The sequence below is a fragment of the Kitasatospora sp. NPDC058243 genome (assembly GCF_042882025.1).
GTDB lineage: Bacteria > Actinomycetota > Actinomycetes > Streptomycetales > Streptomycetaceae > Kitasatospora.
Genome location: NZ_JBHVWW010000009.1, coordinates 49956 through 105401, shown reverse-complemented (window position 1 = coordinate 105401; position 55446 = coordinate 49956). Strand labels below are relative to the sequence as shown.

The window sequence follows — 55446 nt, the reverse complement described above, 5'->3', positions numbered from 1 at the left end:
GTGACCATCCTCAACGAGCCCGCCGCGGCCGGCGGGGGCGCCGGGGCCGTCACGGTCGGGGCGCAGCGGACCCGCAAGCCGGGTTCGACCATCATCAAGTGGCTGACCACCACCGACCACAAGACGATCGGCACCCTGTACCTGGGCACGTCGTTCGCCTTCTTCCTGATCGGCGGCATCCTCGCGCTGGTCATGCGCGCCGAGCTGGCTCGTCCCGGGACCCAGATCCTGTCGAACGAGCAGTTCAACCAGGCGTTCACGATGCACGGCACGATCATGCTGCTGATGTTCGCGACGCCGCTGTTCGCCGGCTTCGCGAACTGGATCATGCCGCTCCAGATCGGCGCCCCGGACGTGGCGTTCCCGCGTCTGAACATGTTCGCGTACTGGCTGTACCTCTTCGGCTCGACCATCGCGGTGGCGGGCTTCCTGACCCCGAACGGCGCGGCCAACTTCGGCTGGTTCGCCTACTCCCCGCTGTCGGACGCGGTCCGTTCGCCGGGCGTCGGCGCCGACATGTGGATCATGGGCCTGGCCTTCTCCGGCTTCGGCACGATCCTCGGTGCGGTCAACTTCATCACCACGATCATCTGCATGCGCGCCCCCGGCATGACGATGTTCCGGATGTCGATCTTCGTCTGGAACGTCCTGCTGACCGCCGTGCTGGTCCTGCTGGCCTTCCCGGTCCTGGCCGCCGCGCTGTTCGCCCTGGAGGCGGACCGTAAATTCGGGGCCCACGTATTCGATCCCGCCAACGGCGGGGCGATGCTGTGGCAACACCTGTTCTGGTTCTTCGGCCACCCCGAGGTGTACATCATCGCGCTGCCGTTCTTCGGCATCGTGTCGGAGATCATCCCGGTCTTCAGCCGCAAGCCGATGTTCGGCTACTCCGGCCTGATCGCGGCCACCATCGCGATCGCCGGTCTGTCGGTGACGGTGTGGGCGCACCACATGTACGTCACCGGGCAGGTGCTGCTGCCGTTCTTCTCCTTCATGACCTTCCTGATCGCGGTCCCGACCGGTGTGAAGTTCTTCAACTGGGTCGGCACCATGTGGAAGGGCTCGCTGAGCTTCGAGACGCCGATGCTCTGGACGGTCGGCTTCCTGGTCACCTTCCTCTTCGGTGGTCTGACCGGTGTGCTGCTGGCCTCCCCGCCGATCGACTTCCACGTCTCGGACTCGTACTTCGTCGTCGCCCACTTCCACTACGTGGTCTTCGGCACCGTCGTCTTCGCGATGTTCGCCGGCTTCCACTTCTGGTGGCCGAAGATGACCGGCAAGATGCTGGACGAGCGCCTCGGCAAGATCACCTTCTGGACGCTGTTCTTCGGCTTCCACACCACCTTCCTGGTCCAGCACTGGCTCGGCGCGGAGGGCATGCCCCGCCGCTACGCCGACTACCTGGCCTCGGACGGCTTCACCACGCTGAACACCGTCTCGACCATCGGCTCGTTCGTGCTCGGCGCCTCGATGCTGCCGTTCCTCTACAACGTGTGGAAGACGGCCAAGTACGGCGAGAAGGTCGAGGTCGACGACCCGTGGGGCTACGGCCGCTCGCTGGAGTGGGCGACCTCCTGCCCGCCGCCGCGGCACAACTTCCTCACCCTGCCCCGGATCCGCTCCGAATCCCCGGCCTTCGACCTCCACCACCCGGAGATCGCCGCGCTGGACTACCTGGAGAACCACGGTGAGCCGGCCAAGCACCTCGCCGGCGTGACCCCGGCGAAGTACGACGCCCCGAAGCTGGACAAGGGCAAGAAGGAGGGCGACGCCTGATGAAGGAACAGGGAAAGATCTTCCTCGGGCTGGCGGTCTTCGTCCTCGCGATGGCCGTCACCTACGGCCTGTGGACCAACCACTCGGAGCACGGGATCGAGGCGGCCGGCACCACGGCGCTGTTCCTCGCCTTCGCGCTCTGCGCCTTCATCGGGTACTACCTCGCCTTCACCGCCCGCCGGGTGGACAGCGGCGCGGGTGACAACCCCGAGGCCGAGGTGGCGGACGACGCCGGCGAGCTGGGCTTCTTCGCCCCGCACAGCTGGCAGCCGCTCTCCCTGGCGATCGGCGGCTCGCTGGCGTTCCTCGGAGTGATCTTCGGCTGGTGGCTGCTGTTCTGGTCGATCCCGATCATCCTGATCGGCCTCTTCGGCTGGGTCTTCGAGTTCTACCGGGGCGAGAACCAGAACCAGTAGGTTCCCGGGTTCCGCCGACGACGACAGGGCCGGTCCTCCCGCACGGGGAGGACCGGCCCCGTTGCGTCTCCAGGGTGACGAACTCACTCACCCGGGTGAACGCGGGGGCGCTCCGATGTCGCTTCGGCGGGCCTCGTTCCTACGATCTGAGCAATCGTGCGGACCCTCGGAGGCGTTTCATGGCCGACAGGCGCGGAATCGCAGGTATCGGCGGCATCTCGCTGACCCTCGCAGTACTGGCCCCGCTGGCCGCCTGCTCGTCCGGCGGCGGCGAGGCGGTCGGCCCCCACCGGATCGACGCGGCCGTGCTCGTCCATCTCTCGGCCGAGGGCGAGGGCAAGGTCGACCCCTCCAAACCGGTCACGGTGACGTCCGTGCCCGGCAGCCGGCTCACCGACGTCACCGTGACCGGCCCGGACGGCCGGGTGGTGGCCGGTCAGCTCGCCGAGGACCAGCGCAGCTGGCAGACCACCGGCCGGCTGAAGGCCGACACCGACTACTCGGTGCGGATCGCCGCCGACGACGGCAAGGGCGGCCGCGGCGACACCACGGCGGACTTCAGCACCCTCGCCGCCCAGCGCCTGCTCACCGCCAAGCTGGGCCCGGACTCCTCCGGCAGCGGCATCTACGGCGTCGGCCAGCCGCTCACCGTGCAGCTCTCCGAGGCGGTGCAGGACCCGCAGGCCCGCCAGGAGGTCGAGCGCGTCCTGACCGTCAGCTCCCAGCCCGCCGTCACCGGCGCCTGGTACTGGGTGGGCGACAAGGAACTGCACTTCCGCCCGCAGGAGTACTGGCCGGCCGGCACCACCGTCTCGCTGGCCTTCGACGGCACCGGCGTCCGGATCGCGGACGGCCTCTACGGCGGCGACCGCAGCACGCTGGGCCTGCGGATCGGCGCACGGGTCGAGACGGTGGTCGACGCGGCCGCCCACCTGCTCACCCTCAGCCGTGACGGCGAGCTGCTCCGGAGCATCCCGGTGACCACCGGCAAGCCCGGATTCGACACCCGCAACGGCGTCAAGGTGGTGCTCGGCCAGGAGCGGTCCGTCCGGATGAACGGCGAGACGATCGGGATAAAGGCCGGGAGCTCGGAGTTCTACGACCTCAACGTGGAGTGGGCCACCCGGGTCACCTGGAGCGGCGAGTACGTCCACGCGGCGCCCTGGTCGGTCCGCTCGCAGGGCCTGGAGAACGTCAGCCACGGCTGTACCGGCATGAGCACCGAGAACGCCAAGTGGTACTTCCAGAACACCAGGGTGGGGGACCTGGTGACGGTGGTGAACAGCCGCGGCGCCACCATGGAGCCCTTCGGCAACGGCTTCGGGGACTGGAACATCTCCTGGACGGACTGGATCAAGCACAGCGCCCTCGGACAGCCCGTCAGCACCACCGTGCCGTCCTCCCAGGCCCACGCCTCGGGGATGATCCGCCCGGAGGCCTGAGGGCCCCTGGAGCGCCTCCTCAGGCCTCCTGGTAGGCCAGCCGCAGGGCGGCGTCGACGGCGGCCAGCGCGTCCGCCCGCGGGAGCCCGAGCCGGGTCGCCCGCTCGGCGTACTCGGCGGCGGCCGCGGCGGCCAGCCGGTGCGCGGTGTCGCCGGTGGCCGCGATCAGCGTGCCGCGCCGGCCGTGGGTCTCCACCACGCCGTCCGCCTCCAGTTCCCGGTACGCCCGGGCGACCGTCCCGGCGGCCAGCCCCAGCTCCTCGGCCAGGGCCCGGACGGTGGGCAGCCGCAGCCCGGTAGGCAGTTCGCCGGAACGGGCCCGCTCGGCGATCTGGGCCCGGATCTGCTCGTACGGGGGAGTGGCGGCGGCGGGGTCGACGGACAGCTGCACGGGAGCTCCTGGAGGGTGCGGACGGGGGACGGGAAAGCCCGAGGGCCGCCGACCAGAAGAACTCTGGTCAGCGGCCCTCGGGTGTGACGCTGCGGGGCGTACGGGATCAGTGGTGGCCGTGGCCGCTGGTGATCTCGTGGTGCTCCTCGGAGGTCGGCTTGGGGATCTGGGCGCCGCCGCCGTAGAAGCCGCGGGACAGCTTGGCCCGGGTGCGGCCGATCAGGCCGGCCTTGCTGGCCACGCCGTTCTCGTCCGTCTGGGCCGGCAGCTCGACCGGCTGGACCTGCTCGTGCGCGGTGAGCTTGTACAGGTCCTTCTGCGGCAGCTGGGCGTGCACCTCGACGAACTCGCCGTGCGGCAGGCGCTTGATGACGCCCGTCTCGCGGCCGTGCAGCACCTTCTCCTTGTCCCGGCGCTGGAGGCCGAGGCACCAGCGCTTGGTGATGATGAAGGTGATGACCGGCACCGCGAAGAAGCCGACGCGGACGAAGTAGGTGATCGAGTTGATCGACAGGTGCAGGTGGGTGGCGAACAGGTCGTTGCCGCCACCGACCAGCAGCACCAGGTACAGGCTGATCCAGGCGGCGCCGAGCGCGGTGCGGACGGGCGCGTTGCGCGGGCGGTCCAGGATGTGGTGCTCGCGCTTGTCGCCGGTGATCCAGCCCTCGATGAACGGGTAGACCGCGATCGAGACCAGGACCAGCGGGAAGATCATCAGCGGGATGAAGACACCCAGGTTCAGGGTGTGGCCCCACAGGCCGACCTCCCAGCCCGGCATGACGCGGATCAGGCCTTCGGAGAAGCCCATGTACCAGTCGGGCTGGGCGTCCGTGGACACCTGGTCCGGGCGGTACGGGCCGTACGCCCAGATCGGGTTGATCGTGGCGATCGCCGAGATGGCGGCGATCAGACCGAACACCAGGAAGAAGAAGCCACCGGCCTTGGCCATGTAGACCGGCATCAGCGGCATGCCGACGACGTTCTTCTCGGTCTTGCCCGGGCCCGCCCACTGGGTGTGCTTGTGGTAGAAGACCAGGATCAGGTGCGCCACCAGCAGGCCGAGCATGATGCCCGGGATCAGCAGCACGTGGATCGTGAAGAAGCGCGGCACGATGTCGTGGCCGGGGAACTCGCCCCCGAACAGGAACATCTGGATGTAGGTGCCGACCAGCGGGACGGCGAGGATCGCGCCTTCCATGAACCGGATACCGGTACCCGACAGCAGGTCGTCCGGCAGCGAGTAGCCGAAGAAGCCGTCGAACATGCCCAGGATCAGCAGCAGGAAGCCGAAGACCCAGTTGATCTCACGCGGCTTGCGGAACGCGCCGGTGAAGAACACGCGCATCATGTGCACGAGCATCGCGGCCACGAAGACCAGGGCGGCCCAGTGGTGGATCTGCCGGATCAGCAGACCGCCGCGGACCTCGAAGCTGATGTCCACCGTCGAGGCGTACGCCTCGGACATCCCGATGCCCTTGAGCGGCACGTACGAGCCGTTGTAGACGACCTCGGCCATCGACGGCTTGAAGAACAGCGTCAGGTAGACACCGGTCAGGATGATGATGACGAACGTGTAGAGGCAGATCTCGCCCAGCATGAAGGACCAGTGGTCCGGGAAGATCTTGCGCAGGTTGGCCTTGGCGAGGGAGTAGATCCCCACCCGGCCGTCCGTCCAGTCAGCAGCGGCCTCCCACTTGTTGGCGGGCTTGGCGCGCGTGCTGGCGGGCTTGGCGGCACCGGTGGTGCTGCTCGTACTCATCGAGCACGCTCCCAGTAGCTCGGGCCGACGGGCTCGTCGAAGTCGCCGGTGGCGACCAGGTAGCCCTTCTCGTCAGTGATGATCTTCAGCTGCGGCAGCGGGTGGCCGGCCGGGCCGAAGATCACGCGCGCGCCGTCCGCCAGGTCGAAGGTCGACTGGTGGCAGGGGCAGAGCGCGTGGTGGGTCTGCTGCTCGTACAGGCTGATCGGGCAGCCGACGTGGGTGCAGATCTTGGAGTAGGCGAGGATGCCCTCGAAGCCCTTCTCCCGCGACCGGTCGTCCTTGATGTCGTCCGGTGCGATGCGCACCAGCATCAGGGCGTCCTTGGCGATCGCCTGCTGGAAGTCCTCGTCGTGGACGTGCAGACCCTCGGGCATGGCGAAGGTCAGCGAGCCGATGACGATGTCCTCGGCCTTCATCGGCAGGTTGGTGTTCATGTTGATGAGCTGCAGGGGCTGGGCCGGGGTCGCCTCGTTCCAGCCCGTCTCCTTCAGCTTCTTCTCGGGCAGCGGCCCGAGGTCGCGGAGCAGGACCACGCCGGAGAGCGGGACCAGCGCCATGGAGCCGATGAGGGTGTTGCGGATCATCTTGCGGCGGCCGAAGCCGGACTCGGCGGCACCGGTCTTGAACTGCTCGATGACGTCCGCGCGGACCTCGTCGTCAGCCTCGATCGGGTGGCGCTCGGCCGGCAGCTCGACGTCCGACATCAGCGTGCGGGCCCAGTGGACCGCACCCGCGCCGATCATGAACAGCGCGACGCCCAGGGTCATGCCGAGCGCGAAGTTCAGCGCGCTGACGTGACCGAGCGGGAAGATGTAGACGATCTTGTCCGGGTCGATGGCCACGTACGAGGCGATGAAGCCGATGGTGGCGAGCATCGAGACCACGAACATCAGCGAGACCTGGCGCTCGGCCCGCTGGGCGGCCCGCTCGTCGATGTCGGTGCGGCGGGGCTCGTGGGCCGGAAGGCCCGGGTCGGCGAACGGGTCGCCGTGTGCGGCGACGTCACCGGCGGAGCCGTGTGACTCCGGCAGCTTCTCTTCTGACATGTCGTGGCTCATGACTTCTTGGCCTTGGTGGTGTGGGCGGCGACCCAGATCGCGACCGCGATGAGCGTGCCGAGACCGAAGATCCAGCCGAACAGACCCTCGGTCACCGGACCGAGGCTGCCGAGCGTGAGACCACCGGGGTTGGGCTCATCGGAGGTGGTGTGGCGGACGAAGGCCACGATCTGCTTCTTCTGCTCCTCGGGCATGGTGGTGTCCGGGAACGACGGCATGTTCTGCGGGCCGGTCTGCATGGCCTCGTAGATGTGCTTGGCGTCCACGCCCTCCAGCGACGGGGCGTACTTGCCCTTGGTCAGGGCACCGCCCTGGCCGGCGAAGTTGTGGCACTGGGCGCAGTTGGTGCGGAACAGCTCGCCACCCTTGGAGATGTCGTCCGGGTTGGTCGAGGTGTACTGCTCCGGGGTCGGCGTCACCGGGCCGGGGCCGAGCGAAGCGACGAAGGCGGCGAGCTGGTCGATCTCCGCCTGCGAGTAGATGTTCTTCTTGCGCGGCACCTGGGCGCCGGGCTGCTGGGCCGGCATGCGGCCGGTACCGACCTGGAAGTCGACAGAGGCGGAGCCGACGCCGACCAGGCTCGGACCGTCGCTGCTGCCCTGGCCGTTCAGGCCGTGGCACGAGGAGCAGCCCACGGCGAAGAGCTTCTTGCCCTCATCGATCGCGAGCGACTGCGCGGCGACGTCGGCCTGCGCCTTGTCGGCGGGCGCGAACGCGGCGTACAGCCCCCCGGTTGCCGCCAGGGCGAGAAGTAGGACGACCAGCGCCGCCAATGGGTGGCGCCGTCGTGCGGAGAGCTTTTTCACGGAATAACCCCGGTGTCAGGATCTGGTCGACTGGTGGGTGCACCCGGCGGCCGGTCTGGCCGGCACGAGGCTGCCTGTCTAGGGCTGCGCGCGCGGTCGGTCGGTGGGAGCGTCGCCCACCGGCAGAATCGGCCCGACGCCGGTGAGGGCGGGGACCGAAGCCGGTGGCCAGCGACCTGATCAGCTGGTTACTTGATCAGGTAGATGGTCGCGAACAGGCCGATCCACACGACGTCGACGAAGTGCCAGTAGTACGACACGACGATCGCGGCGGTGGCCTGCTCGTGCGTGAAGCGCTTGGCTGCGTACGTCCGTCCCAGGACCAGCAGGAAGGCGATCAGACCACCCGTCACGTGCAGACCGTGGAAGCCGGTGGTCAGGTAGAACACCGTGCCGTACGGGTCGGAGGACAGCGAGAGGCCGTCCTTCTTGACCAGCTCGGTGTACTCGAAGATCTGGCCGCCGATGAAGATCGCGCCCATCACGAAGGTGATGACGAACCACGAGCGGAGCTTCTTCACGTCCCCGCGCTCGGCAGCGAACACGCCGAGCTGGCAGGTCAGCGAGGAGAGCACCAGGATCGTGGTGTTGACCGAGGAGAAGGGCACGTTGAGGGCGTGCGCCTTCTCGGTCCAGAACTCGGCTCCCTTGACGGAGCGGAGCGTGAAGTACATCGCGAAGAGGGCCGCGAAGAACATCAACTCGGAACTGAGCCAGACGATCGTTCCGACGCTGACCATGTTCGGCCGGTTGACCGATCCGTGCGCGTGCCCGGTTTCTACTGCTGTTGCTGTCGCCACGACGGACATTATGTCGGTCCCTTATTCCGTCTTCACGCCGGGGGGTGTCCCTCGGAGTGTCCGGTGCGTGCGGTATGCCCCCCTGAGGGGCGGTGGGGGACCCCAATGGCGGCTGAGCAGCGGCGTGTCCCTTTTCTGACGGTTCCTCGAAGGGGCCCGCGACCCCGTTGCCCAGCGCGTCGTTGCACGCTTGGCGGAGCCTCCGGGGGTAATGCGCGGGCCCCTTATCGGCCGTACGGGTGGTCTGGACGGGTCCGGGTGACGGGCCGTCCTCCGGGCGGGTGAGTCGCGGGCGCGGCGGCTTGAGGAGGAAGGTCCGCGAGGGGGACTCGGCGACGGGTGATCGGGAGTAGCATCCGGATCAGGCGAACGTGGTCCGGATCACACTTGAGGGAGCAGGGCCCATGGCGTACACGACCGACGAGACGCTCACCGTCCTCGTCTACAGCGATGACCGCAACACCCGCGAGCAGGTGCTGACGGCACTCGGCCGCCGGCCCGTCGAGGACCTTCCGGAACTGTCCTACCTGGAGTGCGCGACCACCCCGGCGGTGCTGAAGGCACTGGAGAAGGGCGGCGTGGACCTCTGCATCCTGGACGGCGAGGCGGTGCCGGCCGGCGGGCTCGGGCTCGGCCGCCAGCTCAAGGACGAGATCTACGGCTGCCCGCCGGTGCTGGTGCTGATCGGCCGGCCGCAGGACTCCTGGCTGGCCGCCTGGAGCCGGGCCGACGCCGCGATCTCCCGCCCGGTGGACCCGGTGGCGCTGGCCGGCGCGGTCGCCACCCTGCTGCGGGCACGGCTGGCCAAGCGGGCGCCCGTCAGCCGCTGAGCGGTGCCGTCTCACGACTAGAGAAGACGCCGCCGCGGGAACCCGACTGGTCGATAGGCTGACTCCATCCGTACGGACGTCCCCCCGACGCGGGGAACCCGACAACAGCTGGAGTCAGCCATGGTGAACGTGAACCCTGCGAACGGTGGTACCGCACCCGCGCAGGTGGTCCGCACCTGGCCGGACGTCCTGGCGGCGCTGTTGAAGGGGGAGGACCTCGACCGCTCGGCCACCGCGTGGGCGATGGACCGGATCATGAGCGGCGAGGCGTCCCCCGTCCAGGTGGCCGGGTTCATGGTGGCGCTGCGGGCCAAGGGCGAGACGGTCGACGAGATCACCGGCCTGGTGGACGCGATGTACGCGCACGCCGAGCCGCTGGACATCCCCGGCCCGGCCGTGGACATCGTCGGCACCGGCGGGGACCGGGCCAAGACCGTCAACATCTCCACCATGTCGGCGATCGTCGCGGCCGCGGCCGGCGCCAAGGTGGTCAAGCACGGGAACCGGGCCTCCTCCTCGGCCAGCGGCTCCTCGGACGTGCTGGAGAAGCTCGGCGTCCGCCTCGACCTGTCGGCCCGGCGGGTCGCCGAGATCGCCGAGGAGGTCGGGCTGACCTTCTGCTTCGCGGCCAAGTTCCACCCGTCGATGCGGCACGCCGCCACCGCCCGGCGCGACCTCGGGGTGCCGACCGCGTTCAACATCCTCGGCCCGCTGACCAACCCGGCCAAGGTCACCTCGCACGCGATCGGCTGCTTCGACACCCGGCTCGCCGCACTGATCGCCGGCGTGCTCGCCCGGCGCGGCTCGACCGGCCTGGTCTTCCGGGGCGACGACGGCCTGGACGAGCTGACCATCACCACCACCTCGCAGGTGTGGATCGTGCGGGACGGGACCGTCACCGAGACCACCTTCGACCCGCGGGACGTCGGCGTCGAGCTGGTCGGCATCGAGGCGCTGCGCGGGGCGGACCCCTCGTACAACGCCGAGGTCGCGCGTCGGCTGCTGGCGGGCGAGCGCGGGGCCGTACGGGACGCCGTCCTGATGAACACGGCGGCGGCGCTGGTCGCGCTCGACCTGGGCGAGGCGCCGCTCACCGAACAGCTCGCGGCCGGCATGGCGCGGGCGGAGCAGGCCATCGATTCGGGCGCGGCGCAGGAGCTGCTGCGGCGTTGGTCGGAGGCCACCAGCCGGATGTGAGGCGGTACTTGGGAGCCCGTGCCGCAACGTCGGCGCGGGCTCCTCGGCTGTCCGGATGGTGGATGCCTGTTTGACCACTCGCTGGGCGCGACCTAGAGTCTTGGCCAGGTCATGAGTGACAGCGTCAAGCCCCAGCTTGCTGTCCGGCAACCCTCCGTCCGTGGCGGGGTGCCCTGGGTGAGGACCGGGTCGCTCGGCGAATCGTCCGTGCGGCAAGCGCGGACGCCCGACGACTAGTACTCCCGGGGTCCCACACCCCCAGAAGGAGTGCATCCTCATGTCGATCTCCCACCCGTCGCCCGCCGCCACCCTTGTCTCGACGCGCTCCGCGCGGCAGCCTCGTGTTGAACTCTGCGCCCCCCTCGCCGTCCTCGGCCACGACGTCCAGGTCCCGCTCGCCAGCGGCGAGAAGGTCGGGTACGCGGCCCTCGACTACGCGGCCAGCTCCCCGGCGCTCCAGCGGGTCTGGGACGACGTCTCCGCCTACGCCCCCTACTACGGCAGCGTGCACCGCGGCGCCGGGTACCTCTCCCAGCTGTCCACCGACCTGTTCGAGCAGAGCCGCCGCACCGTCGCCGAGTTCCTCGACCTGCGTGAGGGCGACCAGGTGGTCTTCACACGGGCCACCACCGACTCGCTGAACCTGCTCGCCTCGGCCGTCCCGGCCGGGACCCGGGTGTTCGCCTTCGAGACCGAGCACCACGCCTCGCTGCTGCCCTGGGCGCACGCCGGGCTCGACGTCCACTACCTGCGCGCGCCGCGCTCGCACGCCGAGGCGGTCGCCGCCCTGGACGCCGCGCTCGCCGAGGCGCCCGAGGGCCCCAAGCTGCTCTGCGTCACCGGAGCCTCCAACGTGACCGGCGAGCTGTGGCCGGTCGCCGAGCTGACCGGGACCGCGCACCGGCACGGCGCCCGGGTGGTGCTGGACGCCGCCCAGCTGGCCCCGCACCACCGGGTCTCGGTGCGCGAGCTGGACGTCGACTGGATCGCCTTCTCCGGCCACAAGATCTACGCGCCCTTCGGCGCCGGTGTGCTGGCCGGCCGGGCGGACTGGCTGGACGCGGCCGACCCGTACCTGGCCGGCGGCGGGGCGACCCGGACGGTGGCCCGGGAGACCGACGGCTCGGTGGCCGTCCAGTGGCACTCCGGCCCGGCCCGGCACGAGGCCGGCTCGCCGAACGTCATCGGCGCCTACGCGATCGCCTCGGCCTGCCGGGCGCTGAGCGAGGCGGGCTTCGACGCGCTGGAGGCCCGGGAGCGGCAGCTGATCGCCCGGCTGACCGCCGGGCTGGCGGAGATCCCGCAGGTCAAGGTGCTGAACCTGTTCGGTGCCGAGGCGGCCCGGGTGGGCGTGCTGTCCTTCGTCGTCCAGGGCTGGAACAGCTCGCACTTCTCGGCCGCGCTGTCCGCCGAGTACGGCATCGGGGTCCGCGACGGCCTGTTCTGTGCGCACCCGCTGCTGCGCACCCTGCTCGGGGACGAAGAGGTCTCCCCCTCCGAGTGCGGGGCGCCCGAGCCGTCGCTGCCCGGCGAGCGCAGCCTGAACGCGATCCGGGTGAGCTTCGGGGCCGGGACCCCGGACGAGCACGTCGACCGCTTCCTGACCGCCGTCCGCGAGCTGGTCACGGACGGTGCCGCGTGGAACTACCGCAACGAGGGCGGACGCTGCGTCGCCACCGTGGAGGTCGACCGGGGGCGTCGGCAGGGCTGAGGGGCCCGGTCGGCAGGGCTGAGGGGCCTACTCGTCCAGGCCGAGGGCGAAGGCGGCCTCGAGGTCGTGCTGGGAGTAGGTGCGGAAGGCGATCTGGGTCTCGGTGTGGGCCACGCCCGGGACCTTGTTCAGCCGGCCCGGGATGACCGCGGCCAGATCGTCGTGCCGGCGCACCCGGACCATCGCCACCAGGTCGTAGCCACCGGTAACCGAGTACACCTCGCTGACGCCCTCGATGGCCGCGATGGCCTCGGCGATCTCCGGGATGCGGTCGACACTGGTCTTGATCAGGACGATGGCGGTGATCACTGTTCGGGCTCCTTTGTGGGGTGCCGCCAGCGTATCGGGCGTCAGCCGGGTCGTCTCGGGGGGTGGCTGACCGCCGTGCAGGCGTAGAGGAAGCCCGCCGCGAAGCCGATCACGTGGACCAGATAGGCCACCCCGGGCCCGGCCGAGTGGACCGACCACCACTGCAGGGCGAACCAGAGGCCGAGCACCAGCCAGGCCGGGAAGCGCAGCGGCAGGAACAGCAGCAGCGGGACGAGCGTCGTCACCCGGGCGCGCGGATGGAAGCGCAGGTAGGCGCCGAGGACGGCGGAGATCGCGCCGGAGGCTCCGATCAGCACCCGGGTGGAGCCCGGGGAGTGCGCCTCGGCGAGGGCGAAGCCGTACGTGGCCAGACTGCCGGCGGCCAGGTAGAAGAGGGTGAACCGGGCCCGGCCCAGCCGCTGTTCGACGGTGGGGCCGAAGACGTGGAGGAAGAGCAGGTTGCCCAGCAGGTGCAGCCAGCCCGCGTGCACGAAGAGCCCGGTGAGGACGGACAGCGCCGGGTGCTTGGCCGGGGTGGGCGCGGCCGGGCAGCCCGGGGCCGGGTCGGGGGCCTGGGCCAGCTGCTCGGCGGTCAGCGGGCGGCCGGCCAGCACCTCGGCGGGGATGACGCCCCAGCGCTGCTCGTACCGCTGCTCCGCGCAGAGCCGGGACTGGCCGGTGCCGTACAGCGGATTGAGCCCGGCGGCCGGGCCCAGCAGGAACACCAGGGTGTTGACCGCGATCAGGGCGTAGGTGACCGCCGGGGCGGGCACGGACGGGCGTTCGCCCCGCGCGTCGGTGTGCCCGGGGGCCGTCAGTGCCATGCGGCCAAGCATCCCTCCGTGTCGGGCGTGTGACACGGCCTTGTACGGCAGGTGGACTAGCCCGCTCGTTCTCCTGACTGGTGGCCGGGATGGTTGCCTCAGGCAATAGGCTTGGGGCGGGCAATCCCGCCTCCCGCCGCCGACGCCGGGGCCCCGGGGGGAGCGCCTAGCCCACCCAGGGACCACCCGAGAGGACCCCCGATGACCGTCCCCGCCCTGACCGCCGAGACGCGCTGGCGCTGCACCCTGTGCGGAAACCTCACCCGCTTCGACGTGACCCGCACCGCGCGGGTCACCGAGTTCCTGCACTTCGACCTGGCCGGCGAGTCCAAGGTCGAGGAGACCGAGGTGCTGAGCGAGACGATCGAGTCGGTGCGCTGCCGCTGGTGCAACGCCGTGGACCAGGTCGAGCTGGTGGCCCGTCCGGGTGCCGAGAGCGCGGAGGCCTCCGCCGAGCAGGGTTGACGCCCGACGGCGCGGGGGGCGGGTGCGCGGCGCGCCTGCCCGCCGCGCTGGGACAATACAGACAGGACGCGCGGAGCGTGACGACAGGGCGGCGGCCGCGGGCCGTGACCCCGTAGGACCAGGATCGGAGCCGAGGACGTGGTGGACGCAGCGAGGGAGCCCGCCGAAGCGCAGGGGCTTCAGCCTGCTGCCGCCGCGCAGGCGCAGGCCGCCGACGCGGCCCCGTCCGGGCCCGCGGCCGTCGGCGAGGCGGCGGGTTCCGATGCGTCGGTGGGCTCCGGCGAGGCGGTGGGTTCCGGCGAGGCGGTGGCGGAGCGTGCTGCCGAGAAGCTGGACCGGCCGCTGCCCGAGGGCGTGCGCCGGCGCGTGGTCGGCCTGGCCTCGGACGCGCTCGGCGGGCTGCCGCCCGGCGAGCTCCCGCAGAGCCTGCGCCAGTACGTCAAGTTCACCCCGGCCCGGCGGGCCAAGTACGCGGCCACGGCGCTGGCCGCGGCGCTGGAGTCGGAGCCGGCGTTCCGGGTGCGGATAGCGGAGCGGCTGAGGCTGGGCCAGCCGGACCTGGTGAAGGCGTTGGAGTCGGGCAGCGTCCCGGGCGCCGCCGATCCGATGGACGTCGCGGCCGCCGCCTACCTGGTGCGGTCGGCTGGCTGGAGCCGGCTGGTGGCCGAGGCCGGGGAGGAGGCCGAGCGGGCCGGCGCCGAGGGCGCGGCCGCCGAGGCCACCCGGCTGGTGGAGAAGTTGCAGGCGGAGCTCGCCGAGCTGCGGTCAGCGGCCCGGGCGGACCTGGAGCGGCAGCGTGCGGAGTCCGAGGACGTCCGCCGGGAGGCCGAGTCGCTGCGGAAGAAGGTGCGCTCGCTGGAGAGCGACACCCGCCGGGCGCAGGCCGAGACCAGGCGGCTGACCGCCGAGCTGGAGGCCGCGAGGGCGCAGGCGGCCACCGAGCGCGGCGCCGCGGAGTCCGAGGCGCGGCGGCTGCGGCACCGGGTCGGCGAGCTGGAGACGGCGGCCGAGCAGGGCCGCCGGTCGGCCCGCGAGGGCCGCAGCGTCGAGGACATGCGGCTGCGGCTGCTGCTGGACACGGTGCTGCAGTCGGCGCAGGGGCTCCAGCGGGAGCTGGCGCTGCCGGTCTCCCAGATCCGGCCGGGGGACCTGGTGGAGGCGGTGGTGCCGGGGGCGGCCTCGCCGCACGACGTGGCCCGGCGCGGTCTGGCCGACGACGATCCGGCGCTGCTGGACCAGTTGCTGGCGATCCCGCAGGTGCACCTGGTGGTGGACGGCTACAACGTGACCAAGACGGGCTATCCGACGCTGCCGCTGGAGCAGCAGCGGATCCGGCTGCTGGGCGGGCTGGCGATGCTGGCCCAGCGCACGCAGGCGGAGGTCACCTGCGTGTTCGACGGGCAGGACCTGGACGTTCCGGTGATCATGGCGCCACCGCGGGGGGTGCGGGTGCGGTTCAGCCGGACCGGCGAGACCGCGGACGAGCTGATCCGCCGTCTGGTGCGGGCCGAGCCGCAGGGGCGTCCGGTGGTGGTGGTGTCCACCGACCGGGAGGTCGCGGAGGGCGTGCGGAAGGCGGGCGCGCGCCCCGTGGCCTCCGTTCTGCTGCTGAACCGGCTGGCGCGGCCCTGACGGCTGCCGCGACGGAATGACGCCTGGTCAGCGCCCGGTTTGCGGCGGTGTGCACATCCGGTGAAGCCTGCGGGGGAAGTGGAGTTCACGCCTTCGGGGGAGTGGCAAAACCCGTGGATCTTCCCTAGGGTGTGGCGTCAAACCTATTTTCCGGATTCTCACCTGATCGGGTGAGGCCGATGGAAGAAGGAGCAATTCCCTTGGCCTCCCACCGCCGTCCCAAGCAGCCGAGCCGCGCCCGGGTCTCCGTGCTCACCGCTGCCGCGGCGACCGCGGTCGCCCTCTCCGCGCAGGTCGCCGCGCACGCCGCGCCCCAGCCCAGCAAGAGCGACGTCAAGGCGCAGATCGACCAGCTCCAGCAGGACCAGGAGCAGGCGGCGGAGAAGTACAACGGCGCCAAGGAGCGGGCCGACCAGCTCCGCAAGCAGTCCGACCAGCTGCAGGACAAGGTGGCCCGCAGCCAGGACGAGATGACCCAGCTCCAGACCGGCCTGGCCGGCGTGGCGGGCGAGCAGTACCGCACCGGCGGCATCGACCCGTCCGTCCAGCTGATGCTCTCCTCGGACCCGTCCGGCTACCTGGAGAAGGCGTCCAGCGCCCAGCAGGCCAGTGCCAGCGAGTCCGAGGCGCTCAAGGCGCTGCTGGACCAGCAGCGCCGGCTGGACCAGGAGAAGTCCGAGGCCGCCGCCGTCCTGGCCTCGCTCGACTCCACCACCAAGGACCTGAACCAGGCCAAGACGGACGTCAACCAGAAGCTCAAGGCCGCGCAGGACCTGCTGAACTCGCTCAGCGCCTCCGACCGCGCCGCGCTGCGGGCCCAGCAGCAGCAGGACGACCGCGCCTCGCGCGGCAGCGACCGCGCCGACCTCGGCAGCCTCCCGCAGGCCGGCGGCTACGCGGGCGTGGCCGTCGCCAAGGCGATGAGCAAGCAGGGCTCGCCGTACGTGTGGGGCGCCACCGGCTCGACCACCTTCGACTGCTCGGGCCTGATGGTCTGGGCGTACGGCCAGGCCGGCGTCTCGCTGCCGCGTACCTCGCAGGAGCAGGGCAACGTCGGCACCAAGGTCACGCTGGACCAGGCCCAGCCGGGCGACCTGGTCATCTACGGCCCCGACCGGCACCACGTCGGGATGTACATCGGCAACGGCATGGTGGTGCACGCGCCGCACACCGGCGACGTGGTGAAGGTGATGAAGGTCGACGCGATGCCGATCAACACGATCCGCCGGGTCTGACGGTCCGACACGCCCGAAGGGCCCCGTCCGGGCCTGTGATCCACGCCACCCTCCGGCCGGGGGTGGCGTTCGGGTTTTGTCCGCCGCGCGAGTCCCCGGTGAAGACTGATCAGCTTTGCGTACGGCGGTGATCACTATGTGTCATATTCACAAAAGAACTTTGGTCTTCTTCCGTCTTTTTTCTGACAAGGATTTGAACGGATCACGGTTCAGTTACTAGGGTCGTGCCCCGAACCACCGCACTCCCGATCGCCCAGCCAGGGTGACGGCGGTGGTTTCCGTCGAGTTCGTGACGCAGCGGGGCGGGCCCAGTGCCTGCCCGACGGGGAGCCCAGCAGTCGGGGGTGCTGTCGAACGGAGCCGGGGAACCACGTTCCTCCGGGGTGAATCGGCGCCAGGTCGGCCGGTGGAACGGCCGTGAGGCGTCGTAGGGCACGCTTCCGGCCCGAACCCGTCAGCTCACCCGGTAGACGGCGTAGGAAGAAGGAGTCCGCCTTCGTGGCGTCCCATCGTCGTCCCAAGCCCGCTAGTCGCACCCGGGTCTCGATCATGACCGGCTTCGCCGCCGCGGCCGTCGCGCTGTCCGCGCAGTCCGGCGCCCACGCCGACCCGCAGCCGACCAAGGACCAGGTCAAGGAGCAGGTCGACCAGCTCAACGAGCAGGCCGAGGTCGCGACCGAGAAGCTCAACGCCGCCCAGGAGAAGCAGCAGCAGCTGCAGAAGCAGGTCACCGACCTCCAGGACCAGGTGGCGCGGCAGCAGGGGCAGGTGACCGACCTTCAGGGCGGCCTGGCCGAGATCGCCGGCGAGCAGTACCGCAACGGCGGCATATCGCAGACCGTCCAGCTGATGTTCTCCGCCAGCCCGGACACCTTCCTGAGCCAGGCCGACACGCTGAACCAGGCCGGCGGCACCCAGAAGGGCCAGCTCAAGCAGCTCCAGGACGAGCAGCGCAAGCTCGACCAGGTGCGCTCCGAGGCCCAGGGCAAGCTCGCCGAGATGGAGACCACCACCCAGCAGCTGAAGAGCGCCAAGGACGAGGTCCAGGGCAAGCTCAAGGCCGCGCAGGACCTCTTCAACACCCTGTCCGAGCAGGAGCGCCAGGCGATCCGCGCGGCCGAGGAGAAGGCCGCCGCCGAGGCCAAGGCGAAGGCCGACGCCGCCGCGAAGGCCGCCCAGCAGCAGGCGGCGGCCCAGCAGGCCGCCGACCGCTCCTCCCGCGACAACAGCCGCACCGACCTGAGCGCGTCGCAGGCCCCCGCCGCGCCGGTCACCAAGCCGAGCGCCGGCAGCTCGCGCGGCGCCGCGGCGCTGTCCATCGCCGCCTCCAAGATCGGCAGCCCGTACGTCTACGGCGCCTCCGGCCCCGGCTCCTTCGACTGCTCGGGCCTGATGGTCTGGGCGTTCAACCAGGTCGACGTGGCGCTGCCGCGCACCTCACAGGAGCAGGCCCACGCCGGTACCCGGATCGGCACCGACCTCTCCCAGGCCCAGCCCGGCGACCTGCTGATCTTCTACGGGGACGCCCACCACGTCGGCATCTACGCCGGCAACGGCCAGGTGCTGCACGCGCCCAAGCCCGGTGCGTCGGTCCGCTACGAGGCGGTCGGCAACATGCCGCTGACCTCCATCGTGCGGGTCTGATCCCCGCGCAGGCCCTCCCAGGCCCGGCCTTCCACCACGGAAGGCCGGGCCTGCGGCTTTTCCGGCGCCTCGGACTGATGTCCGATTACGGGTCAAATATTCGGGTTGGCAGGGGTTTGGACTCGGTTGCCCGGACTCGCTAACGTCTGCCACCGGACTCCGCTTCCAGGGCCGCCCGCGTTGGTGCGGCGGCGGGGCCCCACCGCCGGATCGGAGCCGCTGCCGCCATGCCCGTGCACCGTCGTCCCCAACTGCTCGCCCGTGCGCTGGTGCTGACCGCGGCCGCCACCACCGCCCTGGGCGTGACGGCGGGCGGCAGCGCCCAGGCCGCCCCCGCCGCGCCGGACACGCCCACCCGCAAGGACGTCAAGGCGCAGGTGGAACAGCTCTACGGCGAGGCCGAGCAGGCGTCCGAGAAGTACAACGCCGCCCTGGAGACGCAGCAGCGCCTCCAGGGCGAGACGACCGTCCTCCAGGGCGAGATCGCCGTCGCCCAGGACCAGCTCAACCAGTTGCGCGGCGACCTCGCCACCGTGGCCGGCGCCGAGTACCGCGGCGGCGGCATGGCCCAGACCGTCCAGCTGATGCTCTCCACCGACCCGGAGGGCTACCTGTCCCGGGCCCGCACCCTCGATCAGGCCGCCGAGCGGCAGCAGGAGACCCTGCACGAACTGGCCACCCGCCAGCGCCGACTCGACCAGCGCCGCACCGAGACCGCCGGCAAGCTCGCCGAACTCGACCAGGCCCGCCGCTCGCTCGCCGACAGCAAGCAGCAGATCCAGCAGCGGCTCACCAAGGCCCAGCGGCTGCTGAACAGCCTGGGCGTCGCCGAGCGGGCCCGGATGGCCGCCCAGGACGCCCAGGAGGCCGAGCAACGCGCCACCCGGGGCACCGACCGGCTGGACCTCGGCACGGCCCCGCCCGCCTCCGAGCGCGGGGCGGCCGCACTGGCCGCCGCGGTGCGGATGATCGGCTCGCCCTACCTCTACGGATCCACCGGGCCCCGCGCCTTCGACTGCTCCGGTCTGATGTACTACAGCTGGCGGCAGGCCGGAGTGACCCTGCCGCGCACCTCGCAGGCCCAGGCGTACGCCGGGCAGCGGGTCAGCCTCTCCGAAGCGCGGCCGGGAGACCTGGTGATCTTCTACCGGGACATGCACCACGTCGGGATGTACGCCGGCGGCGGGGTGATCGTGCACGCCCCCTACCCGGGCGCCAGGGTCCGCTACGAGAGCGTCAACGCGATGCCGGTCGCGGGGGTGGTCCGGCTCTGAGCCCGGCACCGTCCGACCCCGACGCCCCCCACCCGATAGGCGGCGCCCGCCGGACGCTGTCCCGGCGCGGTGCGCTGCTGCTCGCGGCCGGCGGGCTGGCCCAGCTGTCGCTGCCGCCGGCCGCCCCGGCGGCCCCCTCGGCGGCCGGGTGGGCGGCGGACCGGCGGGCCGAGGTGGCCGCGCTGCTGGACGCGCGGGCCCGGGCGCTGCCCTCCTGGTCCGGGCCGGCGGCGATCGAGGCCGGCTACCGCAACCTGGTGCTCGGCGCGGACGCCGGGCCGGAGCGGCTCACGGCCGCCGCCGACCTGGCGGTCCGGATCACCGGGTACGACGACTATCCGGTGGTGTACCCGCGCCGGATCGACCTGGTCCGGGCCGGCGGCAGCTGGCGGGTCGACCGGGAGGAGAGCGCGAGCGGGCCCCCGGCGCTCTGGGACCTCGGCTCCGCCCGCTCCGCGGCGGGCGCGCACTGCCTGGTGCTCGGCTTGGCCGACGGGCCCGACCCGGCCGGCCTGGTCGCGGTGGCCGACCGGGCCGTGCCCGCCGTGAGCGAGGTCTGGGGCACCGGCTGGGCGGGCCGCCTGCTGCTCGAAGTGCCCGCCACCGCAGAGCAGTTCGCCCGGCTGCTGGAGGTCGACCCGGCGGGCTGGACGGGCATGGCGGCGGTCACCTCGGCCGCCGCCGGCGCGCCCTGGCACACCCCCGCCGACCGGGTGCTGGTCAACCCCGGGACGTTCGGGCGGCTCAGCGACTTCGGCCGGCAGGTGGTCGTCACCCACGAGGCCACCCACGTCGCGACCAGGGCCGACACCCGGGCCTGGACACCGCTCTGGCTCTCCGAGGGCGTCGCCGACTGGACCGCCTACCGGGGCTCCGGCCGGCGCCCGCAGCAGATCGCCCCCGAGCTGGCCCGGGACGTCGCCGCCGGCCGGCTGCCCGCCGCGCTGCCCGCCGACCGGGACTTCACCGCGGGCGCCGACGGCATCGCCCAGGCCTACGAGCAGGCCTGGCTCGCCTGCGAGCTGATCGCCCGGCGCTACGGGCCCGAGCGGCTCGTGGCGTTCTACCGGGCGGTCGGCGCGGCCGACGGGCAGGGGGAGGACCGGGACCGCCGGCTCGACCGGCTGCTCCGGGCCGGACCGGGCGTCGGCCTGGCCGAGTTCACCCGGCTCTGGCTGGCCGAGGTGGCCGCGCTGCGCGATTGACGGCGCGCGTCGTTCAGCGCCGCTGCCTGGCCGGGGTGCCGGGCCGCTGCCTGGCCGGGGTGCCGGGCCGGTCGATGCCGTCCAGCAGGTCCTGCTCGTAGGCGATGCCGGGGCGCACCGGGTAGGCGCCGGCGGGCACCGCCTCGGGCTTGGCCAGCACCACCGTCGCCGGGAGCTGTGCCGGGCCGCGGGTGGCGCGCCAGAGCCGGATGCAGGAGAGCACGGTGGCGGCCAGCAGCAGCAGGTTGCGCAGGCTGAGCACGGTGACGCCCCAGGGCTCGCTGGCGAGGATCCGGCTGAACATCAGCGGGAACTCGGCCAGCGTCAGCGGGCAGGCGAGCAGGATCAGCAGGGCCACCGGCCGCTGGCTGCTGCCGCGCACGGTCAGGCAGACCGCGGCGACGCCGATCAGCCAGACCAGGTACTGCGGGCTGATCACCCGGCTGGTGACGGTGAAGATGAGCAGCGCGCTGAGCGCCGCGTCGTACATGGTGGCCGCGTTGCGGCGCTTGGCGGTGAAGCGCCAGAGCAGCAGCCAGGCGAAGCCCAGCACGGTGCCGGCCATCATCACCTTGCTGATCACGGGGACCCACGGCCCGAGCATCTCCGGGGAGCCGTAGTTCATGGTGACCTTGCCGTCCCAGGCGTCCGCGAGCCGGGCGAAGTGCAGCGGCAGCGCGCCGAGCGACTCCACCTCGATGCCGCGCTCCTTCTGGAAGGCGAGGAAGCCGAAGGCGCCGTTCATCCCGGCCGCGAGCAGGAAGCCCACCGAGACGGCGGTGGCCGCGGCCAGCGTCCAGGCGCGGCGGGTGCGGCGGCCGGAGGGGGTGCCGATCAGGGCGAGCAGCGGCCAGATCTTGATGATCCCGCCCAGGCCGAGCAGCATCCCGCCGATCGCCGGGCGGCGGATCAGCGCCAGCAGGCCGGCCAGGGCGATCGCGGTGACGATGATGTCCAGCCGGTTGTAGACCATCGGGCCGAGCAGCGGCACGGCCACCACCCACATCCAGGCGCCGGTCAGTGCCCGGCCCCGGCGCAGTCCGGTGCGGACCAGCAGGGCGGTGGCGGCGACGTCGGCGATCCCGCAGATCACCCAGAAGGAGACCAGGTACGACCAGGGCAGCAGGCCCGGCAGCAGGATCACCAGGGCCGCGCCGGGCGGGTACTGCCAGGTCACGTCGTCGAACGGGAAGGTGCCGGTCTGCAGGACGCCGTACCAGGCGTGGTAGATCATCCAGACGTCGGCGGTGATGTCCCCGCCGAGCCCCTTGACCACGCCGGTCATCAGCAGCACCAGCACCGTCCGGGTGGCCAGCCAGGTGGCGCCGAGTGCGGCGAGCGCCCCGAACGGGCGGCCGGGGGCACGGGCCGGCTCCTGCCGGGCGGCCGGCGTCGGGCCGGGGCCGGCGGCGCCGCTGGGTGTACCGGACTCGGTGGCCGGGGCCAACTCCACTGCGCTCCCTCGTTCGTCTCGGACGTCCCACCGGAGGCGCCGCGCGACGGACGCCCGGGCGGTCGGAGGGGCGGGCACGGCACGCTGGGCCGGGCCGCCACCGGCCGCCTAGGTTCTAGGACTGACCCGGGGGTGAAACGGTTGCCGTGCGCGGATCCGTTCCCGGCGGGTCATGGTGTTGACCTATCGTACGGATCACCCAGCGGTACACCGCGCACCCCCCGACAAGCGAGCCGTGGCCTGAATGCACCGAACCTTGATCGTCACCAACGACTTCCCGCCCCGCCCCGGCGGCATCCAGGCCTTCGTGCACAACATGGCTGTACGTCAGCCCGCCGGGAGCATCGTGGTGTACGCCTCGACCTGGCGGGACGGCACCGAGGTGGCCCGCTTCGACGCCGAGCAGCCGTTCCCGGTGATCCGGGACCGGACGAAGGTGATGGTTCCCACACCGCGGGTCACCCGGCGGGCCGCCGAGATCCTGCGGGCGGAGAAGTGCGACTCGGTCTGGTTCGGCGCCGCCGCCCCGCTCGGGCTGATGGCGCCCGCGCTGCGTCGGGCCGGTGCGGCGCGGCTGCTCGGCATGACCCACGGGCACGAGGCCGCCTGGGCCCAGCTGCCGGCCGCCCGGCAGCTGCTGCGGCGGATCGGCGCGGGCACCGACGTGCTGACCTACCTGGGGGAGTACACCCGGTCCCGGATCGCGGGCGCGGTCGGGCCGCAGGCCGCGGCCCGGATGGTGCAGCTGCCGCCGGGCGTGGACGAGACGACCTTCCACCCGGGCTCGGGGGGCGCCGAGGTGCGTCGACGGCTCGGGCTGGCGGACCGGCCGGTGGTGGTCTGCGTCTCCCGGCTGGTGCCGCGCAAGGGGCAGGACACGCTGATCGAGGCGATGCCGCAGATCCTCGCCGACGTGCCGGACGCCGTGCTGCTGATCGTCGGCGGCGGCCCGTACCGGGCGGACCTGGAGAAGCTGGCCGATGCCAGGGGAGTCCGGGCCTCGGTGCGCTTCACCGGCTCGGTGCCGTGGGAGGAGCTGCCCGCCCACTACGGGGCCGGGGACGTCTTCGCGATGCCCTGCCGGACCAGGCGCGGGGGGCTGGACGTCGAGGGCCTGGGCATCGTCTACCTGGAGGCCTCGGCGACCGGTCTGCCGGTGGTCGCGGGCGACTCCGGCGGCGCGCCGGACGCGGTGCTGGAGGGCGAGACCGGGTACGTGGTGCCGGGCGGCTCGGCCGCCGCGGCCGCCGAGCGGATCGTCCGGCTGCTGGGCGACGAGGAGCTGCGGCGGCGGATGGGCGAGGCCGGGCGGCGCTGGGTGGAGCGCTCCTGGCGCTGGGACCTGCTGGCCGGGCGGCTGACCTCGCTGCTGGAGGCCTAGGTACGTGAGCGGGCCCCGTCTCCTTCCGCGGAGGCGGGGCCCTGCGGCTACTTCTGGTAGATCGCCTCGATGTCGGCGGCGAAGTCCTTCAGCACGAGGTTGCGCTTGAGCTTGAGGGAGGGCGTCAGGTGGCCGCTCTCCTCGGAGAACTCGGTGTCCAGCAGGCGGAACTTCTTGACCGCCTCGGCGTGCGAGACGGCCGCGTTGCCGTCGTCCACCGCGGCCTGGAGGGCGGCCAGCAGGTCCGGGTCCTGGCTCAGCTCGGCCACCGTGGCGGTGGCGGGCTTGCCGTTGAGCTCCTTCCACTTGGGGAAGAAGTCCGGGTCGACGGTGACCAGGCAGGCCACGAAGGGCTTGCGGTCGCCGACCACCATGACCTCGCCGACCAGCGCGTGCGCCCGGATGCGGTCCTCGATCACGGCCGGGGCGACGTTCTTGCCGCCCGCGGTGACGATGATCTCCTTCTTGCGGCCGGTGATGGTCAGGTAGCCCTCGGAGTCCAGCGAGCCGAGGTCGCCGGTGGCGATCCAGCCGTCCTTGAGGGTGTCGGCGGTGGCCTGCGGGTTGTTCCAGTAGCCGGTGAAGACGTGCGGGCCCTTGAAGAAGACCTCGCCGTCCTCGGCGATCCGCACCGAGGCGCCGGGGACCGGCTGGCCGACCGTGCCGATCTTCGGTTTGTCCCACGGGTTGAAGGCGGTGGCCGCGCAGGTCTCGGTCAGGCCGTAGCCCTCCAGGACGGTGAAGCCGATGCCCCGGTAGAAGTGGCCCAGCCGCTCGCCGAGCGGGGCGCCGCCGGAGATGGCGTGGGTGGCCCGGCCGCCGAGGGCGGCGCGCAGCTTGCTGTAGACCAGCTTGTCGAAGACCGCGTGCTTGATCCGCAGGACCAGGCCCGCGCCGCCGGCGTCCAGCGCCCGGCTGTAGGCGATCGCGGTGTCGGCGGCCTTGTCGAAGATCTTGCCCTTGCCGTCGGCCTGGGCCTTGGCGCGGGCGGTGTTGTAGACCTTCTCGAAGACTCTCGGCACGCCCAGGATCAGGCTCGGCTTGAAGGCGGCCAGCTCGGCGGTGACGTCCCTGATGTCGGAGACGTGGCCCAGCTTGATCGGCGCCATCGCGGTGGCGATCTCGGCGATCCGGCCGAGCACGTGGGCCAGCGGCAGGAACAGCAGGACGGAGCTGTCGCCGGTGCGGAACAGCGGGGCCAGGCGTTCCACCACGTTGCCGCACTCGGCGAGGAAGTTGGCGTGCGTCAGCTGACAGCCCTTCGGGCGGCCGGTGGTGCCCGAGGTGTAGACGATGGTGGCGATCGAGTCGGCGGTCGCGGTCGAGCGGCGCTCCTGCACCGTCTCGTCCGGGACGTCCTTCCCGGCCTCGGCCAGCGCGGCGATCGCGCCGCCCTCGATCTGCCAGGTGTGCTTCAGCCCGGTCAGCCGGCCGCGGACCTCGTCGACGACCTTGACGTGCTGGTCGGTCTCGGTGACGACGGCGACCGCGCCGGAGTCGCCGAGGATCCACTCGACCTGCTCGGCGGAGGAAGTCTCGTACACCGGGACGGTGATCGCGCCGGCCGTCCAGATCGCGAAGTCCAGCAGCGTCCACTCGTACCGGGTGCGGGACATGACGCCCACCCGGTCGCCCGGCTCGATGCCCGCGGCGATCAGGCCCTTGGCGGCGGCGTGCACCTCGGCCAGGAACTGCACCGCGGTCAACTCCTGCCAGCGGCCGTCCACCTTACGGCTGAGCACCGCGACATCCGGGTGCTCCGCTGCGTTCCGGTGCACAGGGTCGGAGAGATTACCGCCGCTGGGTACCTGGTAGAGAGCCGGAAGGCTGAAGTCGAGCAAGACTGCTCCTCGTTCGCGACGCTGCGGGACGGCAGGACGTTACTGCCCGGTAGGCAGCTTCGACCAGGGGGGTCGGCTCCGGTGTTCGAAGTGTCACACCCGGCCGGGTCCGACCAGGCCGTGACCGGGTCGTTCGAATGGCACCCTACGACAGCCCCGAGGTGACCGGCCGGTAGCATGCCCCGCCGACCGGCGCCGGGCCCCCGCCGAGCCGCGGCCCGCGCGGCCGAGCCGATCGCCGGTCGCGGTAGCCTGCTCCGGGCGGACAAGGCCGAGCACGCTCGACCGGACCGGCAGGCAGAGGGACGACGCGGAGGGCCATTCCATGGCGGAGCACACCAGGTCGAGCATCACCATCGACGCGACCCCGGCCACGGTCATGGCCGTGATCGCCGACTTCGCCGCCTACCCGGCCTGGACCGGCGAGGTCAAGGAGGTCGAGGTCCTGGAAGCCGGCGAGAACGGCCGCGCCGCCCAGGTCCGCCTGCTGCTCGACGCCGGTGCCATCCGCGACGAGCACGTCCTCGCCTACACCTGGGACGGCGACCGCGAGGTCGGCTGGACCCTCGTGCGCAGCCAGATGCTCCGCTCGCTGGACGGCTCCTACACCCTCGCCCCGCTCTCCGGCAGCCGCACCGAGGTGACGTACCAGCTCGCCGTGGACGTCAAGATCCCGATGCTCGGCATGATCAAGCGCAAGGCCGAGAAGGTCATCATCGACCGCGCCCTGGCCGGTCTGAAGAAGCGCGTCGAGGACGCCGACGGCAAGAAGCCCGTCCAGGGCTGACGCGGCGGAACGGGGGCCGACGGCATGACGGCGACACGCACCATCCTGGTCAGCGGCGACGCGGGCGCGCCCGTGGTGGCCGCCGCCACCGCCCTGCACGCGGCCCGGCGCGGCCACCGCACCTGGCTGCTGGCCGCCGACGACCCGCACCGCGCCCTGGACGGCGTCCTCGGCACCCGCCTGGAGCCCGAACCGGCCCGCTACGCACCCGGCCTGACCGTCTCCCGGATCGACGAGCAGGCCGCCTTCCGGTACGCCGCCGGCGAGCTCACCAGCCGGCTCAAGCCCGCCCTCGACCTGCTCGGCGCCGAGCAGCTCGACCCCGAGGAGCTGACCGCCCTCCCCGGCATCGCCCGGATCGCCCTGCTGCGCGCCCTGCCCGCCGCCGACCAGGACGTCCTGGTCGTGCTCGCCCCGCCGCCCGCCGAGCTGATCGCCACCCTCGCCCTGCCCGAGCAGTTGGAGCGCTACCTGGACCGGCTCGTCCCCGAGCAGCGGCAGGCGGCCCGGGCGCTGCGCCCGCTGCTGGCCGGCCTGGCCGGCGTGCCGATGCCCGCCGAGTGGCTGTACGAGGGGCGGACCAAGGCCGCCGCGGTGCTCGCCGAGTCCCGCGCCGCGATCGCCGCGCCCGGCACCAGCGTGCGCCTGGTCGTGCCGGCCGACGGCCACCCGTACCAGGAACTGGGCCGGATCCGGGCCGGGTTGGCCCTGCACGGCCACCGGCCGGACGCCGTCGTGGTGCACGGCGTGCTGCCCGAGGGCGCGGCCGACTCGCCGGACCCGTGGCTGGCCGCGCTGGCCCGCCGCCGCCGGGAGGAGCTGGCCGAGCTCGCGGCCGAGACCGACGCCCCGGTGCTGGCCACCGGACTGGCCGAGGCCACCCTGGAGGCCGTCGCCGACCGGCTGTACGGGGACGGGCCCGGCCCGGAGCGGCTGGCCCCCGAGCCCTGGCCGGTCGAGGACCGCCTCGCCGAGGAGGGCCTGCTGGTCTGGCACCTCGCGCTGCCCGGCGCCGACCGGGCCGAGCTGGACCTCGTCCGGCGCGGCGACGAACTGGTGGTCGGCCTCGGTGCCCACCGCCGGGTGCTCACCCTGCCGTCCGCGCTGCGCCGCTGCACGGTGGCCGGCGCGAGCCTGCACGACGGGGCGCTCTCGGTGCGGTTCGCGCCCGACCCGGCGCTCTGGCCCCGGGGCTGAAGCCCTTTCGGGGTCCCTACGGGCTGTCCGGTAGCGTCGGGCCCGAGGGCCGCGGGGTGCGGCCACGGCCGAGGAGGCGCCCGCGATGACCAGCACCGACGACCGGACCGAGCCCACCGCCGAGCCGGGCGGCCCGCAGGCCCACCCGTTCGGGCCGGAGCTGGGCCCGCTGGTGGACGAGGTGCGCAAGCTCGCCTCCGCCGTCGGCCAGAAGGCGCAGGAGGCGAGCGCCGACACCCTGATCACCCTCTCCGGGCTGGCCGACCGGCTGCGCACCCAGCAGCCCGAGGTCTACTCCCACCTCGCCGCCGCCGGCTCCGGACTGGCCGCCGCGGGCACCGAACTGCTGGCCGCCTACCGGGCCGCGGTGGCCGGCCACGAGCACCGCTGGACGGCCGGCGAGGGCGCCGCCACCGAGCGGATCGACCTCGACACGCCTGACGAGGCGTCCGCCAAGCAGTGAATCCGTAACCTTCGAACCGTGATCGCGTTGCTCTGGTGCGTGACGAAGCGGGCGATTAGATACGACTTTTGAAGCGTCACGGCCCGGTTGGTCCATGATTGTCTTCGGTTAATGTATGCGAGGCTGTGTACGGGGGGCAGGGTTGGGCGGTACCGTTCCGCCCAGCGGGAACGAGTGAATAGCTGAGGGACACATGGCTCTGACCATCGGCGTCGATGTCGGCGGGACCAAGATCGCGGCAGGCGTGGTCGACGAGGCGGGCGCGATCCTGGCCCGGACCAGGGTGCCCACCCCGGCCGACCCGCAGTGGGCGGTCGATGCCATCGCGCAGGCCGTGCGCGAGCTCAAGGAGCAGCACCCCGACGTCACCGCCGTCGGCGTCGGCGCCCCCGGCTTCGTGGACAGCAACCGTTCCACGGTGATCTTCGCGCCCAACATCGACTGGGAGAACGAGCCGCTGCGCGGCCGCATCGAGGAGCTCGCCGGCCTGGACACCGTCGTCGAGAACGACGCCAACTGCGCCGCCTGGGCCGAGTTCCGCTTCGGCGCCGCCGCCGACCACCAGGACATGGTGCTGATCACCGTCGGCACCGGCATCGGCGGCGGCATCGTCCTCGACGGCCGGCTGCACCGCGGCCGGTTCGGCGTGGCCGGCGAGATCGGCCACCTCAACATGGTCCCCGACGGCCTGACCTGCGGCTGCGGCGGCAAGGGCTGCTGGGAGCAGTACGGCTCCGGGCGGGCGCTGCGCCGCTACGGCCGGGAGAAGGCCGCCGCCGACCAGGTGCGCGGCCGGCGGATGCTGGAGCTCAACGACGGCGTCGCCGAGACCATCCGCGGCATCCACATCACCGAGGCGGCCGAGGAGGGCGACCCGCTCGCCCTGGAGTGCTACGCCGAACTGGCCGACTGGCTCGGCCGCGGCATGGCCGACCTCGCCGCGCTCTTCGACCCGGGCGTCTTCGTCCTCGGCGGCGGCGTCTCCGACTCCGGCCGCCTGCTGCTCGACCCGGTCGCCAAGGCCTTCGAGCACTACCTCACCGGCGGCATCCACCGCCCGCGCGCCGAGGTCGTGCTGGCCTCGATGGGCTCCGCCGCCGGCATCGTCGGCGCCGCCGACCTGGCCCGCACCGCGTAGCCACCCCCTGAACCCGCCGGCGGCGGTGCGACCGGACCCCGACCAACTCCGGACGCGCCGCCGCCGACGCACGCCCCCGGCCCTGCCGTACGGTCGTCCCACGCACCACGTACGGGGAGGACCAGGACCATGACCACGGCACCCGCCGAACCGCCGCCGCCCGGCCCGCGCCGGTTGCGCCTGCTCAGCTACAACATCCGCTCGCTGCGGGACGACCGGCGGGCGCTGGCCCGGGTGATCCGGGCCTGCGCGCCCGACCTGGTCTGCATCCAGGAGTCACCGCGCTACTGGCGGCCCGAGGGTCAGGCCGCCCGGCTGGCCCGGAGCACCGGGACGGTCGTCCTGGCCGGCGGCGGCCGGACCGCCGCCGGGCCGCTGCTGCTCGGCCGGCCCGGCGCGGCGCAACTGCTGGGCGTGCACGACCGGCTGCTGCCCAAGACCCGCGGCCTGCACGCCCGCGGCTTCGCCACCGCGCTGCTGCGACTGCCCGGAACGGCGCCGTTCACCCTCACCAGCTGCCACCTCAGCCTGGACGCCGACGAGCGGTACGGCCAGTTCGAGCTGCTGCTCGACCAGCTCGGGATCGCCGAACACGGCATCGTGGCAGGGGACTTCAACGAGCACCCGGACGGCAGGGGCTGGCGGCTGCTGGCCGCGCGGCTCCAGGACGGGTACCCGACCGCGCCCTGGGGCGGCGAGTTCACGTCCGTCCCCGAGCGCCCCTACCAGCGGATCGACGCCGTGTTCGCCACGCCCGGGATCACCGTCCTCGGCTGCGGGGTGCCGCACGGGCTGCCCGGCGTCACCGAGGCCGACCTGCGCGCCGCGACCGACCACCTGCCGGTGCTCGCGGTGCTGGAGCTGCCGGAGGCTCCAGCAACCTAGACCACGGCGCCGTTGTCCGGGTCCTCGGGCTCGTCCTCGTCGCGGTCCTTCATCCGGGTCACCAGGGTGACGAAGCCGCCGAGGAAGGCGGTGATCCCGACCCAGGCCGGCCAGCCGGCGATCTCCCGCCACACCACCGCGTCGAACAGCAGCAGGGCGGGGCCGCCGAGCACCGCGAGCCAGGCGAACTTCGCGGTGACGTCGGCCGTCGGCAGCGGCGGGGGCTCCGGCGGGACGTAGTGGTCCTCGTCGGTCTCCTCGGCCAGTTCGAAGTCGCGCGGGCCCGAGCCCGCCGCCGGCATCACCGGCCGACCGGAGCGGGGGCGGGGCTGCGGGGCGAGGTCGGCGAGGTCGTCCGGGTCGGTCCGGGAGCCGGGGGCGTCCTTGAAGCCGCCCTTCAGCTCGCTCTGGGCCCGGAGGTTCTCGACCTCCGGCCAGTTGGGGTTGGTGAGGTCCACGGGGTCGTCGAACTGGGCGACCAGGGCGGCGAAGATCTCGTCCTGCTCGGCCTGGCTGCGCTCGGGGGCGCGCCGGGTGCGGGGCTCCGCGGGCGCGGTGGCGTCCGGTTCGGCCGGGCGCCGGTCGGCGGCCGGTGCTTCGGCGGCCTCCGCGGCCGGGGCGGTGACGCCGTCCGCCCCCGGACGGTCCGCCGGGGCGCCGCTGTGCGCGGTGCCGTCCTTCGCCGTGCTGTCCTTCGCCGTGCTGTCCTTCGCTGTGCCGTCCTCGCGGGGTGCCTCGTCCCCGCCGCCCGCCGTGCTGCTCTCGTGCACTTCCGGCCCTTCAGCCATGGTGATCGTCGGATTCGACCCCGGTGACGCCCACCGCGTGCGCGGGGGCCAGCCGTCGGATGAAGTCCTGGCTGGCCGCGAATATTTCCGCCGCGTCGTGGTCCAGCGTCGCGACGTGGAAGCTGCGCTGGCACAGCCGCTCCGTCACGTCGGTCGAGGATATCCGGGCCAGCACCAGTTCCGAGTTGGCCGGCGAGACGACGTGGTCCTGCGGACTGCGGAAGAGCAGCACCGGCTGGGTCACCTGCGGCAGCCGCCGTTGGACGTCCCGCCACAGCCGGCCCAGCGACCAGGCGGCGTTCAGCGGCGTCCGGTCGTAGCCCAGCTCGACCGTGCCGGGCTTGGCGATGTCGTCGGCGATCCCGGGCACGCTCGGCACGAGGTGCCGCAGCACCGGCAGCAGCACACTCGCAGGGTTGTCCGAGCGCACCGACGGGTTGACCAGCACCAGCCCGGACACCGCCGGACCGTGCAGCGCGGCCAGCCGCAGCGCCAGCGCGCCGCCCATCGACAGCGCGCAGACGAAGACCTGCTCGCACTCGGCGGAGAGCGTCAGCAGTTCGTGCTCGACCTCGGCGTACCAGTCCTCCCAGCGGGTGACCTGCATGTCCCGCCACCGGGTGCCGTGCCCGGGCAGCAGCGGCAGCGACACGCTGAACCCGGCCGCCGCCAGTTCCTCCGCCCAGGGCCGCAGCGACTGCGGCGATCCGGTGAAGCCGTGGCACAGCAGCACCCCCACCGGTCCGCCGCGGTGGCGGTACGGTTCGGCACCGGGCAGCAACGGCATGGCGGACTCCTTCGCGGGCGGGTGGCGCTGGGGGAGGGACGCTGGAGGGGAGGCTGCGGGAATCCGCATCGTCCCACGGCCCCGCCCGGGACGTACACCCCTCATGGCGGCCTCCGCGCGGGCCGCGCGCCCCTCGCGGAGGCCCCCGTGCGAGTGCCTGCGGGAGTCCGGCGGCGGCCCGCCGGGGCGGGGCGGGGCGCGGGCCGAGCCCACGGGGCATTAGGATCGACCGGTCCGCATAACAGGAGGCCCGGGTTGTTCTACCGACTGATGAAGATGATCGTCGCGCCACTGCTTCGGATCTTCTTCCGGCCGTGGATCGAGGGTGAGGAGAACATCCCCACCGAGGGCGCGGCCATCATCGCGAGCAACCACCTGTCCTTCTCGGACTCCTTCTTCTTCCCCGCGCTGATCAAACGCCGGGTGACCTTCATCGCGAAGGCCGAGTACTTCAACACCCCGGGCATCAAGGGCCGGCTGACCGCCGCGTTCTTCAAGGGCGTCGGCCAGCTGCCGGTGGACCGCTCGGGCGTGCGCGGCGCGGGCGAGGCCGCGATCCGCAGCGCCATCGCGGTGCTGGACGGCGGCGAGCTGTTCGGCGTCTACCCCGAGGGCACCCGCTCGCCCGACGGCAAGCTGTACCGCGGCAAGGTCGGCGGCCTGGCCCGCGTCGCGCTGGCCACCGGCGCGCCGGTCATCCCGGTCGCCATGATCGACACCGAGAAGGTCCAGCCGCCCGGTCAGGTGATCCCCAACTTCGGCACCCGCCCCGGCATCCGGATCGGCCGCCCGCTGGACTTCTCCCGCTACCACGGCATGGAGAACGACCGCTTCATCCTCCGTTCGGTGACGGACGAGGTGATGTACGAGATCATGCGGCTCTCCGGCCAGGAGTACGTGGACATCTACGCGACCGCCGCCAAGCGGCAGATCGCCGACGACAAGAAGAAGGCCGACGCCGAGCGCAAGGCCGCCGCCAAGGCGGAGAAGGCGGAGGCGGAGGCCGAGAAGGCCGCCGCCGACAAGGCCGCCGCGACGGAGCAGGCCGAGCAGTCCGGGCAGGAGCCGAAGGAGACCGGGTCGGCCTGACGACCGCGGGCACGGCCCAGGGGAGGGGCGCAAGGATGACGGACGGCGAGAGAACCGGGGCAGTCGGCGGCGCGGTCGCGGCCGGGGGCATGTCCGTCGAACTGCCGTTGTGGAAGGCCATCTCCTACTTCCGGGTGCTGGCGCTCTGCTACGCCCTGCTGCGCTACCTCAACTCCTACCTGGACTTCCTGCACCCCGTCGCCGGCTGGATCTTCCTCGGCACACTCACCCTCTGGACACTCGCCAGCACCCGGGCCTTCGCCGGCCCGCAGCGCTGCACCTGGTACGTGCTCGGCACCGACCTCACCCTCGCCGTCACCGGCATCGTGATGAGCGGCCTGACCGACGACCCGGTACGGATCAGCCACGGCGCGCCCACCCTGCCGACCATCTGGGCCGCCGGCACGGTGCTCGGCTTCGCCGGCAAGGGCGGCTGGCGCTGGGCGGCCGCCGCGGGCACGGTGATCGGCGTCGCCAACATCCTCGGCCACGGCGGCCCGACCGGCGACAACATCCACAACATCATGCTGCTGATGGTGGCCGGCTGCGCCATCGGCTACGTCATCGAACTGGCCCGCGCCAGCGAGGCGACGCTCACCCGGGCACTCCAGGTCGAGGCGGCCACCCGGGAGCGCGAGCGGCTCTCCCGGGACATCCACGACGGCGTGCTCCAGGTGCTCGCCCTCGTCCAGCGCCACGGCGCCGAACTCACCGCGCGGCCGGCCGAGGGCGCCGCGGCTGCGGCCGGTGGACGCCCGGGCGGCGACGCCGACTTCGCCGAACTCGGCCGACTGGCCGGTGAGCAGGAGCGCGCCCTGCGGGCGCTGATGACCGGCGGCCCGATCCCGGGGCAGCGCCCGCAGGAGTGCGGGGCCGGGGAGCCGCAGGACCTCACCGCGCTGCTGCGCCCGTACGCCGACGAGCGGATCACGCTGTCCGCCCCCGGCGGGCCGGTGCTGCTGCCCGCCGGGGCGGCCGGCGAACTGGCCGCGGCGGTCGGCGCCGCCGTCGACAACGTCCGCCGGCACGCCGGGGAGCGGGCCCGGGCCTGGATCCTGGTGGAGGACGAGCCGCAGGCCGTCACGGTCAGCATCCGCGACGACGGCCCCGGCTTCGCCCCCGGCCGCCTCGGCGAGGCGGAGCGGGCCGGGCGGCTGGGCGTCTCCCAGTCCATCCGCGGCCGGCTGCTGGACCTCGGCGGCACGGCCGAGCTGTACTCGGCGCCCGGGGAGGGCGTCGAGGTCGAACTCCGTGTCCCGAGGAAGGGCTCTGATGACCGATCAGCCGACGACTGACCGGCCGATACGGGTGATGGTCGTGGACGACCACCCGATGTGGCGCGACGCCGTCTCGCGGGACCTCGCCGAGGCGGGGCTCGACGTGGTGGCCACCGCGGGCGACGGCGAGGAGGCCGTCCGCCGGGCCCGCGCCTGCTCGCCGCAGGTCGTCGTACTGGACCTCAACCTGCCCGGTCTGCCCGGCGCCGAGGTGTGCCGCCAGGTGGCCGCGCAGGATCCGGCGGTGCGGGTGCTGGTGCTCTCGGCCAGCGGCGAGCACCAGGACGTGCTGGAGGCGGTGAAGTCCGGCGCGACCGGGTACCTGGTCAAGTCGGCCGGGCGGGAGGAACTGCTGGACGCGGTGCGGCGCACGGCCGTGGGCGACGCCGTGTTCACCCCGGGCCTGGCCGGCCTGGTGCTGGGCGAGTTCCGCCGGCTGGCCGCCGAACCGGCCCCGGCCTCCGCGCCGGCCGTCCCGCAGCTGACCGCGCGGGAGACCGAGGTCCTGCGCCTGGTGGCCAAGGGCCTGTCGTACCGGCAGATCGCCGACCGGCTGGTGCTGTCGCACCGGACGGTGCAGAACCACGTGCAGAACACGCTCGGCAAGCTGCAACTGCACAACCGGGTGGAACTGGTGCGGTACGCGATCGAGCAGGGGCTGGACGACGACATCTGACGGCTCCGGCGGTCCAGGCCGCGTCGGCGGTCCCGCGTGCGGCGGGGGCCGGTCCCGGGACCGGCCCCCCACCGGCTGCTCAGCCGCGGACGGCCGCCGCCTCGCGCAGCAGGCCCGCCACGATGCCGACGCCGTCGCGGGTCAGCACCGACTCGGGGTGGAACTGGAGGCCGGCGAAGCCGGGCCCGCGTAGCGCGTGGACGTCCCCGGTGGCGGCGTCCCGGGCGACCTCGACGCCCTGTGCGGCGAGCCGGGCCGCGTCGGCGTCCGAGCAGCGCGCGGTGAACGTGTTGTAGAAGCCGACGGTGTGCTTGGTGCCGAACAGGTCGACGCTCTCCTGCGCCCCCTGGTACGGGACGTCCTTGCGGCCCAGCGCCAGCCCGAGCCCGCCGCAGAGCAGCTGGTGGCTGAGGCAGACCGCGAGCAGCGGCGCGGTGCGGGCCCCGGACCGGACCGCGGCCAGGGCGTCCGCGACGACCGGCCGCAGCAGGGCCATCTTGGGGTCGTCGGCGAGCGCCGGGTCGCCGGGCCCGGGGCCCAGCACCAGCGGCCCGCGGTGCGCCGCCAGCAGGGCGGGCAGCCCGGGCGCGTCGTAGCGGACGACGCCGACCTGGTGGCCGATCGAGGTGAGCAGGTGGGCGAGCATCGAGGTGAAGGTGTCCTCGCCGTCGACCACCAGGGTCGGCGCGGGCTCGGTGACCACGGTCGGCGTCTGCATCCGCAGCCAGAACGGGGCGAGGTCGGCCCGCCGGGCGTCCAGGGCGGCCTGGACACGGTGGTCGTCGGCCAGCCGGGGGCCGGTGGGGCCGGGCAGCCGGGCGGGCGCGGGCCGGGCGCCGATCGCGGTGAGCACCCCGGCGGCCTTGGCGTGGGTCTCGGCGACCTCGGACTCGGGGACGGAGTGGCGGACGAGCGTGGCGCCGACCCGGACGACCAGGCGGCCGGTGGCCGGGTCGATGTCGGCGGTGCGGATGCAGATCGGCGAGTCCAGCAGCTGCCCGCCGCTGGCGGAGCGGCCGATCAGGGCGAGCGCGCCGGAGTAGTAGCCGCGCCCGCCGGGCTCGTACCGCTTGATGACCCGGGTGGCGTTCTGTACCGGGCTGCCGGTGACGGTGGCGGCGAACATCGTCTCGCGGAGCACCTCGCGGACGTCCAGCGAGGTGCGTCCGCGCAGCTCGTACTCGGTGTGGGCGAGGTGGGACATCTCCTTGAGCCGGGGCCCGAGCACCTGGCCGCCGAGGTCGCCGACGGTGCACATCATCTTGAGCTCCTCGTCGACGACCATCGTCAGTTCCTCCAGCTCCTTGGGGTCGTGGAGGAACCGGAGCAGCGAGTCGATGTCCGAGCCGCCGGCCGGATAGCGGTAGGTGCCGGAGATCGGGTTCATCACGACGGTGCCGCCGCTCTGCCGGACGTGCACCTCGGGGGAGGCGCCGACCAGGACGCGTTCTCCGGTGTGCACCAGGAAGGTCCAGTAGGCGCCGCGCTCCTGCTCCAGCAGCCGCCGGAACAGGGTGAGCGCGAGTGCGGGCGAGAAGTTCTCCAGGGTGGCGCCGAAGTCGCGCCGGATCACGAAGTTGGCGCCCTCGCCGTTGCCGATCTCCTCCTCGATCACCCGGCGGACGATCGCGGCGTACGCCTCGTCGTCGATGTCGAACGAGCCGCCGGTGAGCGAGACCGGCGACTGCGGCAGGGCGGCGGTGAGTTCGGCCAGCGGCAGGGTGTGCTGTTCGGTCACCGAGAGGGCCTGCAGCGGGGTCCCGTCGTCGTGCGCCTCGAAGCCGCGCTCGCGGATCTGCCGGTACGGGACGAGCGAGAGCAGGTCGTGCACCGGGCCGTCGGCCGGGACGCCGGTGCGGACCGGCAGGTCGGCGAGGTTGCGGTAGCTGTCGACGGTGCCCACCAGCACCTCGACGGTGTCCGGGGCGAGCCGGGGGGTGCGGCGGTGCAGCAGGGCGAACGCGGGCGCGTCGGGAGCGGTGAGGCGGGCGAGCAGGTCGGCGGTGGCGGTCACGGAGCGGCTTCCTTCCGGGGGACTGGTGAGGTGCGGTGCTGGGATCCGCTCCCGGAGGGCCGTCTGCGCATACGCCGACGGCCGCCCCGAGGGGCGGCCGTCGTGTTCGTCTAGGAACGCGCGATCGGTGGGCCACCCTTGGGGGAGGCCCACCACCAGGAGTGGGTGTGGGGCGCGTGCATGGTTCGAGCGTAGCGGATCGTGCGGGGAGGGTGAGCCCGGTCACGTGTTTGTCCGAGTTATGTCTCACCCCTCGGGCAATGGTCACGAATCGCTCGGGTCACCCCGTAGCCTTGGTGGTGTGACCGTGACGACTGAGACATCGAGGACTGGCCACTCCTGGCAGTCCCTGCCCGCGGCGCAGCAGCCTGAATGGCCGGACCAAGAGGCTCTGCGCAAGACCCTTGCCGAGCTCGCCTCGTATCCGCCGCTCGTGTTCGCCGGCGAGTGCGACCAGCTGCGCGCCCGGCTCGGAGCCGTGGCGCGCGGGGAGGCCTTCCTGCTGCAGGGCGGTGACTGTGCCGAGGCCTTCGACGGCGTTTCGGCGGAGCACATCCGCAACAAGCTGAAGACCCTGCTGCAGATGGCCGCCGTGCTGACGTACGCGGCCTCGGTGCCGGTCGTGAAGGTGGGCCGGATCGCCGGCCAGTACTCCAAGCCGCGCTCCAAGTCGACCGAGACCCGCGACGGCGTGACGCTGCCGGTCTACCGCGGTGACTCGGTGAACGGCTTCGACTTCACCCCCGAGTCCCGCATCCCGGACCCGGAGCGTCTCAAGCGGATGTACAACGCGTCCGCCGCGACGCTGAACCTGGTGCGCGCGTTCACCACCGGTGGTTACGCGGACCTGCGCCAGGTGCACGCCTGGAACCAGGACTTCGTGCGCAACTCGCCGGCCGGCCAGCGCTACGAGCAGCTCGCCCGGGAGATCGACAACGCCCTGGCGTTCATGAACGCCTGCGGTGTGGCGCCGGAGGAGTTCAAGACCGTCGAGTTCTTCTCCTCGCACGAGGCGCTGATCCTGGACTACGAGACCGCGCTGACCCGCGTGGACTCGCGCACCGGCGAGCTGTACGACGTCTCCGGCCACATGGTGTGGATCGGTGAGCGCACCCGCCAGCTGGACCACGCGCACATCGAGTTCGCCTCGAAGGTCCGCAACCCGATCGGCGTCAAGCTCGGCCCGACCACCTCGGTCGACGAGGCACTGACCCTGATCGAGAAGCTGGACCCGGAGCGCGAGCCGGGCCGCCTCACCTTCATCACCCGGATGGGCGCGGGCAAGGTCCGCGACCACCTGCCCACCCTGGTGGAGAAGGTCACCGCGTCCGGCGCCCAGCCGGTGTGGATCTGCGACCCGATGCACGGCAACACCTTCGAGGCCTCCAGCGGCCACAAGACCCGCAGCTTCGACGACGTGCTCGACGAGGTCAAGGGCTTCTTCGAGGTGCACCGCGCGCTGGGCACCCACCCGGGCGGCATCCACGTGGAGCTGACCGGCGACGACGTGACCGAGTGCGTCGGCGGTGGCGACGAGGTGCTGGTCGACGACCTGCACCAGCGCTACGAGACGGCCTGCGACCCGCGGCTCAACCGCAGCCAGTCGCTGGACCTGGCGTTCCTGGTGGCGGAGATGTACCGCGGCCAGTGAGCTGCCACGGGTGAGCCGCCGCCGGCGGGTCACCGGTGAACGAATGTGACGAAAGCCCCTCCGGATTCGGGTTCCCCGAGCCCGGAGGGGCTTTTTCGTACCCGGATCGCCGGGTAAGGTGAGGCTTAGTGAAGTAAGGCAAGCCTTAGTCAAGATCGTTCCGCCGGTCGGCGCCGCACCACCCTGGAGAGTCCGCGATGTACGTGTGCATGTGCCATGCGGTCACCGAGGACCAGGTGAAGAAGGCGATCGACGCCGGTGCCGAGACCCCGCGCCAGATCGCCCGGGGCTGCAAGGCCGGCACCGACTGCGGGTCCTGCGTCCGACGGATCCAGGCCCTGCTCGGCGAGCACGGCGCCCGGCCCTGCCCGACCGCCCGCCTCGCCGCGAAGCTCGGCCTGGCCGACCCGCAGGCCCAGGCCGCGCCCGCGCCGGTGGCCGCCGCGGCGCCCGCCGCCCCGGCCCTGGTCGCCCCGCTGCGCGCAGCCTGAGGACTCGGCCTGAGGGCTCGGCCTTGAGGGCTCAGGACTCCGGCTGCTCGATCACCTGGGCGAGGTAGAGCGCCTCGCCGAGCTTCTCCAGGAGCTCCAGCTGGGTGTCGAGGTAGTCGATGTGGTGCTCCTCGTCGGCCAGGATGTCCTCGAAGATGTTCGCCGAGGTGACGTCGTTCTTGGCGCGCATCACGACGATCCCGCGCTTCAGCCGGTCGATCGCCTCGACCTCGATCTGGCGGTCCGCCTCGAACATCTCCTTGACCGTCTGGCCGATCCGGACGTGGAACAGCCGCTGGTAGTTCGGCAGCCCGTCCAGGAAGAGGATCCGGTCGGTGAGGGTCTCGGCGTGCTTCATCTCGTCGAAGGACTCGTGCCGGGTGTACTTGGCGAGCTTCGTCCAGCCGAAGTTCTCCTGCATCTTGGCGTGCAGGAAGTACTGGTTGATCGCGGTGAGCTCCGCGGTGAGCTGCTCGTTGAGGAACTCGATGACCTCTGGGTCGCCCTGCATGGCTGGTGCCTCCCTGCGCTACGGCCTGTTGTGACTCCTGCGCTGCGCATCCTGGCATCGAAATGGGAGGAAATTCCAGTAAGTTCACACTCACTAGGACATGTTTCGGAATATCCGATTTGAGCTGATACGGGCTCGACCACCGGTTCTTGGGGATGGGGCGCGTGGCCGCGCCAAGGGGCGCGCACGGCGCGTCGACCGCCGTCTGTCACCATGGAGTCATGGGTCAGTCCGAACAAGAACCGCTTCCGCCGTCTGACCCGAGGCTCCCCCCGGGGCAGCGCGTGCAGCGCGGCTGGCCCGCCCTGCACTACGGGCCCGTACCCCGCTTCAAGCCGCTGACCTGGGACCTCCAGGTGTTCGGCGCGACCGCCTCGGCGGAGAAGCACAGCTGGGACTTCGAGGCCTTCCACGCCCTGCCGCGCACCACCGTCGTCGCCGACCTGCACTGCGTCACCAAGTTCACGCTGCTCGGCAACGAGTGGTCGGGCGTGCCGGCCGCCGCCCTCCTCGACCTGGAGCCCCCCGCGCCCGGCGTCACCCACGTGATGGTCTGGGCCGAGTACGGCTACAGCGCCAACCTGCGGCTGGCCGACTTCGCCGACCCGCGGACGATCTTCGCCACCCACCGCAACGGCGAGCCGCTGACCGCCGAGCACGGCTTCCCCGTCCGGCTGATCGTCCCCGGGCTGTACGCCTGGAAGGGCCCCAAGTGGGTCCGCGCGGTGGAGTACATGCGGGCCGACCGCCGGGGCTTCTGGGAGGAGCGCGGCTACCACAACCTCGCCGACCCGTGGCGCGAGCAGCGCTACTCCCACCAGGAGGAGCCGGGCGACGGCCCGCTGCGCTGAGGGCGGACCGACGTTCGGAGGAATCCCCTCAGAAGCGAGGGATCCCCTTAGAAGAAGGGGAAGTTGACCGTCACCGCGGTGTGCTGCGGGCGCCGCTCGCCGGCCGCCGGGGACTGGCCGGACACCTTGCCGGTGCCGAACAGGTTGACCCCGCTGGTCTGCATCGTGAAGCCGGCCGCCTGGAGCGCCTTCGCCGCGTCGTCCTTGCTCATCCCGGTGACGTCCGGGACGGGCACCATGCCCTTGCTGACCACCAGCGAGACCGCGGTGTTCTCCTGGAGCAGCTGCCCGGCCGCCGGCGAGCTGCTGATCACCACGCCCTCCGGCACGGTGTCGTCGTACGTCCCGGTCACGCCGCCCCTGGTCAGCTGGGCCGCGGTCAGCGCGTCGGCGGCCTGGTCGGCGGTCTTCCCGGTCAGGTCCGGCACCGCGATCCGCTTGGGGCCCCTGGAGACGGTGACCGTCACGGTGTCGCTCTTGCGGGTCCGCGCACCCACCCCGGGGTCGGTGGCGATCACCTGCCCGGCCGGGACGCTCTCGCTGAACGCCTCGACGAAGCGGCCGTGCATGCCGTCCTTGTCCAGGATCCGCTGGGCCTCGGCCCGGTCCTTGCCGAGCACGCCGGGCACCGGCCCGTACAGCCCCTCGGACAGCCCGTACGTCGCGCCGCCGACCGCCAGCACCAGGGCGGTCAGCGCGGCCGCCCAGATCAGCGGCTTGCGGGGGAGGCGGCGCAGCAGGCCGGGCCGGCGCCCGCGCACCGGGGTCGGCTCGTCGTACGGGCGCGGCTCGACCAGCAGCTGGTCCAGCAGCTCCGCCGGCACGTCCAGCACGCTGGTGGGCTCCGGCGCCGCGGCGTCGACGGGCCCCGTCGGCGGCTGGATCACCGAGGTCGGCTCGCTGGTCGGGTAGCGCGGGCTGGGCCGGGTGGAGGCCGGCGGCTCGGCGTCCAGCTCGGCCGGGGTGAGCGTGCGGCGGAGCCGCTGGAGGGCGGCGAGCAGTTCGACCGCGTCGTACGGGCGGGCCTCGGCCGTCCGGGCGCAGGCGCCGGCCACTATGGCGTCCAGCCCGGGGCCGACGGCCGGGGCGATCAGCGAGGGGGCGGGGACGTCCTCGTGCAGGTGCTTGTACATGACCTGGACGGGGTTGTCGCCGGTGTGCGGGCGGCGGCCGGTGAGCATCTCGTAGAGCAGGATGCCGGCCGCGTAGACGTCGACCCGCTGGTCGGTGGGGGCGTCCGGGAGGATCTGCTCGGGGGCCAGGTAGGAGACGGTGCCGAGGACCGTGCCGCCGGTCGCGGTGCTGGTCGAGGTGGGCGCGCCGTCGGCGGTGCCGAGGACCCGGACCAGGCCGAAGTCGGCGACCTTGACCAGCCCGTCCTCGGTGATCAGCACGTTCTCGGGCTTGACGTCCCGGTGCACCAGCCCGGCCCGGTGGGCGGCGCCGAGGGCGGCCAGCACCGGCTCCAGCACGTCCAGCGCGGCCCGTACGGACAGTGCGCCGCGGTCGCGCAGCAGGTCCCGCAGGGTGCGGCCGGGCACGTACTCCATGGCGAGGAAGACGTTCGCGCCGTCCGCGCCCTGGTCGAAGACGTTCACCACGTTCGGGTGGGAGAGCCGGGCGACGGCCTTGGCCTCGCGGATGAACCGGGCGGTGAAGCCGTCGTCCCCGGCCAGCGCGGGGTGCATCACCTTGAGGGCGACGACCCGGTCCAGCCGGGTGTCGGTGCCCTTGTAGACGGTGGACATCCCGCCGGTCGCGATGCGCTGCTCGACCCGGTACCGGCCGTCGAGCAGGGTACCGATCAGGGGGTCGTGCAGTGCCATGTCCACCCGGAGAGTCTAGGGCGTGCCTTCAAACCCCCGTCGTCCGCCCGGAGGGCGGGCGTGGCGGCGTTGGGGTGCGTGCATCGCAAGGCGGAGGAGGGAGTCCATGCGGAGCATCGGCGACCGACGACAACGCGGCGAGGTGCGTGCCCCGGCGTCGGCGCGCAGGCGGGGGTTTGAAGGCACGCCCTCGGGCTCCGGCGGCAGCGGGGCCCGGAGGACATCGCCTCCGGGCCCGGCTGTGCCCGGTTTGTGACACGGCACACGCGGGCGGGTGCCGGGCGTCCCGGTGTCAGAACGCCGGGTGCTCGCGGGTGTCCAGCTCCGCCCGGCCGGCCATCGCCGAGGAGGCCTCGGCGTGGAACCGGCGCGGGATGCGGCCGGCCCGGTGGGCGAACCGGCCCGCCTCGGCGGCGTGCCGCATCGCCTCGGCCATCAGCACCGGGTCCTGCGCCCTGGTCACCGCGGAGGCGAGCATCACCGCCGCGCAGCCCAGCTCCATCGCCAGCGCGACGTCCGAGGCGGTGCCGGCGCCCGCGTCCAGGATCACCGGGACGCCCGCGCCCTCCACGATCAGCTGGAAGTTGTGCGGGTTGCGGATGCCCAGGCCGGAGCCGATCGGCGAGCCCAGCGGCATGATCGCCGCGCAGCCGACGTCCTCCAGCTTGCGCGCCAGCACCGGGTCGTCGTTGGTGTACGGCAGCACCGTGAAGCCGTCGTCGACCAGGGTCTCGGCGGCGTCCAGCAGCTCGATCGGGTCCGGCAGGAGGGTTCGCTCGTCGGCGATCACCTCCAGCTTCACCCAGTCGGTGCCGAGCGCCTCGCGGGCCAGCCGGGCGGTCAGCACGGCCTCCCCGGCGGTGAAGCAGCCCGCCGTGTTGGGCAGCACCCGGATGCCGTTGCGGGTCAGCACGTCCAGGACGGAGCCCTGGGTGCCGGCGTCGACCCGGCGCATCGCCACGGTGGTCAGCTCGGTGCCGGAGGCCAGCAGTGCCCGTTCGAGGATCTCCAGGCTGGGTGCGCCGCCGGTGCCCATGATCAGCCGGGAGCCGAAGGACGCCCCGGCGATGGTCAGCAGGTCGTCGGCCATGTCAGCCTCCCTGGACGGCGGTGAGGATCTCTATCCGGTCGCCCGCCGACAGTTCCGTGGCCGGCCACGAACTGCGCGGCACCACGGCTTCGTTGAGGGCGGCGGCGACGCCGCTGTGGGCGGCGCTGAGGGTGGCCACGACCTCTGCGAGGGTGGTCGTGGTGGACACCCGGCGGGGCTCGCCGTTGACGGTCAGCGCGATCTCGGCCGGTGCGGTCCGGGCCGGGGTGGTCTGGGTCGGCGTGGTCTGGGCCGGCGTGGTCTGGGGTGGTGCGATCTCGGTCATGCGGAGGCCTTCGTGGTGGAGCGGTCGGGGGAGAACCGGGTGGGTGTGAACGGCTGTGCGAGCTCGGGGAGTTCGCCGGTCGCCAGGTACTCGGCGAGCAGGTCGGCGGTCACCGGGGTGAGCAGCACGCCGTTGCGGTAGTGGCCGGTGGCGGCGACCAGCCCTGGCAGCGCGGTCGGGCCCAGCAGCGGGGCGTTGTCCGGCGATCCGGGCCGCAGCCCGGCCGAGGTCTCCAGCAGCGGGAGTTCGGTGATGCCCGGCACCAACTCGTGGGCGTCGCGCAGCAGTTCGTACACCCCGCCGGCGGTGACGGTGGTGTCGTAGCCCTGCTCCTCGGTGGTCGCGCCGATCACCAGCTCGCCGTTCTCCCGGGGCACCAGGTACAGGTGCTGTCCGCGCACCACCGCGCGGACGTTGCGGGACAGGAACGGCCGGTACGCCTCGGGGATCCGCAGCCGCAGGATCTGCCCCTTCACCGGGCGGACGGCCGGCAGCACGCCCTCCGGCAGTCCGGGCAGCCGGTGGCTGTGCGGGCCGGCCGCGAGCACCACCTGGTCGGCCCTCCGGGTCTCGCCGGTGCCGAGCCGGGCGCCGACCGCGCGGCCGCCCTCGACCAGCAGCCCGACGGCCTCGGCACGGTGGACCACGACCCCGGCGAGCTCGCAGGCGGCCACCAGGGCGGTCAGCAGCCGGCGGGGATCCACCTGGTGGTCGTCCGCGACGTGCAGGCCGCCGCGCACGCCGGGGGCGAGCATCGGCTCCAGCCTGCGGGCCTCCCGGCCGGTCAGCCAGGCCGAGTCCAGGCCGAGCCGCTGGTGGAAGGCGTGCAGCTCGCGCAGTTCCTCGCGGTCGTCGGAGTCCAGCGCGACGGCGATCGTGCCGCACCGGCGGTACCCGGTGTCCAGGCCGCCGCTCGCCTCGGTGAGCTCGGCGGCGAAGTCCCCGTACCGCTGGTTGGAGGCCATGCCGAGGCGCAGCAGAGGTTCCTCCCCGTACTGCAGCTCGGTGACCGGGGCGAGCATCCCGGCCGCGACCCCGGCCGCCCCGCCGCCGGGGGAGGGGTCGACCACGACGATGTTCCGCAACCCGCGCTGCGCGGCGCGCCAGGCGACGGCGAGGCCGATGATGCCCCCGCCGATCACCAGCACGTCGGCGTAGGTTTCCTCGGGCAAGCGTGACAAGGCTGCTCTTCTCCCTTCGCCGGAATGACCCGGATCAGGTTCGGACGGTCGCGGGCCGTGCCAGCCCGCCTCTCAGCCCGGTACGCCGGGCTCCCGTGATGGTGCCCCCACCATAACGCCGGGGGCGGGCCCGGCCGAAGGCCCGTACGCGGGGTGGACGGGCCGGTGGCCCCGGCAGGGCGCTGAGTACAGTGACGGGCGTGGCAGAGCTGAACGCAACGGATCGGGTGGTCGTCGTCGGGGCCGGGCTGGCCGGGGCGCAGTGCGCCCTGAAGCTGCGGCAGGGCGGCTGGCGGGGGCGGATCACGCTGGTCGGGGAGGAGCCGCACGCGCCGTACGACCGGCCGCCGCTCTCCAAGGACGTGCTGCTCGGCAAGGCCGACGCCACCACCCTGGACATCGACTACCCGCACCTGGGCATCGAACTGCTCACCGGCCGCCGCGCCACCGGCCTCACCCCCGGCGTGCTGCACACCGACGCCGGCGACCTCCCGTACGACGCCCTGGTGATCGCCACCGGCGCCACCCCGCGCGCCCTGCCCGGCGCCGAGCGCGCGCACCTGCTGCACACCCTGGACGACGCGCTGGCGCTGCGCGCCCTGCTGCGGCCCGGCCTGCGGCTGGTGCTGGTCGGCGCGGGCTGGATCGGCGCCGAGGTGTCCACCGCCGCCCGCGCGGCCGGCTGCGAGGTGACGGTGGTCGAGGCGGGCCCGGCGCCCGTCCCCGGCGCGCTGCCGGCCGAGGTCGGTTCGGCGATGGCCGCCTGGTACGCCGAGGCCGGTGTCGACCTGCGCTGCGGGGTCGGCGTGGCCGCCGTCGAGGAGGGCGCGGTGCTGCTCGCGGACGGCTCGCACCTGCCCGCCGACGAGGTCGTGGTCGGCGTCGGCGCCCGGCCCGCGACGGGCTGGCTGGCCGGTTCCGGCGTCGAGCTGGACGGCACCGGCGCCGTCCTGGTGGACGGGCGGCTGCGCACCGGCCTGCCCGGCGTCTTCGCGGCCGGGGACTGCGTCAGCTACCCGTCCGCCCGCTCCGGCGCCCGGCTGGCCGTCCAGCACTGGGACCACGCGTTGCAGTCCGGCGAGGCCGCGGCGGCCGCCGTCCTCGGCGCGGACGCGCCGCCGTACGACCCGGTGCCGTACTTCTGGTCGGAGCAGTTCGGCCGGATGGTCCAGTACGCCGGGCGGCACGCCGAGGGCGACGAACTGCTGTGGCGCGGCGGCCCGCAGGACGCCTCCTGGACGGTGCTCTGGCTGCGCGACGGGGTGCCGAGCGCGCTGCTGGCCGTCGACCGGCCGCGCGATCTGACCCAGGGCCGCCGGCTGATCGAGCGCGGCACCGCGCTGGACCGGGCCCGCGCGGCGGACCCCTCGGTGCCGCTGAAGTCGGCGGTCGCGGGGTAGCGGCTGGTGCGCGGGGGGCTGTGGAGGTGGCAGTCTGGTGGCGTGAGTGAGATTGAAAGCAAGATTGAAGCCCTGGTTTCCGAGTGGATGTACCTGCCCGACATCTCGGAGCAGTGGGGGGTGCGCGTCACCGAGGTGCGCGACCTGGTCCGCACCGGCGGGCTGATCGCCGTCCGGCGGGGCCCCAACAAGTCGCTGCAGGTCCCTGCGGCGTTCATCGACGGCCAGGGGCTGGTCAAGCACCTGTCCGGCACCCTGACCGTGCTGCGCGACTGCGGGTACAACGACGTGGAGATCCTGGAGTGGCTCTTCACCGAGGACCCGTCGCTGCCCGGCAGCCCGATCCAGGCGCTGCAGGAGAACCGCGGCACCGAGGTCAAGCGGCGCGCCCAGGCGATGCTGATCTGATGGCGGCGGACACGCCGCGCCGGCGGCTGGCCGACGCCCGGCTGTACCTGTGCACCGACGCCCGCCGGGAGCAGGGCGACCTCGCCCAGTTCCTGGACGCGGCGCTGGCGGGCGGGGTGGACATCGTCCAGCTCCGGGACAAGGGCCTGGAGGCCAAGCAGGAACTGGAGGCCCTGGAGGTCTTCGCGGACGCCTGCCGCCGCCACGGCAAGCTGCTGGCCGTCAACGACCGCGCCGACGTCGCGCACGCGGCCCGGCCGGACGTGCTGCACCTCGGACAGGACGACCTGCCGGTGCCGGCCGCCCGGGCGATCCTCGGCGACGAGGTGCTGATCGGCCGGTCCTGCCACGCCGAGTCCGAGGTGGACGCGGCGGTCGCCGAGCCCGGCGTGGACTACTTCTGCACCGGCCCGGTCTGGCCGACCCCGACCAAGCCGGGCCGCCCGGCGCCGGGCCTCGGCCTGGTCTCGTACGCGGCGAAGCAGAGCACCGACCGGCCGTGGTTCGCCATCGGCGGCATCGACCTCGGCAACCTCGACGAGGTGCTGGCCGCCGGCGCCCGCCGGGTCGTCGTGGTCCGCGCCATCACGGCCGCGGACGACCCGCAGGCCGCCGCCGCCGAGCTCGCCCGGCGGGTGCGCTCGGCCTGACGGCCCCGGGGGCCGCCACCGTTCTCCGTACCTGCGGATCCTCTTGCGTGCGGATCTCAGTACTTGCGGACGGTGGCGGCCTCGGCCAGGGCCAGCAGCACCGTGCGGGCCTGCTCGTCGGCCAGCGGCGCCGCCTCCAGCGCGGCCAGGGACTGCCGCATCAGCTCGTCGATCCGGCGCTCCACCCGCTCGGGCGCGCCGCTGCGGGCCACCAGGTCGCGCAGCCCGGCGACCTCCTCGGGCAGCAGGTCCGGCGCGCCGAGCCGCTCGTCCAGGTGCCGGGCGTCGGCGGCCGGCAGGCCCCGCATCGCGTGCGCCACCAGCAGGGTGCGCTTGCCCTCGCGCAGGTCGTCCCCGGCCGGCTTGCCGGTGACCGCCGGATCGCCGAAGACGCCGAGCAGGTCGTCCCGCAGCTGGAAGGCCTCGCCCAGCGGCAGCCCGAACGCCCCCAGCGCCGCCACCAGCTCCGGGCCGGCCCCGGCCAGCAGCGCGCCGACCTGGAGGGGGCGCTCGATCGTGTACTTCGCCGACTTGTAGTGCAGCACCGTCTGCGCCCGGTCGAGCGCGCCCTCGTCGGCGGAGTCGCCGGCCACCGGCTCCAGGACGTCCAGGTACTGGCCGACCATGACCTCGGTGCGCATCAGGTCGAACACCGGCTTGGCGGCCAGCACGGCGGCCGGCTCCAGGCCCGAGCGCAGGAACAGCTCGTCGCACCAGATCAGCAGCAGGTCGCCGAGCAGCACCGCCGCCGATGCGCCGTACTGCTCGCGGTCGCCGCGCCAGCCGTTCGCCCGGTGCAGCGCCTCGAAGCGGCGGTGGATCGAGGGCAGGCCGCGGCGGGTGTCGCTGCGGTCCATCAGGTCGTCGTGCACCAGGGCGCTCGCCTGGAGCAGTTCCAGCGCGGCCGCCGCGTTCGCGATACCCTCGCCGCCGGCCGGGCCGCCGGCGCCGCGCCAGCCCCAGTAGCAGAAGGCCGGGCGCAGCCGCTTGCCGCCGTCCAGCAGGAAGTCGCGCAGGGCGTCGGCGGCGGGCACGAGCTGCGGGGAGATCTTGTCCAACAGGGCGGACTGGCCGTCCATGAACGCGGCGAGGGCGGCGTTGACGCGCGCGCGGACGTCCTCCACGTCTATGGGGTTGGCCGGCCGGTTGCTGGACGAGGTCACGATGAGGCTCCGCTGGTTCGCTGGGGTGCAGCAAGCGTAGCGGGGCGACTGGGAACGGATGTGCGAGCCGGCGTGCGGGCCGGCGGGCGCGGGCTTCGAGCGCCGGTCGGAATTCGTCGGACCACGGACGGAGTATCGTCCACCGCTTGTCTCAATCCGTGGTACCGAGTTGTCCGGCCCCTTCGAACGCCCGATAACCTGCCAGCATGGCACTCGGCATCGCTTCCACCAGACCGGACCGCGCACTGACGGTCCGCGAACTCCTGGCAGCCGGAAAGCGGTCCTTCTCCTTCGAGTTCATGCCCCCGCGCACCGAGGTCGGCGAGCAGAGACTCTGGGACGCCATCCGCCGGCTCGAACCGCTGGACCCCAACTTCGTCTGCATGACGTACGGCGCGGGCGGCTCCTCGCGCGAGCGCACCGTCAACATCGTCGGCCGGATCGCCACCGAGACCACGCTGACCCCGGTCGCCCACCTGACCGCCGTCGACCACTCGATCGCCGAGCTGCGCAACATCATCGGCCAGTACGCCGACCAGGGCGTGCGCAACGTCCTCGCCGTCCGGGGGGACCCGCCCGGCGACCCGATGGGCGAATGGGTCAAGCACCCCGACGGCGTCACGTACGCGTACGAGCTGGTCGAGCTGATCAAGGGCATCGGCGACTTCTGCGTCGGCGTCGCCGCCTCGCCGAACATGCACCCGCGCTCCACCGACTGGGACGAGGACATCCGGCACTTCGTCGGCAAGGTCCGGGCGGGCGCCGACTACGCGATCACCCAGATGTTCTTCGAGGTCGACGACTACCTGCGGCTGCGCGACCGGGTCACCGCCGCCGGCTGCGAGACGCCGATCATCCCGGAGATCATGCCGGTCACCAACGCCAAGCAGCTGGAACGCTTCCCCCAGCTGAGCGGCTCCGCCTTCCCCGCCGACCTGGAGGCCCGGCTGCGGGCCGCCGTCGACGACCCGGCGGCGCTGCGCGCGATCGGTATGGAACACGCCACCGCGATGGCCGAACGCCTCCTCGCCGAGGGCGCGCCGGGCCTGCACTTCATCACGCTCAACCACTCCACGGCGACGCTGGAGATCTACCAGAACCTCGGCCTGCACCAGCGCCACGCGTAGGCCCCGTCCGGCGCCCCGTCGGGGCCCTGCCCCGGGCAGACCGGGGCCCGCGAGCCCGGACGTTCACCGGCCCGTCACCGCCCCGACGGTGACGGGCTCGGTCGTGTGCGCCCCGGCCGCGACCGGCGGGAACGCGATGCGGTACCCCGGCCGTTGAACCGGTACAGTCGCCGCACACGCGCGGCGAGCGCGGGCACGCGACTGGAGGTAGCGGGCGGATGGGCATCGGATACCTGCTGCTGTACGTCGCGTTGGCGGTGGTGGCGCTCTGGCTGGTCGCCGAGGTCCTGCTGCAGAACCGGGCCCCGCTGCACTGGCGGGCCCTCGCCCTGGTCGGCTTCCTCGGAGTGGCCGCCGGCATGGTGCTCGGCTCCGTCCCGGTGATCGGCGCCGGCGCCGCCCTCTTCGCGGCCGGCCAGACCTTCGTCACCCTCTCCGTCAAGCGCGGCTACCGGGCCGGCTGGTCGCTGCGCAAGGCCGACGGCTCGCTGCCCGGCCCGCTCGCCAAGGTGCCCCTGCTCGGCGCCCTCACCGGCGGCGCGGCCGCCGTGGCCGCGGTCGAGGCCACCGAGAAGCGGATCGGCGAGGTCAGCGCCGTCGAGGAGGCCCCGGCCGCCGCCCCCGCCCTTGCCCCGGTTGCCGAGGACGTCCCCGAGGTCGAGCAGACCGCCGCCTTCGAGATGCAGGAACTCACCCAGGACGGCGTCTACGCGCCCGCCTACTACGAGCAGCAGCAGGCGCCGCACGACCCCTACGCCGAGGCCTACCAGTCCGGCTACGACAACGCCGCCCAGCCGCAGCCGGCCTACGAGCAGCAGCAGTGGCAGGGCCAGCAGCAGCCCGCCTTCGCCTACGACCAGGGCTACGGGGCCTACCCCCAGCAGCCCGACCCGTACAACGGCTACCCGCAGCAGGACCAGTACCAGTCCTACCCGCAGCAGCAGCCCGGCTGGGAGCAGCACCCCCAGCAGCAGTGGCAGACCCCGCAGCAGCACCCCGAGCAACACCTGGAGCAGCACCCCGGCCAGCAGCCCGGCCAGCACCCCCAGGGCATCCCGCAGCAGCAGTCCTACGACCACACGTACGGCTACCAGCAGCAGAACACCTGGCCCCAGGGCTGAGTTCCGGCGGCCAGGGCCGCTAGGCCCTGTCCGGCCGGACCTAAGCCGGGCCGATCAGGTTGGCGGCGATGCAGGCGGACATGCCGGCCCGGGCCAGTCCGCCGCCGGGGTGGGCCGCTCCGCCGATCAGGTAGAGGCCCGGGACGGGCGACTCGTTGGCGGGCTGGAGCCATCCGCCGCCGTCTCCGGCGAGCGCGGGCCGGGGGACCGACCCGCCGAGGGCGCCGGTCTCCCGGCGGGTGTCGTCCGGGGTGCGCACGACCCGCCACAGCACCCGTTCGCGCAGGCCCAGGCCGGCGGCGTCGGCGTGCGCCAGCAGCTGGTCCGCGTAGCGCTCGGCGACCCCGGGCGCCGTCCAGTCGACGTCGCCCTGGGCGGGGACGGTCGCGGTCAGCACCACGCTCTCGTGCGCGTCGTCGGGGCGCAGCGAGGGATCGTCCGGGCGCAGCACCTGGAGGGTGGGGCGTTCGCAGGGCGGGGCCGAGAGGGTCAGGGCGTCCCGCTCGGCCGCCGGGTCGGCGGCGTGCACCACCGTCCGGTGCGGGGTGCCGGCCGGCCGGGCGCCGCGCAGCGCGAGCAGCACGCTGAACCGGCCGGGCACCTCGGACGGCTCCCCCTGGTCGGGTCCGAGCTCCGGCCACCGGGCGAGGCCGTCACGGAACACCGTCCTGGTGTCCATCGAGGAGACCACCAGGTCCGCGTCGATCCGGCCGCCCGGGGTGTCGACGCCGCAGGCCCGGCCGCCCTCGACCAGCACCTCGGTGACCGGGGTGTCGAAGCGGAACTCCACCTTGCGCAGCTCGCAGCGCCGGTGCACCGCGTCCGCCAGGGCCCGCAGGCCGCCCCGGACGTACCAGACGCCGAAGGACTGCTCCATGTACGGCAGCACGGTGGCCCCGGCGGGGGCGGACCCGGGGGGCAGGCCGAAGCGCAGGGCGTGCTCCGCCAGCAGGGCGGTGAGGCCGGGGTGGCCGCCGAGTTCGCGGGCGGCGACGTCGGCGAGGGTCCACGGGCGGGGCCGGCCGAGCCGGGCGAGCAGGCCGCGCCGGGGCGGGACGGGGTAGGGGTCGGTGTGCAGCGGCGACCGGTCGGCCGGGAGCGGCTCCTCCAGGAGCGGGCGGCGGGTGGCCTCCCAGACCGTCCGGCCGTGGTTCATGACCGCGCTCCAGCGGGCGCCCGAGCCGGCGCCGAAGGCGGCGTCCAGGGCCTGGCTGACGCCGCCGCGGGAGGCGTTGGGCAGGCTGACGGCGGTGCCGTCCGGGAACAGGTGCCGGCTCTCCGGGTCCACCGGGGCGAGGTCGACGAGCTGTTCCAGCGGCTCCTTGCCGGTCTTCAGCGCGAGGTCGCGGTAGACGGCCGGGAGGGTCAGCAGGCCGGGGCCGGTGTCGAAGGCGAAGCCGTCGCGCTCGTACCGGCCGACCATGCCCCCGTACGTGCCGCCGGCCTCGCAGACCGTCACCCGGTGTCCGAGGGTGGCCAGCCTGGAGGCCGCCGCGAGCCCGCTCATTCCTGCGCCGATGATGACGATCCGTGCCATGGCACCTGATCCTAGGCCGTGACCTGGGCCGTGACCTGGGCCGGTCCGGGCCCGGCGGGCGCCGTCCTCAGCGCCGTGGGACGTACGGCCGGTCCGCCTCCTGTTCGCGGGCGGCGGACCGGGCGTCGCGGGCGGCGCGGCGTTCGCGGCGGCGGGCCCGGAAGGCGCGGATCCGGTTGACCGCGAACCAGACCAGCAGCAGGCCGACGGCGAGCAGGACGGCGGAGATCGAGGCGGCCAGCCAGGGGTGGAAGATCGCCAGGGAGACCAGCCCGGCCACCGACACGTCCTCCGCCATGCTGACCGCGATGTTGCTGGCCGGCTCGGGCGAGGTGTTGACCGCCATCCGCAGCGAGGCCTTGACCAGGTGGCTGACCAGCGCCGTGGTGCCGCCCATCGCGCCCGCCGCGACCTCGCCGAGCGAGCCCGGGTCGGTGCTCGCGATCAGCGCGCCGACGGTGGCGCCCGCGATCGGCCGGATCACGGTGTGCACGGAGTCCCAGAGGCTGTCGACGAACGGGATCTTGTCGGCCACCGCCTCCAGCAGGAACAGCACGGCGGCCGCCACCAGCACGTCGGTGCGCTCCAGCGCGGGCGGCACCGAGTCCGCGCCGCCGAAGCGGCCCAGCAGTCCGAGCAGCAGCACCACCGCGTAGGCGTTGATGCCGCTGGCGAGTCCGCTGGTGAAGATCAGCGGCACGATCGTCATGGCTTCCCCCTCCTCATCGCTTTCCCCCTCCTTCTCGTGGCCGTGGCCGGGCCGCCCCGGCCACGGCCGTACCGTACCGGGACGTGCCGGGTCGGCCCGCCGGTTCCGGCCACGCCAGGGCCCGGGGCCGACGGATCTGAGTACGCGTACTCAGATCCGGGGTTGAGTACGTCAGCGGATGGCCCGCCGACCTGCCGGGACGGGAGAGTGGTGGCACCGGGACGGCGGCGCGTCGGGCGCCCCGCCCCGGACGGCGGATCCGTCCGCCCAGCCGGCAGATGAGGGGTCGGCGGGGCGGCGGCGGAGATCCGCCACTGGAGCCGGTCACGGGCCCTGCACCGCCGACACGGGGCGGCGGAGCGGGCCGGGGGGAGACCGGCCACCGGAAGGGGGAGCTGGCCACCGCCGCCTGTGGGGAACGGCGGAGCGGCGGCGTACGGCGGCGGCACAGGACCTGGGGGGACAGGCCCGTGCCCGCCGCCGCTCACCCGTTCCGGGCCGCGTTGTCAGTGGTCCCGTTCACGATGGAGGGGCACGGACCGCCCGGTCCGCGCGCTGCCTCGGAACGGGGGAGACCATGACCATCAGCCGTCCTGAGCCCGTCACCGCCCGCCTCCACTCCACCGCCCTGCCGTCCTCCCCGGGCGGGCGCCCGGGTGGCGGGGACGTCCACCCCGTGCTGCGCCGGACCGCCGCGCCGCCGGCCGCCCTCGACCTGCTCGCCGACGCCCACCGCACGCTCGCCCGGGCCCGCCTCCTGGAGGACCCGCTGGAGCGGTACGCCACCGCGCACCTGGCCGCGCTGCGCACGGTGGCGGCCGTGCTCGCGGTGCGCGGGCGGCCGGAGAAGAGCCCGCGCCGGCGCAAGGCCATCCGCAGCGCCTGGGAGGTGCTGCCCGAGATGGCCCCCGAGCTGGCCGAGTGGGCGCTCTACTACGCCGCCGGCGCCCGCCGCCGGGCGGCCGCCGAGGCCGGGATTAGGGGCGCCGCCTCGGCCCGTGACGCCGACGACCTGGTCCGCAACTCCGCCCTGTTCCTGCGCCTGGTGGAGCGCCTGCTCGGCCTGCTCCCGGCCCCGCCGGCCCCGCGGCTTCCGCTGGACGGCGACGACCCGCCGGGGGTGACGGGCCCGGCCACCCGCCCGGTCTAAGGTGGAGGCATCCTGATCGATCTGCATGTGCCGAGGAGCCCCGCCTTGTACCCGACGCGTCCCCGCAGTGCCCTGCGTACCGCCGTGGTGTGGGAGGTGGTGCGGGCCGCCCTGGAGAAGCGGGCGGCCGAGCTGGACCAGCCGGTGCTCGACGTGGTCGACACCGGCGGCGGCACCGGCAACTTCGCCGTGCCGGTGGCCAAGCTCGGCCACCGGGTCACCGTGGTCGACCCCAGCCCGGACGCGCTGTTCGCGCTGGAGCGCCGGGCAGCCGAGGCCGGGGTGACGGAGCTGGTCCGGGCCGTCCAGGGCGACACCCAGACGCTGCCCGAGCTGGTCGCCCCCGGCACCGTGGACGCGGTGCTCTGCCACGGTGTGCTGGAGGTCGTGGACGACCCGGCGGAGGCGCTCGGCAGCCTGGCCGGCACCCTGCGCCGGGGCGGCCTGGTCAGCCTGCTGGCCGCCAACCGCAACGGCGCCGTGCTGGCCCGGGCGCTGGCCGGCCACTTCACCGAGGCCCGGACGGTGCTGTCCGCGACCGACGGCCGCTGGGGCGAGCAGGACCCGATGCCGCGCCGCTTCACCGGCGAGGAGCTGGGCCGGCTGGCCGAGGGCGCGGGCCTGCGGGTGGAGTCGGTGCACGGCGTCCGGGTCTTCGCCGACCTGGTGCCCGGGGTGCTGGTGGACGCCGAGCCGGGCGCGATGGAGGCGCTGCTGAAGCTGGAGGAGGCCGCCGCCGAGCAGCCCGCGTTCCACGCCGTGGCGACCCAGCTGCACCTGCTGGCCACCCTGGCCTGAGCGGCCGCGGGACCGCCCACCGCCGTACGGTTCGCACGCCGTGCGGCGGCGGTTCGCCTTCCGGACGTCCCCCGGCCTCGTCCGGGTGGTCCCGAACCTGCCCAGGTCCGGACCGATTCCACCCGTTCGGGCACTTGTCCGCGTCTCGTGGCGTTGAGCCGGGTGCGGCCGTGCCCGGTCGAAGTGGCCCGTCCCACGCGGCGCAGACCACTCCGTAACGGGCTCACGGACCGTATGATCTGGGTAAAGCCGGAAAGCATGACAGCCGGATGCGTGGGGCATATGGACGACACGGGCCGGGTCCCCCCGCACAGGCGTCCGACCGTGTGCCCCGAAGGCTGATTGGACTTTGCCTCCCCGACCGGGGTGGCGGACCGGTCGCACCCGCGACCGACGAGTAGGAGGACTCCGTGCCGCTCTCGGAGCACGAGCAGCGACTGCTCGACCAGATGGAGCGAGCGCTGTATGCCGAAGATCCCAAATTCGCGACGGCGCTTGAGGGAACCGGGCTGCGCACCTACACCCGCCGGCGGGTGTACCTGGCCGTTGCCGGCTTCGTGGTGGGCATCGGCCTGCTGATGGGCGGCATGGTCGTCCCCGACCAGATCTGGGTCAGCGTCGTGGGCTTCCTGGTGATGCTCGGGTGCGCGGTGTTCGCCGTGACCGGCTGGCGCCGCGGCCCCGCCGGCCAGGGCTCCGGCCCCCGGCCGGCCGCCGCGCCCCGCCGCAAGGCCGGGATGATGGACCGGGTGGAACAGCGCTGGCAGCGTCGACGGGACGAGCAGACCGGCGGCTTCTGAGCCGCGCACCGCACGCCCGCCGGGGCGCGCACACGCTGGACGAACGCCGGGGCGGGGGGGTGGGCTGGGGCCTGGCCCTGGGTTTTTCTTTTTCCGCGGCAGACCCGTTTTTCTTTGTCCTCTCCCTTGGGCCCCGGGGTTCC

53 protein-coding genes and 3 riboswitches (1 of these 56 cut by a window edge) are annotated in these 55446 nt (G+C 73.2%); of the genes, 33 read left to right on the top strand and 20 right to left on the bottom strand.

The window, feature by feature from the left end:
• Nucleotides 1-4, top strand: the end of a protein-coding gene (gene coxB / locus ACFVX9_RS09340) for a cytochrome c oxidase subunit II (RefSeq protein ID WP_063347292.1). Its footprint begins 851 nt before the window's first position; 4 of the gene's 855 nt are visible here — the last part of the coding sequence; its start codon lies beyond the left edge, outside the window; its stop codon occupies nt 2-4.
• Complete coding sequence (gene ctaD / locus ACFVX9_RS09335) at nt 1-1776, top strand: cytochrome c oxidase subunit I (protein WP_387981125.1); 1776 nt, start codon at nt 1-3, stop codon at nt 1774-1776. The genes coxB and ctaD overlap by 4 nt, the downstream gene beginning before the upstream one ends.
• A complete protein-coding gene (locus ACFVX9_RS09330; protein WP_063347290.1) occupies nt 1776-2192 on the top strand; it encodes a cytochrome c oxidase subunit 4 in 417 nt (138 codons plus the stop codon). The genes ctaD and ACFVX9_RS09330 overlap by 1 nt, the downstream gene beginning before the upstream one ends.
• A gap of 179 nt (nt 2193-2371) precedes the next feature.
• Complete coding sequence (locus ACFVX9_RS09325; RefSeq protein WP_387981124.1) at nt 2372-3634, top strand: Ig-like domain-containing protein; 1263 nt, start codon at nt 2372-2374, stop codon at nt 3632-3634.
• 19 nt (nt 3635-3653) lie between these two features.
• On the opposite strand, the gene ACFVX9_RS09320 is transcribed toward ACFVX9_RS09325, so the two are convergent.
• From ACFVX9_RS09320 to ACFVX9_RS09300, 5 genes are all read right to left on the bottom strand, one after another.
• Nucleotides 3654-4025 carry a GntR family transcriptional regulator gene (locus ACFVX9_RS09320; RefSeq protein ID WP_063347288.1) on the bottom strand — a complete coding sequence of 124 codons (372 nt, stop codon included), beginning with the start codon at nt 4023-4025 and terminating at the stop codon, nt 3654-3656.
• Nucleotides 4026-4131: 106 nt separating this feature from the next.
• Nucleotides 4132-5784 (bottom strand): cytochrome bc complex cytochrome b subunit, encoded by a 1653-nt coding sequence (locus tag ACFVX9_RS09315; protein ID WP_387981123.1) that lies wholly within the window; start codon nt 5782-5784, stop codon nt 4132-4134.
• A complete protein-coding gene (locus ACFVX9_RS09310; RefSeq protein ID WP_063347286.1) occupies nt 5781-6833 on the bottom strand; it encodes a ubiquinol-cytochrome c reductase iron-sulfur subunit in 1053 nt (350 codons plus the stop codon). The genes ACFVX9_RS09315 and ACFVX9_RS09310 overlap by 4 nt, the downstream gene beginning before the upstream one ends.
• Nucleotides 6834-6841: 8 nt before the next feature.
• Nucleotides 6842-7651: a c-type cytochrome gene (locus ACFVX9_RS09305; RefSeq protein WP_063347285.1), complete on the bottom strand. Its 810-nt coding sequence runs from the start codon at nt 7649-7651 to the stop codon at nt 6842-6844.
• Between the two features lie 188 nt (nt 7652-7839).
• Entirely contained in the window at nt 7840-8460 is a 621-nt protein-coding gene (locus ACFVX9_RS09300; protein WP_063347284.1) for a heme-copper oxidase subunit III, read from the bottom strand.
• 395 nt (nt 8461-8855) lie between these two features.
• Here ACFVX9_RS09300 and ACFVX9_RS09295 point away from each other — a divergent pair, with 395 nt between their 5' ends.
• The 3 genes from ACFVX9_RS09295 (at nt 8856) to ACFVX9_RS09285 (ending at nt 12189) form a co-directional block, all read left to right on the top strand.
• Nucleotides 8856-9281, top strand: a complete 426-nt coding sequence (locus ACFVX9_RS09295; RefSeq protein WP_063347283.1) for a hypothetical protein — start codon at nt 8856-8858, stop codon at nt 9279-9281.
• A gap of 120 nt (nt 9282-9401) precedes the next feature.
• On the top strand, nt 9402-10478 hold the full coding sequence (gene trpD, locus ACFVX9_RS09290; protein WP_380482019.1) for an anthranilate phosphoribosyltransferase: 1077 nt from the start codon (nt 9402-9404) through the stop codon (nt 10476-10478).
• Between the two features lie 107 nt (nt 10479-10585).
• A riboswitch (SAM riboswitch) is annotated at nt 10586-10703 on the top strand.
• Nucleotides 10704-10755: 52 nt separating this feature from the next.
• Complete coding sequence (locus ACFVX9_RS09285) at nt 10756-12189, top strand: aminotransferase class V-fold PLP-dependent enzyme (protein WP_380424975.1); 1434 nt, start codon at nt 10756-10758, stop codon at nt 12187-12189.
• Nucleotides 12190-12216: 27 nt separating this feature from the next.
• Here ACFVX9_RS09285 and ACFVX9_RS09280 read toward each other — a convergent pair whose 3' ends face one another.
• Together ACFVX9_RS09280 and ACFVX9_RS09275 are read right to left on the bottom strand one after the other, a co-directional pair.
• The gene (locus ACFVX9_RS09280) at nt 12217-12498 is read right to left on the bottom strand and encodes an Lrp/AsnC ligand binding domain-containing protein (RefSeq protein ID WP_063347281.1); all 282 of its coding nucleotides are present in this window, start codon (nt 12496-12498) and stop codon (nt 12217-12219) included.
• 41 nt (nt 12499-12539) lie between these two features.
• A complete protein-coding gene (locus tag ACFVX9_RS09275; RefSeq protein WP_387981122.1) occupies nt 12540-13322 on the bottom strand; it encodes a rhomboid family intramembrane serine protease in 783 nt (260 codons plus the stop codon).
• 201 nt (nt 13323-13523) lie between these two features.
• On the opposite strand from ACFVX9_RS09275, the gene ACFVX9_RS09270 reads away from it, so the two are divergent.
• From ACFVX9_RS09270 to ACFVX9_RS09245, 6 genes are all read left to right on the top strand, one after another.
• Nucleotides 13524-13787, top strand: a complete 264-nt coding sequence (locus tag ACFVX9_RS09270) for a hypothetical protein (protein WP_063347279.1) — start codon at nt 13524-13526, stop codon at nt 13785-13787.
• A gap of 270 nt (nt 13788-14057) precedes the next feature.
• Nucleotides 14058-15419, top strand: coding sequence for an NYN domain-containing protein (locus ACFVX9_RS09265; RefSeq protein ID WP_380424980.1), 1362 nt, complete (start codon nt 14058-14060; stop codon nt 15417-15419).
• Nucleotides 15420-15619: 200 nt separating this feature from the next.
• Nucleotides 15620-16654, top strand: a complete 1035-nt coding sequence (locus tag ACFVX9_RS09260; protein WP_387981121.1) for an NlpC/P60 family protein — start codon at nt 15620-15622, stop codon at nt 16652-16654.
• 338 nt (nt 16655-16992) lie between these two features.
• Nucleotides 16993-17142, top strand: a riboswitch (cyclic di-AMP (ydaO/yuaA leader).
• Nucleotides 17143-17152: 10 nt separating this feature from the next.
• Nucleotides 17153-18298 (top strand): NlpC/P60 family protein, encoded by a 1146-nt coding sequence (locus ACFVX9_RS09255; RefSeq protein ID WP_063347277.1) that lies wholly within the window; start codon nt 17153-17155, stop codon nt 18296-18298.
• Between the two features lie 227 nt (nt 18299-18525).
• Nucleotides 18526-19572 carry an NlpC/P60 family protein gene (locus ACFVX9_RS09250; protein WP_363377768.1) on the top strand — a complete coding sequence of 349 codons (1047 nt, stop codon included), beginning with the start codon at nt 18526-18528 and terminating at the stop codon, nt 19570-19572.
• Nucleotides 19573-19745: 173 nt separating this feature from the next.
• Nucleotides 19746-20777 (top strand): hypothetical protein, encoded by a 1032-nt coding sequence (locus ACFVX9_RS09245; protein ID WP_387981120.1) that lies wholly within the window; start codon nt 19746-19748, stop codon nt 20775-20777.
• A 13-nt stretch (nt 20778-20790) separates the two neighbouring features.
• On the opposite strand, the gene ACFVX9_RS09240 is transcribed toward ACFVX9_RS09245, so the two are convergent.
• Nucleotides 20791-22230 (bottom strand): glycosyltransferase 87 family protein, encoded by a 1440-nt coding sequence (locus ACFVX9_RS09240; protein ID WP_387981119.1) that lies wholly within the window; start codon nt 22228-22230, stop codon nt 20791-20793.
• Nucleotides 22231-22474: 244 nt separating this feature from the next.
• Between ACFVX9_RS09240 and ACFVX9_RS09235 the strand changes: the two genes are divergently transcribed.
• Entirely contained in the window at nt 22475-23611 is a 1137-nt protein-coding gene (locus tag ACFVX9_RS09235) for a glycosyltransferase family 4 protein (protein ID WP_380482012.1), read from the top strand.
• Between the two features lie 47 nt (nt 23612-23658).
• On the opposite strand, the gene ACFVX9_RS09230 is transcribed toward ACFVX9_RS09235, so the two are convergent.
• The gene (locus tag ACFVX9_RS09230) at nt 23659-25452 is read right to left on the bottom strand and encodes a long-chain fatty acid--CoA ligase (RefSeq protein ID WP_063347272.1); all 1794 of its coding nucleotides are present in this window, start codon (nt 25450-25452) and stop codon (nt 23659-23661) included.
• Nucleotides 25453-25777: 325 nt separating this feature from the next.
• Between ACFVX9_RS09230 and ACFVX9_RS09225 the strand changes: the two genes are divergently transcribed.
• From ACFVX9_RS09225 to ACFVX9_RS09205, 5 genes are all read left to right on the top strand, one after another.
• Nucleotides 25778-26239, top strand: a complete 462-nt coding sequence (locus ACFVX9_RS09225; RefSeq protein WP_063347271.1) for an SRPBCC family protein — start codon at nt 25778-25780, stop codon at nt 26237-26239.
• A gap of 24 nt (nt 26240-26263) precedes the next feature.
• Nucleotides 26264-27436, top strand: a complete 1173-nt coding sequence (locus ACFVX9_RS09220; RefSeq protein ID WP_363377758.1) for an ArsA-related P-loop ATPase — start codon at nt 26264-26266, stop codon at nt 27434-27436.
• A gap of 85 nt (nt 27437-27521) precedes the next feature.
• Complete coding sequence (locus ACFVX9_RS09215; protein ID WP_350884427.1) at nt 27522-27899, top strand: DUF5304 family protein; 378 nt, start codon at nt 27522-27524, stop codon at nt 27897-27899.
• Nucleotides 27900-28092: 193 nt separating this feature from the next.
• A complete protein-coding gene (locus tag ACFVX9_RS09210) occupies nt 28093-29037 on the top strand; it encodes an ROK family glucokinase (protein WP_063347268.1) in 945 nt (314 codons plus the stop codon).
• A gap of 129 nt (nt 29038-29166) precedes the next feature.
• Nucleotides 29167-29922 (top strand): endonuclease/exonuclease/phosphatase family protein, encoded by a 756-nt coding sequence (locus ACFVX9_RS09205; protein ID WP_387981118.1) that lies wholly within the window; start codon nt 29167-29169, stop codon nt 29920-29922.
• Here the strand turns inward: ACFVX9_RS09205 and ACFVX9_RS09200 are convergent.
• On the bottom strand, nt 29919-30710 hold the full coding sequence (locus ACFVX9_RS09200; RefSeq protein ID WP_387981117.1) for a hypothetical protein: 792 nt from the start codon (nt 30708-30710) through the stop codon (nt 29919-29921). The genes ACFVX9_RS09205 and ACFVX9_RS09200 overlap by 4 nt on opposite strands.
• On the bottom strand, nt 30703-31497 hold the full coding sequence (locus ACFVX9_RS09195) for an alpha/beta fold hydrolase (protein ID WP_363377751.1): 795 nt from the start codon (nt 31495-31497) through the stop codon (nt 30703-30705). Before ACFVX9_RS09195 ends, ACFVX9_RS09200 begins: the two co-directional genes overlap by 8 nt.
• 255 nt (nt 31498-31752) lie before the next feature.
• Here ACFVX9_RS09195 and ACFVX9_RS09190 point away from each other — a divergent pair, with 255 nt between their 5' ends.
• From ACFVX9_RS09190 to ACFVX9_RS09180, 3 genes are read left to right on the top strand one after another with little or no spacing between them, the layout of a single operon-like run.
• Nucleotides 31753-32586 carry a lysophospholipid acyltransferase family protein gene (locus ACFVX9_RS09190; protein ID WP_380375639.1) on the top strand — a complete coding sequence of 278 codons (834 nt, stop codon included), beginning with the start codon at nt 31753-31755 and terminating at the stop codon, nt 32584-32586.
• A gap of 35 nt (nt 32587-32621) precedes the next feature.
• Nucleotides 32622-33881 (top strand): MacS family sensor histidine kinase, encoded by a 1260-nt coding sequence (gene macS / locus ACFVX9_RS09185; protein ID WP_244293333.1) that lies wholly within the window; start codon nt 32622-32624, stop codon nt 33879-33881.
• Nucleotides 33859-34539 (top strand): response regulator, encoded by a 681-nt coding sequence (locus ACFVX9_RS09180; protein ID WP_380375637.1) that lies wholly within the window; start codon nt 33859-33861, stop codon nt 34537-34539. The genes macS and ACFVX9_RS09180 overlap by 23 nt, the downstream gene beginning before the upstream one ends.
• 79 nt (nt 34540-34618) lie before the next feature.
• On the opposite strand, the gene ACFVX9_RS09175 is transcribed toward ACFVX9_RS09180, so the two are convergent.
• Entirely contained in the window at nt 34619-36553 is a 1935-nt protein-coding gene (locus ACFVX9_RS09175; protein WP_387981116.1) for a chorismate-binding protein, read from the bottom strand.
• A gap of 241 nt (nt 36554-36794) precedes the next feature.
• Between ACFVX9_RS09175 and ACFVX9_RS09170 the strand changes: the two genes are divergently transcribed.
• The gene (locus ACFVX9_RS09170; RefSeq protein WP_380336515.1) at nt 36795-38204 is read left to right on the top strand and encodes a class II 3-deoxy-7-phosphoheptulonate synthase; all 1410 of its coding nucleotides are present in this window, start codon (nt 36795-36797) and stop codon (nt 38202-38204) included.
• Between the two features lie 197 nt (nt 38205-38401).
• Nucleotides 38402-38695 carry a bacterioferritin-associated ferredoxin gene (locus ACFVX9_RS09165; protein ID WP_063347261.1) on the top strand — a complete coding sequence of 98 codons (294 nt, stop codon included), beginning with the start codon at nt 38402-38404 and terminating at the stop codon, nt 38693-38695.
• Nucleotides 38696-38726: 31 nt separating this feature from the next.
• Here the strand turns inward: ACFVX9_RS09165 and bfr are convergent, their stop codons facing one another.
• Nucleotides 38727-39206: a bacterioferritin gene (gene bfr, locus ACFVX9_RS09160; protein WP_063347260.1), complete on the bottom strand. Its 480-nt coding sequence runs from the start codon at nt 39204-39206 to the stop codon at nt 38727-38729.
• 221 nt (nt 39207-39427) lie between these two features.
• On the opposite strand from bfr, the gene ACFVX9_RS09155 reads away from it, so the two are divergent.
• Nucleotides 39428-40057: a molybdopterin-dependent oxidoreductase gene (locus ACFVX9_RS09155; protein WP_063347259.1), complete on the top strand. Its 630-nt coding sequence runs from the start codon at nt 39428-39430 to the stop codon at nt 40055-40057.
• Between the two features lie 47 nt (nt 40058-40104).
• Here ACFVX9_RS09155 and pknB read toward each other — a convergent pair whose 3' ends face one another.
• From pknB to thiO, 4 genes are all read right to left on the bottom strand, one after another.
• Complete coding sequence (gene pknB, locus ACFVX9_RS09150) at nt 40105-41883, bottom strand: Stk1 family PASTA domain-containing Ser/Thr kinase (RefSeq protein ID WP_380375665.1); 1779 nt, start codon at nt 41881-41883, stop codon at nt 40105-40107.
• Between the two features lie 292 nt (nt 41884-42175).
• Nucleotides 42176-42973, bottom strand: coding sequence for a thiazole synthase (locus tag ACFVX9_RS09145; RefSeq protein ID WP_063347257.1), 798 nt, complete (start codon nt 42971-42973; stop codon nt 42176-42178).
• 1 nt (nt 42974) lies between these two features.
• The gene (gene thiS, locus ACFVX9_RS09140; protein WP_387981115.1) at nt 42975-43259 is read right to left on the bottom strand and encodes a sulfur carrier protein ThiS; all 285 of its coding nucleotides are present in this window, start codon (nt 43257-43259) and stop codon (nt 42975-42977) included.
• Nucleotides 43256-44431, bottom strand: coding sequence for a glycine oxidase ThiO (gene thiO / locus ACFVX9_RS09135; protein WP_387981114.1), 1176 nt, complete (start codon nt 44429-44431; stop codon nt 43256-43258). The genes thiS and thiO overlap by 4 nt, the downstream gene beginning before the upstream one ends.
• A gap of 3 nt (nt 44432-44434) precedes the next feature.
• A riboswitch (TPP riboswitch) is annotated at nt 44435-44547 on the bottom strand.
• 84 nt (nt 44548-44631) lie between these two features.
• Between thiO and ACFVX9_RS09130 the strand changes: the two genes are divergently transcribed.
• Genes ACFVX9_RS09130 through thiE form a run of 3 tightly spaced genes read left to right on the top strand, consistent with a single transcriptional unit; the run spans nt 44632 to nt 46898 of the window.
• A complete protein-coding gene (locus ACFVX9_RS09130) occupies nt 44632-45840 on the top strand; it encodes an NAD(P)/FAD-dependent oxidoreductase (RefSeq protein WP_387981113.1) in 1209 nt (402 codons plus the stop codon).
• Between the two features lie 42 nt (nt 45841-45882).
• Complete coding sequence (locus tag ACFVX9_RS09125) at nt 45883-46248, top strand: Rv2175c family DNA-binding protein (RefSeq protein ID WP_063347255.1); 366 nt, start codon at nt 45883-45885, stop codon at nt 46246-46248.
• Nucleotides 46248-46898 (top strand): thiamine phosphate synthase, encoded by a 651-nt coding sequence (thiE, locus tag ACFVX9_RS09120; RefSeq protein WP_363378583.1) that lies wholly within the window; start codon nt 46248-46250, stop codon nt 46896-46898. The genes ACFVX9_RS09125 and thiE overlap by 1 nt, the downstream gene beginning before the upstream one ends.
• 56 nt (nt 46899-46954) lie before the next feature.
• Here the strand turns inward: thiE and ACFVX9_RS09115 are convergent, their stop codons facing one another.
• Nucleotides 46955-48061, bottom strand: a complete 1107-nt coding sequence (locus tag ACFVX9_RS09115) for a polyprenyl synthetase family protein (protein WP_380375630.1) — start codon at nt 48059-48061, stop codon at nt 46955-46957.
• Between the two features lie 206 nt (nt 48062-48267).
• Between ACFVX9_RS09115 and metF the strand changes: the two genes are divergently transcribed.
• Together metF and ACFVX9_RS09105 are read left to right on the top strand one after the other, a co-directional pair.
• A complete protein-coding gene (metF, locus tag ACFVX9_RS09110; RefSeq protein ID WP_063347252.1) occupies nt 48268-49188 on the top strand; it encodes a methylenetetrahydrofolate reductase [NAD(P)H] in 921 nt (306 codons plus the stop codon).
• A gap of 218 nt (nt 49189-49406) precedes the next feature.
• Nucleotides 49407-50309 (top strand): hypothetical protein, encoded by a 903-nt coding sequence (locus tag ACFVX9_RS09105; RefSeq protein ID WP_387981112.1) that lies wholly within the window; start codon nt 49407-49409, stop codon nt 50307-50309.
• 40 nt (nt 50310-50349) lie between these two features.
• Here the strand turns inward: ACFVX9_RS09105 and ACFVX9_RS09100 are convergent, their stop codons facing one another.
• Both ACFVX9_RS09100 and ACFVX9_RS09095 read right to left on the bottom strand, forming a co-directional pair.
• Nucleotides 50350-51846 (bottom strand): phytoene desaturase family protein, encoded by a 1497-nt coding sequence (locus ACFVX9_RS09100; RefSeq protein WP_387981111.1) that lies wholly within the window; start codon nt 51844-51846, stop codon nt 50350-50352.
• A gap of 67 nt (nt 51847-51913) precedes the next feature.
• Nucleotides 51914-52555 (bottom strand): DUF4126 domain-containing protein, encoded by a 642-nt coding sequence (locus tag ACFVX9_RS09095; RefSeq protein ID WP_387981110.1) that lies wholly within the window; start codon nt 52553-52555, stop codon nt 51914-51916.
• Between the two features lie 583 nt (nt 52556-53138).
• Between ACFVX9_RS09095 and ACFVX9_RS09090 the strand changes: the two genes are divergently transcribed.
• From ACFVX9_RS09090 to ACFVX9_RS09080, 3 genes are all read left to right on the top strand, one after another.
• Nucleotides 53139-53705, top strand: coding sequence for an SAV_6107 family HEPN domain-containing protein (locus ACFVX9_RS09090; RefSeq protein ID WP_387981142.1), 567 nt, complete (start codon nt 53139-53141; stop codon nt 53703-53705).
• A 45-nt stretch (nt 53706-53750) separates the two neighbouring features.
• Nucleotides 53751-54503, top strand: coding sequence for a methyltransferase domain-containing protein (locus tag ACFVX9_RS09085; protein WP_363378597.1), 753 nt, complete (start codon nt 53751-53753; stop codon nt 54501-54503).
• Nucleotides 54504-54913: 410 nt separating this feature from the next.
• Nucleotides 54914-55303, top strand: coding sequence for a DUF3040 domain-containing protein (locus ACFVX9_RS09080; RefSeq protein ID WP_063347247.1), 390 nt, complete (start codon nt 54914-54916; stop codon nt 55301-55303).
• Nucleotides 55304-55446 lie beyond the last annotated feature (143 nt).

Excerpts from the sequence above, each read along its gene's own strand:
- ACFVX9_RS09330 (WP_063347290.1), top strand. The coding sequence starts at position 1,776 with ATGAAGGAACAGGGAAAGATCTTCCTCGGGCTGGCGGTCTTCGTCCTC.
- ACFVX9_RS09325 (WP_387981124.1), top strand. The coding sequence starts at position 2,372 with ATGGCCGACAGGCGCGGAATCGCAGGTATCGGCGGCATCTCGCTGACC.
- ACFVX9_RS09315 (WP_387981123.1), bottom strand. The coding sequence starts at position 5,784 with ATGAGTACGAGCAGCACCACCGGTGCCGCCAAGCCCGCCAGCACGCGC.
- ACFVX9_RS09310 (WP_063347286.1), bottom strand. The coding sequence starts at position 6,833 with ATGTCAGAAGAGAAGCTGCCGGAGTCACACGGCTCCGCCGGTGACGTC.
- ACFVX9_RS09300 (WP_063347284.1), bottom strand. The coding sequence starts at position 8,460 with ATGTCCGTCGTGGCGACAGCAACAGCAGTAGAAACCGGGCACGCGCAC.
- ACFVX9_RS09295 (WP_063347283.1), top strand. The coding sequence starts at position 8,856 with ATGGCGTACACGACCGACGAGACGCTCACCGTCCTCGTCTACAGCGAT.
- trpD (WP_380482019.1), top strand. The coding sequence starts at position 9,402 with ATGGTGAACGTGAACCCTGCGAACGGTGGTACCGCACCCGCGCAGGTG.
- ACFVX9_RS09285 (WP_380424975.1), top strand. The coding sequence starts at position 10,756 with ATGTCGATCTCCCACCCGTCGCCCGCCGCCACCCTTGTCTCGACGCGC.
- ACFVX9_RS09275 (WP_387981122.1), bottom strand. The coding sequence starts at position 13,322 with ATGGCACTGACGGCCCCCGGGCACACCGACGCGCGGGGCGAACGCCCG.
- ACFVX9_RS09270 (WP_063347279.1), top strand. The coding sequence starts at position 13,524 with ATGACCGTCCCCGCCCTGACCGCCGAGACGCGCTGGCGCTGCACCCTG.
- ACFVX9_RS09250 (WP_363377768.1), top strand. The coding sequence starts at position 18,526 with ATGCCCGTGCACCGTCGTCCCCAACTGCTCGCCCGTGCGCTGGTGCTG.
- ACFVX9_RS09235 (WP_380482012.1), top strand. The coding sequence starts at position 22,475 with ATGCACCGAACCTTGATCGTCACCAACGACTTCCCGCCCCGCCCCGGC.
- ACFVX9_RS09225 (WP_063347271.1), top strand. The coding sequence starts at position 25,778 with ATGGCGGAGCACACCAGGTCGAGCATCACCATCGACGCGACCCCGGCC.
- ACFVX9_RS09220 (WP_363377758.1), top strand. The coding sequence starts at position 26,264 with ATGACGGCGACACGCACCATCCTGGTCAGCGGCGACGCGGGCGCGCCC.
- ACFVX9_RS09215 (WP_350884427.1), top strand. The coding sequence starts at position 27,522 with ATGACCAGCACCGACGACCGGACCGAGCCCACCGCCGAGCCGGGCGGC.
- ACFVX9_RS09210 (WP_063347268.1), top strand. The coding sequence starts at position 28,093 with ATGGCTCTGACCATCGGCGTCGATGTCGGCGGGACCAAGATCGCGGCA.
- ACFVX9_RS09205 (WP_387981118.1), top strand. The coding sequence starts at position 29,167 with ATGACCACGGCACCCGCCGAACCGCCGCCGCCCGGCCCGCGCCGGTTG.
- ACFVX9_RS09200 (WP_387981117.1), bottom strand. The coding sequence starts at position 30,710 with ATGGCTGAAGGGCCGGAAGTGCACGAGAGCAGCACGGCGGGCGGCGGG.
- ACFVX9_RS09195 (WP_363377751.1), bottom strand. The coding sequence starts at position 31,497 with ATGCCGTTGCTGCCCGGTGCCGAACCGTACCGCCACCGCGGCGGACCG.
- macS (WP_244293333.1), top strand. The coding sequence starts at position 32,622 with ATGACGGACGGCGAGAGAACCGGGGCAGTCGGCGGCGCGGTCGCGGCC.
- ACFVX9_RS09180 (WP_380375637.1), top strand. The coding sequence starts at position 33,859 with ATGACCGATCAGCCGACGACTGACCGGCCGATACGGGTGATGGTCGTG.
- ACFVX9_RS09170 (WP_380336515.1), top strand. The coding sequence starts at position 36,795 with ATGTCTCACCCCTCGGGCAATGGTCACGAATCGCTCGGGTCACCCCGT.
- ACFVX9_RS09165 (WP_063347261.1), top strand. The coding sequence starts at position 38,402 with ATGTACGTGTGCATGTGCCATGCGGTCACCGAGGACCAGGTGAAGAAG.
- bfr (WP_063347260.1), bottom strand. The coding sequence starts at position 39,206 with ATGCAGGGCGACCCAGAGGTCATCGAGTTCCTCAACGAGCAGCTCACC.
- ACFVX9_RS09155 (WP_063347259.1), top strand. The coding sequence starts at position 39,428 with ATGGGTCAGTCCGAACAAGAACCGCTTCCGCCGTCTGACCCGAGGCTC.
- pknB (WP_380375665.1), bottom strand. The coding sequence starts at position 41,883 with ATGGCACTGCACGACCCCCTGATCGGTACCCTGCTCGACGGCCGGTAC.
- ACFVX9_RS09145 (WP_063347257.1), bottom strand. The coding sequence starts at position 42,973 with ATGGCCGACGACCTGCTGACCATCGCCGGGGCGTCCTTCGGCTCCCGG.
- thiS (WP_387981115.1), bottom strand. The coding sequence starts at position 43,259 with ATGACCGAGATCGCACCACCCCAGACCACGCCGGCCCAGACCACGCCG.
- thiE (WP_363378583.1), top strand. The coding sequence starts at position 46,248 with ATGGCGGCGGACACGCCGCGCCGGCGGCTGGCCGACGCCCGGCTGTAC.
- metF (WP_063347252.1), top strand. The coding sequence starts at position 48,268 with ATGGCACTCGGCATCGCTTCCACCAGACCGGACCGCGCACTGACGGTC.
- ACFVX9_RS09105 (WP_387981112.1), top strand. The coding sequence starts at position 49,407 with ATGGGCATCGGATACCTGCTGCTGTACGTCGCGTTGGCGGTGGTGGCG.
- ACFVX9_RS09100 (WP_387981111.1), bottom strand. The coding sequence starts at position 51,846 with ATGGCACGGATCGTCATCATCGGCGCAGGAATGAGCGGGCTCGCGGCG.
- ACFVX9_RS09095 (WP_387981110.1), bottom strand. The coding sequence starts at position 52,555 with ATGACGATCGTGCCGCTGATCTTCACCAGCGGACTCGCCAGCGGCATC.